This window comes from Salinigranum marinum, assembly GCF_024228675.1.
Lineage (GTDB): Archaea > Halobacteriota > Halobacteria > Halobacteriales > Haloferacaceae > Salinigranum > Salinigranum marinum.
The window spans coordinates 114,645-172,315 of record NZ_CP100462.1; the positions used below are offsets into that span (position 1 = coordinate 114,645).

The window sequence follows — 57,671 nt, forward strand, 5'->3', positions numbered from 1 at the left end:
TGAACGTCCGTTCAGTTCGGTGGCACTTAGTCGTATCCCAATGAGTATCAGAATAGATAACAAGGCTGCTCGCGGGCAGGTGACGGCCGCGGGAGTTCGGGGGGTGTAAGAAGCTCGTTCGTGGGACCCGACCGGCATTCCCCTCCAGGGCACGGGGTCGGATCGGACCGACCGTAGGGGCGACGAGCGCGGGGACGACGGCCCGTCGCTCGTCGCCCCGGTCGTGTGGCAGGTCGAGGGGCGGTGTCTGTGGACCGTGACTCACTCGACGGCCGCGATGGCCTCGATCTCGAGGGCCGCTCCTTTCGGGACGTTCCCGACCTCGATGGCGCTTCGTGCCGGGGGTTCGTCGTCGAAGAAGCTCCCGTACGTCTCGTTCATCTCGTCGAAGTCGTCGATATCGTCGAGGAAGATCGTCACCTTGAGCACGTCGCCGAGGTCGAGCCCCTCGCTATCGAGGATGGCGGCGACGTTCTCCAGACACTGTTCGGTCTGTGTGGCGACCGACTCGTCGTCGAGCAGTTCGCCCTCCGGCGTGAGCGGGAGCTGGCCCGCGGTGAACAGGAGGTCGTCGGTCGCGGTCGCCTGGCTGTACGCGCCGACTGCGGCGGGTGCGGCGTCGGTGCTGATGACGCGTTTCATGCGAGAGAGACGTCTCGGCGCGACCACATAAATCGGGCGAAACGGGCACGCTCGGCGGCGCGTACGACCGGATCACGGCGTTCGGAGTCGTGTCAAATACGCCTCAGCTGAGACACACCGACACGGATGCCGCCGCGGTCGTTGGGCCATGGTACGGATGACGAGCGAGTTGACGGATCCACTGCAGGAGACGGACCCGCAGGTGCGGGCGGCGCTCGACGACGAGCGCGCCCGTCAGGAGTCGACGCTGGGGATGATCGCGAGCGAGAACCACGTCTCGGAGGCCGTCCTCGAAGCGCAAGGCTCCGTGCTCACGAACAAGTACGCCGAGGGCTACCCCGGGTCGCGGTACTACGGCGGCTGCGAGTACGCCGACGAAGTCGAACGGCTCGCCATCGAGCGCGCGACGGAGCTGTGGGGGGCCGAACACGTCAACGTCCAGCCTCACTCGGGGACGCAGGCCAACATGGCGGTGTACTTCGCCGCCCTCGACCCCGGCGACCGGATCCTCTCGTTGAACCTCACACACGGCGGCCACCTCTCGCACGGCCACCACGTCAACTTCTCCGGCCAACTGTACGAGGTCGAACAGTACGACGTCGACCCCGACTCCGGCTACATCGACTACGAGGGGCTCCGCCGAATGACAGAGGAGTTCGAGCCCGACGTGATCGTCTCGGGCTTCTCGGCGTACCCCCGCGAGGTCGACTTCGAGCGCGTCCAGGCGGCGGCCGACGACGTGGGCGCGTTCCACCTCGCGGACATCGCCCACATCACGGGGCTCGTCGCCGCCGGGGTGCACGCCTCGCCCGTGGGCGTCGCCGACTTCGTCACCGGCTCGACGCACAAGACCGTCCGCGCGGGCCGCGGCGGCATCATCATGACCGAGGAGGAACACGCCGACGCCGTCGATACGGCGGTGTTCCCCGGCGGCCAGGGCGGCCCGCTCATGCACAACGTCGCGGGCAAGGCCGTCGGGTTCAAGGAGGCGCTCCAGCCCGCGTTCGTCGACTACGCCGAGCAGGTCGTCTCGAACGCGAAGACGCTGGCCGGAGTGCTCCGCGAACGCGGCTTCTCGCTCGTCTCGGGGGGCACCGATACGCATCTCGTCCTGGTCGACCTCCGCGACAGCCACCCGGCGCTCACGGGCGCGGACGCCGAGGCGGCGCTGGACGAAGTGGGCGTCGTGGTGAACAAGAACACCGTCCCCGGTGAGACCCGCTCGCCGTTCGTCACGAGCGGCGTCCGGATCGGCACGCCGGGGATCACGACCCGCGGCTTCGGCGAGTCCGAGACCGAGCGGCTCGCGGAACTCGTCGCCGACGTCCTCGACGCTCCCGACGACGAGGCGACGATCGACCGCGTGGGCGAGGAAGTCGACGCGCTCTGCGCCGACTATCCGGTGTACGGCGGGGCGTGAGCGGCGACGCGACGGCGCCCGTCGAGTCGACCTGTGGGGCTGCCCGGGCGCGGCAGGCCGGCCGCGATGAAGCCGGAGGCACGGACGCGGCCGTCGATGGGTCGTCGGCCGGGAGGTCAGTCGTCCTCGGGCGGCGCGTCGGCGTCGCCGGTGTCGTCGGTCTCGCGGGACGGCTCGGGAGGGTCGTCGGGGCCGAGCGTCCGCGGGAGCGCCGGCACGGTCGGGAATGCCGACAGCCACGGGAGCCAGGGTCGGTCGAACCCTTCCGTCCGGTAGAACGAAAGCGTCAGCCCGGCGAGCGCGACCAGCGCGAGGAGCGCGAACGGGCCGCCCGTCAGCACCGCGACGGCCTGGAGCGCCTCGCCGCCGCCGACGAGGAGGACGCCGACGGCGACGCTGCCCTGGACGAGGCCCCAAAAGAGGATGCTCCCGCTCGTCGGCGCGAGTTCGCGCCGCGTCGCGAGGATGGAGACGACGAGCGTCGAGGTGTCCGCGGAGGTGACGATGAAGACGACGATGAGCGCGAGGAAACAGAAGACGAGCAGCCGACTCAGGGGCAGCGCCGCCAGGAGCGGGAAGCCTGCGACCGCTTCGCTGCCGCCGTACGCCTCGATCGTCCCGAGGATGTCCGCCCGGCCGGAGTGCTGTAACGAGAGGGAGGTCCCGCCGACGAGGACGAACCAGACGACGGTCGCGGCCGACGTGGCGACACCACCCGTGAGGACGACCGTCCGAACCCGCCGGCCCTTCGAGAGCGCCGCGAGGAACAGGCCGGCGAAGGGGGCCCACGAGAACCACCACGACCAGTTCCACACGGTCCACGCCGCGACCCACGGCCCGTCGAAAAAGAAGCTCATCGGCACGAAGTTGCCGAGGTAGGAGCCGAGGGCAGCGGTGCCGACGTCGACGACCGCCGAGCGTGGGCCGACGCCGACCAGGAGGAGCGCGAACAGGCCGAACAGCGCGAGGTTGACGCCCGAGATCCGTCGGATCCCCCGCTGGACGCCGCTCTCGGCGGAGACGACGTAGATGAGCGTCAGCCCGGCGACGAACACCACGGGGCCGAGATCGCCGTAGGCGACGCCCCACTGGAAGTCGATGCCCGCGAGGAACTGCTGGGCGACGAACGCGATCGAGGTGGCGATCCCGCCGATAGTCGCGAAGATGGCCAGGACGTCCACGAGCGTCGCCCACCGTCCGGAGAGCCCGTCGACCCCGAGGAACGGGGCCAGGATGGTCGACACCCGCAGGGGCGCGCCGCGCTGGTAGGTGAAGTACGCGATCGGCACGCCGATGACGAGGTAAGCGCTCCAGGCCGACAGCCCCCAGTGGAACAGCGCGTACGTCAACGCGGCGACGACGGCGGCGTCCGAGCGGGGGGCGACGTCGAAGAACGGCGGCGGCGACCGGTAGTGAAACAGCGCCTCCGCCGGCCCCCAGAAGACGATGCCGGCGGCGATGCCGGCGGTGAAGAACATCGCGAAGTACGTCGGGTAGGTGTAGGTCGGTTCGGCGTCGGGCCCGCCGAGTCTGACGTCGCCCCACGGGCCGAAGAGCAAGAAGAGACAGTACGCCACGCAGAGGACCATCGCGCCGAGGAACACCCAGCCGAGCTCTTCGAGCAAGAGCGTCTCGGCGGTGGCGACGGCGCGTCCGGTCGCCACCGGCAGCGCGAACTGCGCGCAAAAAAAGAGCGCCAGCACGGCCACCGGCACGCCGAACGTCAACGGGTCTTGTTGGGCGAGAAAGCGCCGGAGCTCCGTCAGGGGCGAGAGATGCCGGACGCGGAGCAGATAGGGCGCGCTCTGACGGTCGTCGCCGGTGTCGATCTCGTCTTCGACCGGCAGGAGCGCGAGATACGCCAGCCCCGAGCCGAAAAAGAGCAGGGCGGCGACGAGCCAGGCTCGTCCCGGGATGACCGACCCGACGAACAACGGGAAGAAAAAGCCCGTGACGACCAACACGCCGGAGAGCGCACACACCGGGAGCAGCGTCTTCCGGACGGCCGTCTCCACGGCGCTGTACCCGTGTGTTGCCATGTCGTGACCCTCGGTCGCATTCGGGTTAGACCTGTCGCCGAGCCGACCGACCGCGGTGGGGACGGGTCGGTCGCGCAGACTTTTATATAACGTCACCCGGTATCACTGAGCACGGTGGTGAACGACCCGTCGGAGCCCCAGGCACGCGAGACGCGGACGGACGCGACCCTCCGCGAACTGTTCTCCCACGGCGAGCGCGTCCCGCTCGTCTACTGGCGGCGCTTTTCGGGCGCGAAGACGACCGTGCTCGCGACCGGGACGGTCGCCGTCCTCGCGTTTATCACCGGACTGTCGCACCTGAGCCAGGGGGCCGCCGGCTTCGACGGCCCCCTCGGGACGCTCGTTCCGAGCGGGGCGGCCGGCGTCGTCCAGTTCGTGGGGGTGCTGGTGGGGTTCGTCCTCGGGGGCGTCGCGGCGGGACTCCAGCGCCGCTACCGCGTCGCCTGGTGGGGGGCGGTCGCAACGCTCCCGCTCGCGACGGTGCTCCCGCTCGTGACCGCCGAGGCGACCGACGCTCTGCTGTTCGCCTGTGCAGCGGGCACGCTCCCGCTGGTCGTCCGCAATCGGGGGCAGTTCGACCGCCGCCTCGACCTCTCGCCGTTCCAGCTCGCCGCGCTGACCACGCTCGTCGCGGTGCAGGTGTACGGGACGGTCGGCGCGTACGTCCTCCGCGACCAGTACACGGGGATCGAGACGTGGACCGACGCCTTCTACTATATCGTCGTCACCGGCACCACGGTCGGCTACGGGGACGCCACGCCGACGACCGGGGACGCGAAACTGTTCACCCTCTCGGTGCTCATCGTCGGCACGGCGGCGTTCGGCGCGGCGTTCGGGTCGTTCATCGTCCCGGCGCTCGAAACGAGGCTCACGGCCGCATTCGGAACCATGACCGCTTCGGAACTCACCCTGCTCGAGGACCACGTCATCGTCCTCGGCTCCGGCGACCTCACTGAACCGCTTCTCGACGAACTCGACGCCGAAGACGTCGTCGTGATCACGCTCGACACCGAGGCCGCCTCGGCGCTCCGCGAACGCGACGTCAGCGTGCTCACCGACGACCCCACCGACACCGAGGCGCTGTTGGACGCCCGGGTCGACGCCGCCCGTGGCGTCGTCGCCGCGACCGACGACGACGCCCGGAACACCCTCGCGATCATCGCCACCCGGCAGGCGAACCCCGACGTCCGGATCGTCGCGGCGGCGACCGACCAGCGGCACGTCGACAAACTCGAGGGCGTCGGCGCGGACGCGGTGATCAGCCCGGCGGTCATCGGCGGGCAGTTGCTCGGGCGGTCGGTCCGGGGCGAGACGGACCCGTTGTTGGCCGACGAGGACGACGACGCCGCGGCGGGGACGTAGACCCCTCCGACGCGACGCGGCACAGCGCGTCGAGTACGGCGTCGGGAACTTTCGGCTCCCAAAGGTATTTAGTTCGGATCAGAAAACACTCACCGGGTGTCGACAGATGTATGAGAAGATTTTGATCCCGTTCGACGGGAGCAAGGAGGCGCGAAAGGGAGCACAAGAGGGTATCGAACTCGCAGCCGCACTCGGCGCGACCGTCCACGCGCTGTACGTCATCGATCTCCCGGGGGCACCCAGGACGGTGTACCTCAGGGACGACGAAGAGGAACTGCGCGAGGAGTACCGGACGTACGGCGAGGACGTCACCGAGGAGGTCTGCGAGATGGCCGAGACGGCCGGCATCGACTGCGTCTCCGCGATCCGGACCGGGAAGCCAGCCGAGGACATCGTCGAGTACGCCGAGGACGAGGAGATGGACGCCATCGTCCTCGGGAGCGCGTACAAGGGCAAGTTCAGGGCGCTCTTGGGGAGCACCGCCGAGAACGTGGTCCGGACGTCGACCGTGCCCGTGATCACGACCCGGATGGGGTTCGACGAGTAGCGGACTCGTCGCGACGGCCGTGAGCGGGGTGGCGTCCGGCGACCGGGACGCCCCGCCCGTCACCGGCCACGATCCGAACCCGAACCAGCCGGCGATTCAGACCCCGGAGCCGCCGCGCTGGAGCCACTTCGCCCGCAGGTAGATCACGAGGCTCGCGCTCAGGAAACTCACGCCGGCGATCGCGGTGTCCCCCGCCGCCATCGACAGGAGCGCGACCCCGATTAGCGCCACCACGACGAGCGCCAGCGCCGTCGGGATCAGCTTCATGATTGCCTCACGTGCCACGGTGTCCGTCACGGGGGCGAGCGTCAATAGTGTGTCCCCGACGGCCGGCCCGCCACGCCGGACGCGGGCAGTCGGCGGGACTCAAAAGGAGTGTTTGAACTCCCAGTGGTACCGACAGCCGTGACACGTGGCCCACTCCGGCACGTCGAGCCTGTCGGGGTGGCGCTGTCCGTGTTCCATGCGGGTCCGACAGACCGGACACTCCAAGTAGAGCAACTCCAGCTTGGGGAACTCCTCGGGCGGAAACTCGGCGAGACAGCGTGGGCAGTCGATGACGTCGTGTGGGTCGGACTGGCGGATCTCGCTGTCGCACTGTCGACAGCGCACCTGGGCCGGCGGGCGGGTGCTCCAGCCCGTATCGCCCTCGATGGTGGTGGTGTGCGTCTCCGGGATCGACAGGCGGAAGTTCTCGAGGTCGTCGTCCGCCCGGAGCGGGTCGACCAGTCGGTCGACCGCCCGCCGGAGCGTCTCGAACAACACCTGTAGGAAGCCAGTCACGTCGTGGATATTCGACTCGAGAGATATAGTTCACCCGGCGGTGTGGCGGGTGCGTGCACGACGGCCGGCCCCTGCGGGGCGTCAGCGCCGCCCGACGACGCGGGAGCGCGGCCCGGCGACAGGTTTTCCCCCCCGGCCGCGGAACGGTGGCACATGATACCGGGCGTCCGGCGGTTAGTCGCCGTGGCGGCGCAGTCCGTCGGCCCGTCGGCCGTCGTCGACGCGTCGCCCGCGGTCCGGGCCGCGGCCTCGTTCGTGCTCGTGTTGCTGTTCGGGGGCGCGTTGCTGTACCGCTACGGCGCGTTCGTCGACCGCTCGGTCGACTCCTCGAAGGAACGGCCACTCGTGTCGGTGGTGTACGGAGCGATCGGCTACGGGCTCGTCGGCTTCGTCTGTCTGTACGCCTACACCCAGCTGTTCCGCCTCGGCCTCGGGGGGGAGGTCCTCTCGACGGTCGGCGTGGTGGTGGTCGCCTGCATCGCGCTCGTCCTGGCGGGGCTGGGCTTCCTCGTGGTCGGGACGCTGTTGACCGAGCTCAACGGGCAACGACAGCCGTGGTCCGGGCTCTTCGTCGGCGCGGTGGTGAGCGCAGTCGCGTGGCTCGCGCTCCCGCTTCTCGCGAGCGTGGTGGCCTGGTTCGTCGTCACCGCGGTCGGCATCGGCGGCCCGACCCGAAAGTGGGTCCACGCCTCGCGGGCCGAACGCGTGCGAGCGGAACAGTAAAGCCCCACCCCGCCACGACGCGCGACACGGACAACGCTCTTTTCCGTGAGTCCCGTACACCGTCCATGACGCCTGTCGCACTCCAGCTCGGTGGCTCGGGGGCGTTCGAATCCGTCGCCGGTGCCGCCGTCACCGCCGGCGCGCTCGTGTTACTGCTCGCGCTCGTCGCGCTCGGGGCGTTCGCGTACAAGAACCTCCGGGGCGACGGGATCCGGTGGCCGGACGACGTCGACGACGAGGCCACGGACAGCGAGGCCCGGCGCGGCAGTTCCGACGACGAGTGGAAGTACTACTGACCCGACCGCGTCGCCGTGGCCGGCGACGCGACCAGCGAGCGGGCCGGCGTCTCGACGGCAAAACGGGACGGAGCGCCGTCTCACCGGTCGCTCCGCGAGACGTGGCAGCACCGAGAAAGAAAGGAAGGGAGGCAGGAACGAGAGGGTCGTAAATCGAGACGGGCGTCCGACGGCCCGGTGGCGTCAGTCGCCGCTGGCCGTATCTTCTCCCTCCCTGATGCTCGTCACGGTCGCATCGCCGGAGGTGACTACCTCCACCTCGCCCTCGGCCGTGAGGTCCTCGATACGCTGGGCGAACGCCTCGCTCTCGAGGATCGAGTGCTCGTTATCGAGCCCCAGATAGACGGTGTAACACATCAGGCACAGGATCACCGCGAACGGTAAGCCGGTGGTGATCGCGGCCGTCTGGAGCGCGCTGAGGCCGCCGCCGTACAGCAGGATGGCCGCGACCGCGCCCTCGGTGACGGCCCAGAAGATACGCTGGGTCTTCGGGACGTCGTGCTTGCCGCCGGAGGTCAGGTGGTCGATGACCAGCGACCCCGAGTCCGAGGAGGTGACGAAGAACGTGACCACGAGCAGCGTTGCGAGGATGCCCGTCAGCGCGCCGAGCGGGAACTGCTCCAGCATGGCGAACATCGCGATCGTCTGCCCCTGTGCGTTGTACAGTTCGAGGATGCCGCCGGCACCCTGCAGCTGGACGAACAGCGCGCTGCCGCCGAACGTCGACAGCCAGACGAACGAGAACAGCGCCGGCAGGAACAGCACGCCGAGGACGAACTCGCGGACGGTCCGTCCCTTCGAGATGCGTGCGATGAACATCCCGACGAACGGCGACCAGGCGATCCACCAGCCCCAGTAGAAGACGGTCCAGGCGGTGACGGTCGAGCCGCCCGCGCCCATGGTGCCGGTGAAGAAGCTCAGCGCGAGGAAGTTACCGAAGTACGCGCCGAGGCCCTCGACCCACGCGCCGAAGATGTACACCGTCGGGCCGACGACGAGCAGGAAGCCGAGCAGCGCGAGCATGAGGTAGAGGTTGAGCGTGCTCAGGCGCTTGACACCGCCGTCGAGGCCCGCCGCCACGGAGGCGGTCGCGATCGCCGTGATGCCGGCGATGAGAAGCACCTGCGGGAGCGTCCCGGTGGGGATGCTGACGAGACCGAGGAGGTCACCGCCGACGTACGAGAGGCCGGTGTTGACCTGTGCGACCCCGAGGCCGAGCGACGTCGCCAGGCCGAACAGGGTCGCGAAGACGGTCACGAGGTCGATGATGTGGCCCGGCCAGCCGTAGATCCGCTCGCCCAGGAGCGGCCAGAAGATCGACCGGAACGTCAGCGGCAGTCCCCGGTTGAACGAGAAGAACGCGAGACCCAGGCCCACGAGCCCGTAGATCGCCCACGGGTGGAAGCCCCAGTGGAAGAACGTCTGCGCCATCGCGGCCGACGCCGCGGCGCCACTCTGTGCTTCGGCACCGAAGAAGCCAGGAACGTTCTGGAAGTAGTACAGTGGTTCGGAGACGCTGAAGAACATGAGGCCGATCCCCATGCCGGCGCTGAACAGCATCGCCATCCACGAGAAGTCGTCGAACTCCTTTTCGGCTTCGACACCGCCGATCCTGATCCCGCCGTACTTTCCGAAGGCGAAGTACAGGATCGTGACAATGAAGATGTTCACTGCGAGGATGTAGAACCAGCCGAACGTGCCGTTGACGAAGTTGAAGATGGCGGTGTACGCCGAGGCTGCCTGGTCGCCCAGCAGGATCGTGACCGCGATGAACACCGCGATGATCACCAGGGCGACCGGGAAGACGACCGGGTGGATGTCGAATCCCCACTTCACGATGTTGGTGTCGCCGGGTTCCCGGTCGGAGTCCGGGTGGAACAGCTCCACCTGGAGCCCGTCGGACATCTCCCCCGTGGTGTTCTCGCCGTCAGCCATGGGTTACCTCCCTATTCTGTACGATCGGATAGTCGTTCGTGTCGGTCATGAGTGATCGGTTACTGTGTTGTGAGGTGTCCGTGATCGACCGCGTATCCGCCGTGTTTTCGTCGCACTACACTCGTCGTCCGCACACCAGTCGTCGTCGACGCCCGTCGCCGCTTCGACGGGTCGTCGCCCGCGAGTCTCTCGTTCATCCCGGCCGAACGGCGATACAACTGCTGGTGTCGTTCACCGAACGCAGGTCGGTTGTATGAACGATGCCCGTGAGCACGACACCGGACTGTCGCGTCCTGTCGACCGCGCAGGACTCCCCCGATGGCGGCGGGAGAGCCCTTCGTAGCGTGGCAGCCGCTTGTCTCCTCGAACGGGATCGACTCCCGTCGTGAGCACTGCAAGCTCGTGTCATGACACTGGGCCACACAGGTCTGTTTGTAGTACATCATAAAAAAGCTCGTGTCTGTATATAGTGGTATTTATTACCCGAACTTGATCGACAGCTAGAATGTCCAGTGAGAGAGGAGACGTCCCGAGTGCGAGCCAGAGGAGTGAGAACCCCCGGCATCGATCGTTTCAGGCGTTGAGGTGCCTGACTTCATAGCCGTGGCCGCGGATCGAGCGGATGATCGCCCGCGCCTGGCTCGCGCCGCTGGTCTCGACGGTGAACACCAGATACGCCTCGCCGACGTCGAGTTCGGCCGAAGAGCGGTCGTGGCGGACGTTCTGGATGTTGGCCCCGTGGTCGGCGATGACGCCCGAGAGCTCCTGGAGCTTCCCGGGGCGATCGTTGATCCGCACGCGCAGGCGGAGGAGTTGCTCGCGCTCGGTGAGCGCGTGAACCAGAACAGTCTGTAACATCGTCATGTCGAGGTTGCCGCCGCAGAGCAACGGCATCACCGTCTCGCCCGTGACGTCGAGTTCGTCGCTCAGCAGGGCGGCGACGCTCGCGGCACCGGCCCCCTCGACCACCTGTTTGGCGCGCTCCAAAAGGAGGAGCACTGCCCGCGCGATCTCGCCGTCGGTGACGGTGACGACTTCGTCGACGTGGCGCTGGATGAGCGACAGGGTCAGCTCCGAGATGCCGCCGGTTGCGATGCCGTCGGCGATCGTGTCGACGGAGTCGAGCGTCTGCGGGATCCCCTTGTCGAGGCTCCGAGGGACCGTCGCCGCGCCCGACGCCTGCACGCCCACGATGCGCGTCTCGGACGACAGTTCGGCGAAGGCGGTGGAGATTCCCGAGATGAGCCCGCCGCCTCCGATCGGGACGATCACCGTGTCCACGTCGGGCAGGTCCTCGTACATCTCGATACCGAGCGTGCCCTGGCCGGCGACGATGGCTGGGTCGTCGTACGCGTGGACGAACGCGACGGTGTCGTCGCCTCTGACGAGCCCCTGCGCGTAGTTCATCGCCTCGCGGAAGTCCTGGCCGACGAGTTCGACGTCGGCACCGTACCCCCGCGTGGCGTCGACCTTCGTCTGCGGGGCGGTCTTCGGCATCACGATCGTCGAGCTGACCCCGAGTTTCGTCGCCGCCAGTGCCACGCCCTGTGCGTGGTTGCCGGCGCTGGCGGCGACGACCCGTTCGACGCCGGTGCCGTCGACGTCCGCTTTGATCTTGTTGTACGCCCCGCGGGTCTTGAACGAGCCCGTCCACTGGAGGTGCTCCATCTTGAGGTGCACCTCGCCGCCGGTCATCGCGTCGAGAGACGTGCTCCGCTCGACGGGGGTCCGTTTCACCACCGTCTCGTCGTCGAAACGGTCGCGTGCCTGTTCGATGTCCGCGAACTCGACGGCGTCTGAGAGGTCCTGGGTCATGGTATGTCGTATGTGTTCAGTTCGCATGCCCCCGACGTAAACGTCGGCGTCGGATGCACGAAGACGGCTGGTGCGTGCCGAGGGAGCCGGCCGACTCCGACCTCAGCGGATGATCTTCTCGCGGCCGGGGTCGAACAATGGTTCCTCGCGAACCGTCGCGTCGTACGTCTCACCCTCACAGCGGATCTGTACGGCGGTGCCGTGTTCGGCGTGCTCGGCGGGGAGGTACGTGTAGGCGATCGACTCGCCGATGCTGTAGCCGTAGTCGCCCGCCTGGACGTAGCCGATCGCCTCGCCGTCTTTCAGCACGGGGCGGCCGCTCAGCATGATGTCCGTCGAGTCGTCGAGCGTGAGCGGGACGATGCGGTCGTCGATGCCCGCCTCGCGCGCTTCGACGAGCGCCTCGCGGCCCACGAACTCGGTATCCATGTCGACCGCGAACGGGAGGCCCGCGGCGAAGGGGTTGGCGTCGGTGTCGATGTCGGTGCCCCACAGGCGGTAGCCCTTCTCGAGGCGCATCGACTCCAGCGCGCCGCCGCCCATCGGCCGCACGTCGAGGTCCTGACCTGCCTCCCAGAGCGTCTCCCAGAGTTTCGCGCCGTACTCGGTGGGGGCCCACAGCTCCCAGCCGAGTTCGCCGACGTACGACACCCGCAGGGCGACGACGGGCACGTCGCCGACGTACATCCGCTTCGCGCGGAAGTACGGGAACCCCGCGTTGGAGACGTCCGCGTCGGTGACTCGCTGGAGGAGCAGCCGGGACTTCGGCCCCCACAGGCCGATCGTCGACTGTCCACCCTCGTCGATGGTGACCGACACTGTCTCCGGGGCGTGTTCCTTCAGCCAGGTGCCGTGGATGCCCGGCGAGTTGCCCCCGCCGGTCGTCACCATGTACTCCTCCGCTCCCAGGCGGACGACCGTGACGTCCGCGAGGATGGTGCCGCCCTCGTTCAACAGCAGGGAGTACCGCACCTGGCCGACGTCGATGTCGACGTCGTTGGAACACATCCGCTGGAGGAACTCGCCCGCCTCGGCCCCCTCGACGGAGATCGACGAGAACGAGGTCATGTCGAACAGCGAGACGTGCTCGCGGGTGTGGAGGTGTTCCGCGCCCTCGATGGGCGAGCGGTTGATCGCCTGCCAGCCGTCCTGTTCGGGGATCTCCTCGGCGTAGCGCTCGACGAGATCCTCGTTCGAGTCGTACCACTGCGCGGACTCCCAGCCACCCGACTGGACGAACTCAGCGCCGAGGTCCTCCTGTTGCGAGTAGAACGGGCTCCGCCGGAGGCCGCGGTGGTCGTCGGGCTGCCAGCGCGGCTCGACGATGCTGTACACCTGGCGGTACTGCGTCGCGCCGCGGTCGACGAAGTACTCCTTGGTGCCGGCGTGGGGCTCGAACCGGTTGACGTGGATGCCGCCCGTGTCGACCGGGCCCGAGGGGAGCTTCGGAACGCCCGTCTCCATCCACTCCGCGAGGATCTTGCCGTACCCCCCCGAGTGGGTCCACCAGATCGCCAGCCCCGTCCAGAGGCCGTCGACCTGCGCCGTCTCGCCCAGCACCGGCATGCCGTCGGGCGTGAAGACGAAGATGCCGTTCTCCGTCGCGGCGAACTCCCTGCCCTCGACTGTCGGCAACAGTTCCTCGAACGCCTGTTTCGCCGACTTGTCGCGGTCGGGGTGCGTGGGTCGCTCCCAATGTTCGGCGGTGAAGTCCCGCACCGACGCCTGCCGGTCCTCGCGGTTCTTCCCCATCGCGTCGGGATCCACCGAGAGCGTCTCGTGGTTGTACGAGCCCAGGCCGATGCGGTCGCCGTGCGTGCGGAAGTACAGCGAGTGGTCCTGGTCGCGGCCGACCGGTCGGTGCGGGGCCTTCCCCATGTTCTCGGCGATACGGCTGTCACCCGGAATCTCCATCCCGTCGGTGTCGACGCGGGCGTTCGCGGACGCGCCCGCCAACTCCTCGAGGGGTTCCGTGACGGCGTACTGGTGTTCGACGGGGGCGATCGGGAGGTCGAGCCCCGCCATCTTCCCGGTCTGGTAACCCCAGTTATTGGTGGCGATCACACACCGATCGCAGTCGATTCTTCCCCGATCGGTCTCGACAGCCTGGACGGAGCCGCCGGCGACATCCAGATCCGTCACCTCGGTGTGGCCGTAAAAGGCCGCGTCCGACTGCTCGATGTACCACTGGAGGGCGGCGACGCCGTCGACCCGGCCGTCCGTCGGCGAGTAGTAGCCGCCGAGGATCTCCTCGGCGTTCACCAGCGGCAGGTGCTCCGTCACCTCCTCGGGCGTCAACAGCTGCGGGTCGGGCAGGCCGTAGGAGGTCGCGTGTTCGACCCGGCGCTGGAGGAAGTCCATTCGATCCTCGGAGCGGGCGACCTCGATGCCGCCGACCTCGTCGTAGACGCCGGCGTCTTTCAGCAGGCGGCTGGTGTAGTACGCCGTCTTCGTCATGATCTTCGACGGCGAGGTCTGGAACATGATGCCCGGGGCGTGCGTCGACGACCCGCCGGTCACGGGAAGGGGCCCCTGGTCGACGACGACGACGTCCTCAGCCCCGAGTTCCGAGAGGTGGTACGCGACGCTGCAGCCGACGGCGCCCGCGCCGATGATCACCGTCTCGGCCTGCTGTGGGAGTTGTGTCTGACTCATCTAAACCAGCGGCTCCTCCTGGACCGTGGCAGCGTAGTGGTCACCCTCGAACAGCACCTCGACCGACGTGCCGGGCTCGGCGTACTCCGGCGGGAGATACGTGTAGGCGACGCACGCGCCCACCGAGTAGCCGTACTCGGCGGCGTGGACGTAGCCCAGCGACTCGCCCGTCTCTGGGTCAAGCACCGGTCGGTCGTCGAGAATCGTCGCCTCGGGGTCGTCGAGCGTCAGGCAGGCGACCTGGTGGCGAAGCGCCGGCTCACCGCCGTCCGCCGCGGCCGGTTCCGTCTCGGACCCGGCGAGGGCCTCCTTCCCGATGAAGTCGGTGTCCATGTCGACCGCCCAGCCGAGGCCGGCCTCGAACGGGGTGTGCTCGGTGTGGAGGTCCTTCCCCCACAGCCGGAACCCCTTCTCGATGCGCAGGGCGTTCAGCGCGCCGTTGCCGTACGGCCGGATGTCGTACTCCTGGCCGGCCTCCATGATGTGCTCCCAGAGCTGCTCGCCGTACTCGGAGGGGGTGTAGAACTCCCAGCCGAGCTCGCCGGCGTACGAGACCCGCAGGGCGAGCACCGGGACGTTCTTCACGTAGAACTCCTGGGCGGTGAAGAACGGGAACGCCTCGTCGGAGAGGTCGACGTCGGTGACCTTCGAGAGCACCTTCCGGGCGTCCGGGCCAGTACAGACCATCGCGGCCATGCTGGAGGTGACGTCGTTGACTACGACGCCCTCGGGGGACTGCTCGCGGACCCACGCGACGTGGTTGTTCCCGACCTCGCGTCCCGTGGTGAGGAGGAGGTAGCGGTCCTGATCCGTGCGGGTGACCGTGATGTCCGCGCGGACGCCGCCGCCCTCGTTGCACATCAGGGTGTACTTCACGTCTCCGACGTCGAGGTCCATGTCGTTCGTACAGAGCCGCTGGACGAACGCCCCTGCCTGAGGACCGACCACCTCCATCTTGTTGAAGGGGGTCATGTCGTGCAGTCCGACCTTCTCACGGACGTGCAGCGCCTCGGCCCCCTCGAGGGGCGACCAGTAGATGCCCTCCCAGCCGTCTCGGTCGGGGATCCGGTCGCCGTACCGCTCCAAGAGGTCCTCGTTCGACTCGAACCACTGGGGGGCCTCCCAGCCGGCTTCGGCCCACATCTCCCCGCCCAGTTCCAGGTGGGAGTGGTACATCGGCGTCCGCCGGATGTCCCGCTGTTTGTCCTCCCACACCCACTTCGGATGCATGATGTTGTAGACGATGCGGTACTCCTCGCCGCCGATGTCGCGGGCGAAGTCCCAGCTACCCTCGTGGTCGTCGAAGCGGTTGACGTCGCAGTGCGCGAGGTCGATGGGCCCGTCGTCGAGCCGCGGCACGCCGTTCTCCATCCACTCCGCGAGCGCCTTCGCCGCGCCGCCGGCGTGGGTGACCCAGATGGCCGCCGCCGTCCACAGCCCCTCCAGTTCCTGCACCGGACCCATCACGGGGAGGCCGTTCGGCGACTCCGCGAACATCCCGTTGTACTTGAACTCCAGTTCCTTGCCCGCCGTCGCCGGGAGGAGTTCGTCGGAGGCCTGCCGGGGCGCTTTGTGCGGGCGGTCGGGGTGGGTCGCGTTCTCCATGTGGTAGTCGGTGAACTCGTGGACCGACCCCTGCGACTCGTCCGTATTGCCGCCGAGTTCCTGCGGGTCCGGCACGATCGGCTCGTGGTTGTACGAGCCGATGCCGTAGGAGTCGCCGTGGTTCCGGTAGTACATGGCGTTGTCCTGGTCGCGCAGGATCGGCCGGTCGGGCCCGACGAGCAGCCGTTTGGCCTTCTCACCCGAGACGTTCTCGTACCCCTCGAAGAGCGGGTGATCGGTGACGTCGACCGCGCTGTCGGCCAACTCGCCCAGCGACTCGGTCATCGTGTACTGGTGTTCGACCGGCGTCACCGGGAGGTGGACGCCCAGTTTCTCGCCCAGCTGGCGGGCCCAGATGTTCGTCGCGATGACGACCTCGTCACACTCGATCGTCCCGTTCTCGGTGACGACCGACTCGACGGAGCCGTCCGCGACTTCGACGTCCTCGGTTCGGGTGTGCGGGACGAACGTCGCCCCCCGGTCCATCGCTTCCCGGGCCAGCGCGTCGCAGGCGACGACGCCCGACACCTGCCCGTCGGTCGGCGAGTAGTACCCACCCAAAATCTGGCTGTCGTCGACGAGCGGGAGGTGCTCCGTGACCTCCTCGGGGCTGAGCAGCTGTGGCTCCGGAATCCCCCACGCTTTCGCGTGTTCGACCCGGCGCTGGAGGAACGCCATCCGCTCTTCGGAGCGAGCGACCTCGATGCCGCCGGTCTCGTTGTACGCCTGCTGGCCGTCCGCGCCCTCCAGTTCGGAGTAGAGCTGCCGGGAGTAGTTCGCGAACTTCGAGAGTTCCTTCGGTTCGGCCGTCTGGAACATGATCCCCGGCGCGTGCGTCGACGACCCGCCCGTCGTCGGCATCGGGCCCTGGTCGACGACGACGACGTCCTCCCGACCCAGCTCTGTCAGCTGATACGCGACGTTGCACCCGACGATTCCGGCACCGACGATCACGGTCCCAGCGTCGCTCGGGAGACTACGCTGTGTGCTCATATGACAAAAACCACGGCGGCGGCTTCTTATATCCACTCCTGCGCAGTGACGGGTATTTTTAACCGGCTCCGGAGGGCGGCCGATCACCCCCCACCCGCACCGAGACGGAGCGGGTTACTCCGGCCCCGTCCGCGTCGTCTGTTCGGCGGTGGCGACGGCGGCGACGTTCTCCGGAACGTCGTGGACGCGGACGACGTCGACGCCGCGTTCGGCCGCCAGCGCCGTCGCGGCCACCGTCGGCGCGAGTCGGGCATCAGGGCCGCAGCCGACGTGTTCGAACATCGACTTGTGCGAGTGTCCGAGCATGACGGGTGTCCCGAGCGCCCGGAACTCGTCGAGTCGGTCCAGGAGTTCGAAGCTCTCGGGGGCGCGCTTTCCGAAACCCAGGCCGGGGTCGACGAGGAGGTCGGAGCGGTCGATGCCCGCCCGCTCGGCCAAAAGCACGCGCTCGGTGAGCGTCTCCAACACGTCGTCGACGACGTCGTCGTAGTCGTAGCCGCGGTCGGGGTCGACCGGGGCCGAGAGGCTGTGCATCACCACCGCCGGCACCCCGTGGTCGGCGACGACGCGACGCATCGCCGCGTCCGCGAGCCCGGTGACGTCATTCACCATGTCCGCGCCGGCGGCGAGCGCCGCGTCGGCGACCGCCGGCTTCCGCGTGTCGACCGAGACCATCGCGTCGAGATCGTCCAGGCGTTCGATCACCGGGCGGACGCGCTCGGTCTCCTCCGCCACCGAGACCGGGTCGGCACCCGGCCGTGTCGACTCGCCGCCGACGTCGACGATCGCCGCACCCGCGGCGGCCATCTCCTCGGCCCGCGCGACGGCCGCGTCGACCGCGTCGTACTCGCCGCCGTCGTGGAAGGAGTCCGGCGTGACGTTGAGGATGCCCATCACGGCCGTGCCGTCGTTCCAGGGATACGCGGAGGGCTCCCCGCTGCCGACGCCGAGCGCTCGGTTCAGCTGCCCCGCGAGGTGTCGGCTCGCCCCCGACCGTCGGCGGAGGCGGCGGACCAGGTCGCGGAACTGCTCGCGCGTGCCGCTCACGACGACCGCGACGTGTTCGTCCGCGGTCGTGATGCCCGAGACCGCACACCACCCGCCCGCCGAGCGCATCGTCTCGTTCAGTTCGGCCGCCTCCGCGCGCCGGACGCGGAGCCTGATCGTCCGGTGGACCAGCCGGTCGGCGCACTCGCGGCGCGGACGCGCGGGGACGTCGGCGCGCGAGAGGACCGACCGGGCGCGTTCGGTCGAAGGGGTCCGAACGGGCGTCGGCGTCCGCGTCCAGCGGTCACGGGCCTCCGAGACCGTGTACAGCGAGCCCGTCACGAGCACGCAGTCCGTCGGGTTCGCGGTCCGGAGCGCCTCGTCTACGGCGGCCAGCACCGACTCGCACTGGTCGGTTCGCGCCGCGGTCTCGCGGTCGAACACGGCCGCCAGCGTCTCCGCGGACTGTGCGCGGCCGACGGCCGGTTCGGCGAGCACCGCCCGGTCGGCGGCCGGAAGCGACCGGCACATGGCGACGTGGTCCTTGTCGCGCATCGCGCCGAAGACGAGGTGGAGCTCGTCGTAGTCGTAGCGGTCGAGCACCGTCGCGAGCTTCTCGCAGGCGTCGGGGTTGTGAGCCCCGTCGAGCACCACCAGCGGCTCCCGCGACAGCACCTCGAACCGGCCGGGCCAGTGGACGTTCCGGACGCCGGCCGCGATCGCTCGCTCCGTCACCCCGACGTCGAGCGTCGCCCCGACCTGCCGCGCGAGGGTGGCGGCGACGCCTGCGTTGAGCGCCTGGTGTGTGCCGAGCAGCGGCGTCGTGGTCTGGACCGCCCAGTCCGGGCCGGCCAGCGAGACGGACGACTCCGCGATCGAGACCATCTCCGTCTCTCGGACCCGGACGTCGGGTCGCTCCCCGCCCCGGCGGTCGGCCGGCGCGTCCGTCTCTGGGGCCGCCTCGTCGTCGATGCCGACGGTCACGACGTCGGTCCGCTCGCGGATCGTCTCCAGCGCCGCGCCGGTCGCGCCGGTGACCAGCGGCGCGTCGGCGGGCGCGACGTGGGCCTTGTCGCTCGCGATCTCCTCGACGGTCGACCCCAGGATGTCGGTGTGTTCGAGGCTGACGCTCGTGACGGCCGCGGCGATCGGGTCGACGACGCTCGTCGCGTCGTAGCGCCCGCCGATCCCCACCTCGAGGACGGCGACGTCGACCTCCTCGCGCGCGAAGTGCCACAGCGCCAGCGCCGTGAACGCCTCGAAGAACGTGGGCGCGTCGCCGTCGACCGAGCGGTCGACGATCGACGGCCAGGTCTCCTCGACGAACCGGACGACCTCCCGCTTGGGGATCTTCTGTCCCCGCACCTGCACGCGCTCGCGGAGGTCGTTCAGGTCGGGCGAGGTGTAGAGTCCGACGTCGAGCCCCGCCTCCCGCAACACGCGTTCGAGCAACCGTGCCGTGCTTCCCTTGCCGTTCGAGCCGGCCACCTGGACGGCGGTCAACTGCTCGTGTGGGTTCCCCACCTCCGACAGCAGGGAGGCGGTCGTCTCCGTGCCCAGTTTGGGCCGGAGTCGGCGGAGCCGTTCCAGCCTGTTCACCGCCTCGTGATACTCCATGCCAAGCGGTGTTCGGGTGACCACAAATAAAACTCCGCCCGGCGTCGGCCCGCCTCGGCACACCCCGGGGCGGCGAGCACGCGACCGCCGTGCCGTCCACGTGCGGGGTCGACGCCGGGGCGAACGGGCCGCGCCGGGACGGGAGGCGCTCGGGACAACTCCACAACACAATACGTATCTGATACGATGTGGTTCAGCGCGCGGAGCGAACGGACGGTCGGGCGAGGGGTCTCCGAGCCGCAGCCCGCGGAGACGCCGATTTGGCCCACGAGACGGCGGTTCCGGCCCGACCCACGGAAACCACGTCGTATCCGGAATCAGAGGAGTGTGCTAACATTGATACCGGCGTCACCGAAACTCCGGTCCGAGATGACAGTCGAAGACGAGGGTGAGCCGTCAGTACCGACCGATTACGAGATCGCACAGTCCGTCGAGAAGCGACACATCGGCGACGTCGTCGAGCCGTTCGGCCTCGAACGTGAGGACCTCGAACTGTTCGGCGAGCACAAAGCCAAGGTGAAGCTCGAGGCGATCGAGCGGATCAAACAGGAGAAGGAGGCCAACGGGAAGCTCGTGCTCGTCACCGGGATGACGCCCACACCGATGGGCGAGGGCAAGACGGTGACGACCGTCGGGCTGGGGCAGGCGTTCAACCAGCTGGGGAAGGACGCGCTCATCGCCGTCCGCGAGCCGTCGCTCGGGCCGGTGTTCGGCGTCAAGGGCGGGGCCGCCGGTGGGGGGTACTCGCAGGTGCTGCCGATGGAGGACATCAACCTCCACTTCACCGGTGACCTCCACGCGCTCACCTCGGCGCACAACCTGATCTCGACGATGCTGGACAACCACATCAAACAGGGCAACGAACTCGACGTGGCGGTCAACTGGGTCGAGTGGCCCCGCGCCATCGACATGAACGACCGCGTCCTCCGCGAGACCGTGATCGGTCTCGGCGGCGACGTCACCGGCGTCCCGCGCGAGGACGGCTTCATCCTCACGGCCGCGTCGGAGCTGATGGCCGTCCTGTGTCTCGCCGACAGCCTCGCGGACCTGAAAGAGCGCGTCGCCCGGATCATCGTCGCCTACGACGAGGCGGGCGACCCGATCACGGTCGACGACATTGACGCGACGGGCGCGGTGACCATCCTCCTCAGGGAGGCGCTGAAGCCGAACGTCGTCCAGACCATCGAGGGGACCCCCGCGTTCGTCCACGGCGGTCCGTTCGCCAACATCGCCCACGGCACCAACTCGCTCATCGCCGACGACGTCGCCAGCCACCTCTCGGAGTATCTCGTCACCGAGGCCGGCTTCGGCTCCGACCTCGGCGCGGAGAAGTTCATGAACATCGTCTGCCGGTTCGGCGAGATGTCGCCCGACGCGGTCACGCTCGTGTCGAGCGTCAGGGCGCTGAAATACCACGGCCAGGACATGTGGCCGCCGGATCTCGACGAACTCGAAGCCGAGGACGTCGACGCCGTCGAGCGAGGGTTCGAGAACCTCGACAAACACGTCCGGAACCTCCAGAAGTTCGGCGTCCCGGTCGTCGTCGCGGTCAACCGCTTCCCCGGGGACACCGACGCCGAGATCGAGGCCGTCGTCGACCACTGCGAGAACGAGCTGGGGGTTCGCGTCGCCGAGTCGAACCTCTTCCGCCACGGCGGCGAGGGCGGGCTCGACCTCGCCGAACAGCTCGTCGACGCCGCCGAGTCCGACTCGGAGTTCGAGCACCTGTACGACCTCGAGGGCTCGATCAAGGAGAAGATCGAGACGGTCGCGACCGAGATCTACGGCGCGGACGGCGTGACGTACCACGGCGACGCCGAGGACGACATCGAGCGCCTCACCGGGCTGGGATTCGACGACGTGCCCGTCTGCATGTCGAAGACGTTCCACTCGCTCAGCGACGACCCGAGCCTCAAGGGCGCGCCCGAGGACTGGACGCTCGAGGTCAAGGAGGTGTACCCGTCGGCCGGCGCGGGCTTCCTCGTCGCGCTCACCGGTGACGTGCTGACGCTCCCCGGCCTCCCGAAGGAGCCGGCGGCGGCCAACATGGACATCGACGACGACGGCACCATCTCCGGGCTGTTCTGAACGGCGGCTCCGGCGGCTCCGGCGGCTCCGGAGATCTGGAGCCATCCGCCGCCCCCCGTCGGCCGTTCCAGTGGGGCGGACGATGGCTGGCCCTTTTATGTCGGGCCGGGACGCACGGACGAAGTGATGTCCGAGAACCACGTCGAGACCGTCGGTAGGATGCTCGAGAGCGTCTTAGAGGAGACGACCGACCCAGAACTGCGGTTCAAGCTCCGGACGGCGCTCCAACTGCTCGTGTTGATCGAAGACCGACACGACGGGGCGCGCGCCGCGCTGGAAGAGGCCGAACTCGACCGCGAACTCCGCGAGAACCTCCGCGAACTGGGCTATCTCGACTGACGCGTCGGACCGGAGCCGCGACCGGTCGCGGAGGTCGAGCGAGCGCCCGGCGTCAGGGCAACTCGACCGGGACCGACTCCTGGATGCTCGCGGCCTTGACCGTGTTGTACAGCAGCATGGTGATCGTCATGGGGCCGACGCCGCCGGGGACGGGCGTGATGACGCCCGCCTTCTCCTTCGCGGAGTCGAAGTCGACGTCACCGACCAGTTCGTACCCCTTCTCGTTGTCGGCGTCCACGCGGTTGACGCCGACATCGATGACGGTCGCCCCCTCCTTGATCATCGAGCCGTCCACGAGGCCGGGATAGCCCGTCGCGGCGATGACGATGTCGGCCGCCCGGGTCTTCTCGGCGAGGTCCTGCGTCCGGGAGTGACAGACGGTCGTCGTCGCGTTGCCGCCCGGCGCTTTCTGGATGAGCAGGTTCGCCATCGGTTTGCCGACGATGTCGGAGCGGCCGACGACGACCGCGTCCTTCCCCTCGGGATCGACCTCGGCCGCCTCCAGGAGCTTCTGGACGCCGTGAGGCGTGCAGGGTTTGAACCGGGCGTCGCCAGCGACGAGTCGCCCGACGTTCTCGGGGTGGAAGCCGTCGACGTCCTTGACGGGGTCGATGCTCCGCAGGATCGCGCGGGAGTCGACGTGGTCGGGGACGGGCATCTGCACGAGGATGCCGTGGACGTCGTCGCGGCCGTTCAACGTCTCGACCGCGTCGAACAGCTCGTCGGCTGGCGCGTCGGGGTCGATTTCCTGATGGACGCTCTCGATGCCGAGGTCCTCGCAGGCGCGGCCCTTCATCGAGACGTACGTCTCGCTCGCGGGGTCGTCGCTCATCAACACCGTGGCGAGCCCCGGCGTCACGCCCGCGTCGGCGAGCGTCTCGATGCTCCCGCGGAGTTCCGCCCTGATCCGGTCGCCGACCGCGTTGCCGTCGAGGACGTGCGTCACCGCTCGCCACCGCCTACGACCGAGTCTGTCAGCGTGTGTGTCGTCATATCGGGTTCACTCTCCAGTCATCGGACGGAGCGTTATGAATTGCGATGCTCGCCTGCCTGTGACGTTTATGCGAGTGGCGGTTGTGTGGGGACGGCGTCGCCCTCGCGCGGGGCGGGGCGCTCGGGTGCCGCGCGAGGGCAGGCGATATTCACGCTAGAGCGACCCCCATTTATAACTGCGGACTACCTGAGGTCCACCATTATTTATAGTGGGATGTTTGTTCCAAATCGATGTCACAGAACGAAGGGCAAGTGTCCGAGCAGGAGCATCCGAACTACCCGAGCGTCGACCAGTCGGACCGGGTCGTACCCCGGAACCTCCGACAGTCGGGGGACCCGGGGATCGAGATGCTCGTCTCGACGCGCGTCCGCAAGTCGCCGTTCTTCCACAAGTCGTTCAACGAGAACGGCGCCTGGCGCTGTACAGTCTACAACCGACTCTACCACCCGCGGGGACTCGTCGAACCAGAGGACGGCGGAGCGATGGCCGAGTACGAGGCGCTGACGAACAGCGTCACCATCTGGGACGTAGCCGTCGAGCGCCAGATCCGTGTGAAGGGCCCCGACGCCGAGGCGCTCACGAACTACGTCATCACCCGCGACGCGACGCAGATCGAGCCGATGCACGGCAAGTATGTCATCCTCTGTAACGAGGACGGCGGCGTCCTGAACGACCCGGTGCTCCTGCGTCCCGAGGAAGACGAGTTCTGGTTCTCTATCTCCGACTCCACGCTGATGCAGTGGCTCCAGGGCGTCAACGTCGGCATGGACTTCGACGTCGAGATCGACGAGATCGACGTCGCGCCGATGCAGATCCAGGGCCCGCTCGCGGAGGACGTCATGGTCGACGTCGTCGGCGACGAGGTCTCGGACATCCCCTACTACGGCCTGATGGACGCCGAGATCGACGGCGTCGACGTGCTGATCAGCCAGACCGGCTTCTCCGGCGAGAAGGGCTACGAGGTCTACGTCAAGGACGCCTCGAAGTACGCCGAGCGCGTCTGGGACCCGGTCCACGACTCCGTCGTCGAGCACGGCGGGATGCAGATCGCGCCCGGTCACCACCGCCGGATCGCCGCCGGCATCATGTCCTGGGGCCAGGACCTCGACCACGAGACCTCGCCGTTCCAGGTCAACCTCGGCTACCAGGTGCCCGACGACAAGGAGGCGGACTACATCGGCAAGGAGGAACTCGAGCGCCAGAAGGAACTGATCGAAGGTGGCGAGTACCCGTTCAACCTGAAGCTGGTCGGCCTGAAGATGGCCGGCGAGCCGATCCGGGACTACGCCAACGACTTCTACCTCATCTCCGACCCCGAGACCGGCGAGGAGTGCGGCTACCTCACGTCGCCGTGGTGGAACCCTGAACTCGAAACGAACATCGGGATGGGCTTCGTCCCGGCCGAGATGCTGGAGGCCGAGACGGACGTCCCCCTGAACGACGAGATCTACGACGTCGAACTCGATCTGGAGTTCGGGGTTCACCTTCCCGATGAGTACGCCGAGGAGCCCGGCGAGCCGGTGTTCGCCACCACGGCGAAGGTGCCGTTCAAGGAGTCGGTGAACCCGAGCGCCCGCGAGCAGGCGAAGCTCAACGCCCGCGAGGAAGCCGACGAGTAGTCGGCGAACGGTCCCGGCGGGCCGTCCGACCGAGGTTATAAAAACCGCAGGTAGCTGGACGCCATCGTCTTTAGGCCGGACCTGTTAACATCACATACTGGCCGACGGCACGGCGGCACCCGGGCGGTCTTTACCCAATCATGTCACTCACATCACCTTCGAAGCGGACGACAGCGGGAGTACAGCGACTGCTGGCGGAGCCGAAGTTCGAGCTGATGCCGTTCGACAGCTTCGGCGACCAGATGAGCCACCTGCCGGACGGCGCGGAGATCGCGATCACCGCCTCGCCGAGCCTGGGCATCGACGCGACCGTCGAGTGGACCGAGAAGGCCGCAGCGGAGGGGTACGAGATCGTCCCTCACGTCGCCGCCCGCTACATCGAGGGCGAGGAACACCTCGACGAGATCGCCCGACGGATCACCGACGCGGGCGTGACGAGCATCTTCGTCCCCGGCGGCGAACGCGAGGAGCCGGCGGGGCCGTACGAGTCGGCGTACGACCTCCTGGTGGCGCTCGACGAACTCGGCTACGAGTTCGACAGAGTCGGCATCACCGGCTACCCCGAGGGCCACCACTTCGTCGACGACGAGACGATGGCGGAGGCGATGGAGAAGAAAGCGCCGTACGCCGACTACATCGTCACCCAGATCTGCTACAACCCCGACGCCGTCATCGAGTGGATCGAGGAGATCCGCGCCCGCGGGATCGAGCTCCCGGTCGAGGTCGGCATCCCCGGCGTCATGAAGTACCAGCGCCTGTTGAGCATCTCCCAGAAGGTTGGCGTCGGTGACTCCCTCGGCTTCCTCCGGAAGACGACCGGTGTGGTCGACTTCGTCCGCCAGCTCGTCGGCTCGCGCGGCAAGTACACGCCCGACAAGCTCATCGACGGCCTCGCGCCGTACACCGACGACCCCGACTACGGGATCCAGGGCGTCCACATCTACACCTTCAACCAGGTGCCCGACACGGAGTCGTGGCGCCGCGAGCGGCTGGCCGAGTAACGCGGCACGGTCGCAGCGCCTTCCCCGCCCGTCTCGCGCCCCCGATCGGGGGCCCCCGACCGAGCCTCACGGGGAGAGCCGTCGCTGCGTACACGACCGATACACGACGACCAGTTCGTCGCCGTCCGCGGCGACCCCGATCGCCGTCCAGAACGTCCCGGTCCGCCGGAGGAGGCCGGTGTCGTCCGCGGCGACGAGCGCCGAGAACAGCTCGCCGGCGACCGCGTCGGCCACTGCCGGGGTGGGCGTGCCGTCGCGCGTGGCGTCGGCCCACCGTGGGTCGGCGACCGTGTGCCGGACCAGAAGCTGCGAACACCGGCCGGAACCGATCCCAGCCGGGGTACCGTCGATCGACGACGGCCCGGTGATGGAGGCGTTGGCGATCGTCTGCGCCGCGAGGGTGCTCCGCTGGGCGCGCTGGGCCGGTTGCAGTCCCTCGGCCGCCCGCCACTCCGCGAGGCGCGTCCAGAGCGCGTCCCTGACCCGCTGTTCGCCCGCGTCGATCCGGTCGTCGGGGAGGAGTTGCCCCCGCGAGTGCTGGACGCCGCCCCAGATGGCGGCGAAGACGACGAGGAAGATCGTCGCGATGGTGAGCAAGTGCAGATCGCCGGTGTGCCGTCTCACTACGTCGGCAGATGGACCACAGGGAAATAGCTCTGTTCGCGACGCCGACTACGACGTCTTCTTCTTCTTCTCGCGGTACACCGGTCGCAGGTCGGAGCTGTCTTTGTTGTAGCCCAGCCAGACGCTGAGGACCGACGCCGCGAACACGAGGTAGACGGGGAAGACGATCAACAGCACGAAGCCGGTCAGGACGAGGGTGAGGTGGCCGGCCCAGTAGAGGAGCCCCACACAGGCGAGCGCGAGAACCGCGGCGGCCACGATCCCCAACCGGAACGCGCTCCGAGCGCCCGGACCAGGGGTTATTTTCAGGCGAGTCACGTTGATCTGACTACGCAGTCCAGGCCGATAAGTCTGTCACTGTCCGGGCAGGGTCACGCGCGGTATCGTGCGTCACACCGTCTAAAACGGTCGATAATGGCAGATTAAACGAGTCGGGTCGTAGAGTCGGGCCACGGGGCGACGGACGGACCGCCGGGCGCGGGCCGTGGTGTCACGGAGCAAGACACTTGTTCGTCGCGTAACAACCCCGACCGATGGCGTCCGCCCGGGGTCAACTCAGCCTCCTCGCGATCGTGACGATCTTCCTCGTCGTGTTCGGGACGATGTACGCCGGCGTCCAGTACGCGCGCGGCGATCTCATCGACCACGAAGAGCCGACGGCGGCCGAGGCGCAGCTCCGTGCCGACGTCTGGACCGCGGTCAACGCTGAGCGTGCCGACCGTGGCCTCGACCCCGCCCAGCGGGACACGAACACGCGGATCGAGGCGCAGTCGATGGCCCGACGGCTCGCCACGATCGACTACTTCACCGAGCCGACGGCGGTCGGCGTTCGGCCGGGAGCGAACGAGTCGCTCCCGAATCGAAAGGGCCTCTGTCAACGGGTGCCGGTGAAGCTCACCGTCGACCAGCCGGACGGGGTGCCCGAAGCGGGCCGCCCGCTCCCGGACGAGGTCAGCCGGCAGATCGCCGACCGCGTGGTCGGGCTGCTCGCGAGCGACCCACGGAGCGACGTCCTCAGCCGGGCGAACGACCAGAAACACGGGATCGGCGTGGCCGTCGACGGCGACGTCGTCTACGTCGTCTACCGGACCTGCAACCTCGGCTACTGAGTCGGTGCTCCCTGGACGAGCAGCCGTCGGGACGTGGATCCGGACGACCGTGACGACGTGCAGGGACATGATTCGGGCCCCGATCGAACGGTCGACTCCCCGACCCGTCGAGCCGGGCTGAAGCTACAAGTCGGTGGCGGACGAACCCCGGACGTGACAGCGAAACCGCTTCACGGCGAACCGGTCGCCACGGCGATCCGCGCGGACGTGCGCGACCGACTCGCCCGCCTGCGTGACGAGCACGGGCGGGTCCCGACGCTCGGAACGGTGCTCGTGAGCGACGACCCGGCCGACGAGCGGTTCATGGACCTGAAACACGCCGCCTGCGACGAGGTGGGCATCGAAACGCGCGACCGGCGGCTCGCTCCCGACGCGGCCGCCGAGGAGTTGTATCGGGCGGTCGAGCGGCTCTCGGAGGCGGCGAGCGTGGACGCCGTGTTCGTCCAGACGCCGCTCCCCCCGACGGTGCCGGCGGTCGGCGTCGGGACGCGGATCGATCCCCGAAAGGACGTCGACTGTTTCCACCCCGAGAACCGCGGACGACTTGTCGCCGGCGAGCCGCGGTTCGTCCCCGCGACGACCGCCGCCGTCCGGCGGTTGTTGGCGGCGTACGACCTCGAGACCGCGGGGCGTGACGTCGTCGTCGTCGGACGGTCCCCCACGATCGGAACGCCGCTGGCGAACCGGCTGTTCCAGCGGGCGGGCGGGAACGCCACGGTGACCGTCTGTCACTCGCACACGAATGATCTCGGCACGAAGACCCGCCGGGCGGACGTCGTCGTGGCCGCCTGCGGCGTGCCGGAACTCGTCGACGGCTCGATGCTCTCGCCGGGGGTCGTGGTCGTCGACGTGAGCGCCAACAGGCGACGTGGAGCGACGGGGACGGAGACCGTCGGCGACGTCGACTACGATTCCGCGCAGGAGACAGCAGCGGCCGTCACGCCGGTTCCGGGGGGCGTCGGACCGGTGACGGTCGCCGCGCTCCTCGACAACGTCGTTCTGGCGGCCGAACGGCGGTCGGACGGCGACGACCGGGGAACTGGTAGACGCTGACGGCCACCGGGTCGTGAGTCGCTACGAGCCGTCGGCGCAGTCGCGGACGAACGTCTCGACCATCCCCATCCCCACGTCCGTGAGGATGCTCTCGGGGTGGAACTGGACGCCCTCGTGGGGGCGGTCGCGGTGGCGGACGCCCATGACGACCTCGCGCTCGTCGTCCGTGCGGGCCGTCTCGACGAGACAGTCGGGGAGGTCGCCGCGTTCGACCGCCAGCGAGTGGTAGCGTCCCGCCTCGAACGAGTCGGGGAGTGCCTCGAACACCCCGGAACCGTCGTGTCTGATGGTGGAGGGCTTGCCGTGGACCACGTCGGGGGCGTGGCCGACGGGCGCGCCGTTGGCCGCACAGAGCGCCTGGTGGCCGAGACACACCCCGAGGGTCGGGTACGACAGGTCGCGGAAGACGGGGATCGAGACGCCCGCCTCGGCGGGCGTGCCGGGACCGGGCGAGACGACGATGCCGTCGGGGTCCAGCGCCCGGATGTCGGCGACGTCGACCGCGTCGTTGCGGCGGACGATCACGTCGCCGTCGTCGGGGGCACCGACGGCCGCGCCGACGTACTGGACGAGGTTGTACGCGAACGAGTCGTAGTTGTCGACGACCAGGATACGAGGAGACATCAGTCGGCCACCCCCGCGTCCTCGACGGCGAGGTCGGTCCGTTCACCGAGCGCCTCGTCCAGCGCCGTCACCAGCGCGCGGCCCTTGTCGAGGGTCTCGGCGTACTCGCGGTCCGGCACCGAGTCGTGGACGATCCCCGCGCCCACCCGTAAGAAGTACTCCTCGCGGTGGCGGACGAGCGTCCGGATGACGATGTTGAGCGTGGCGCGTCCGTCGAAGCCGAACGCGGCGATCGAGCCGGTGTAGGGGCCTCTCCGCGTGGCTTCCACCTCGTCGATGATCTCCATCGTCCGTGGTTTGGGGGCTCCGGTGATGGTGCCGCCCGGGAAGACGGCGGCGACGGCGTCGGCCACGTCGTGCTCGGGCCGGAGCCGACCCTCGACGAGCGAGACGAGATGCATCACCTCCGAGTAACGGTCGACGCGGCGGTACTCCGGCACGTCGACGCTGCCGTACTGGCTCACTTTCCCGAGGTCGTTCCGTTCGAGATCGACCAGCATGGCGTGTTCGGCGCGCTCCTTCTCGTCGCTCAGGAGTTCGTCCGCCAACTCGGCGTCCTCTTCGGGCGTTGCCCCGCGGGGGCGGGTACCGGCGATGGGTTCGGTCAGGAGCCGGCCGCCCTCGCCCTCGACGTCCAAGAGGAGTTCGGGCGAGGCGCTCACCAGATCCACCCCGGGGAACTCGACGAGCGCCGAGTACGGGGCGGGGTTCACCCGTCGGAGGGCGGCGAACGCCTCAACCGGGTGGACCGCGGCCGGGGCGCGCAGCCGCTGGGAGACGTTCGCCTGGAACGTGTCGCCGTCGCGGATGTACTCCTTGACGCGGCGGACCCGGTCGGCGAATGCGGCCGGCGAGCAGTCGCTTTCGAACGTGGCGGTGCCGGCGCGGACCGGCGGCGCACCGACCGCCGGATCGCCGGTCGTGGCCGCACGGGCGAGCGCGAGCGCCCGGTCGCGACCCCGGTCGTACGCCGCTGCGGGGTCGTCACCGACGCGGGGGCAGGCCGTCACCCGGAGCGTCGTCTCGCCGTCGCGCGGCTCCTCCCAGGCTGCGACGCGATCGAAGACGCCCAACTGGAGGCGGGGAAGCCCGCGGTCGTCGACGGTCGTCTCGGGGAGCCGCTCCAGTTCGCGCGCCACGTCGTACGAGAGCCAGCCGAACGCGCCGCACGGATACGGCACGTCACAGTCCCCCCGGACGAGCGTCTCCCCGGCGAGGAGTCCCGCCAGCTCCGCGAGCGAGGGCGACGGCTCGGCGTCCCCGACCGCTTCGAGGGTCGCCCCGACCTGGAGCCGGCTGATCGGGTCGACTGCGAAGTAGCCCCAGCCAGACTGCCCGCCGGTGGTTTCGAGGTAGACGCCGTCCGAGCCCGGGGCGCGGCGTGTGGGCGACGGCTTCCCGTCGGCGTCGGCGCCGGGGCCGGTGCGGGCACGGCGGTAGGCGAGGAACGGGTCGGTGACGGTGACGCGGACTTCGACGGGGACGCGCGCGGCCGGGTCGGCGTCGCGGGCGGCCTCGACGAAGCTCGATTCGGTCGTGACGATGCGTGGTTGGTCCATCGATGTGGTTCCCTCGGGGTCCAGCAGATCGGCTGGATGACACCGGAGATTGTGTGGAGAGTGATTAAAACGTTTCGTGGGTGTATCGCGCCACATCGCGCGACTGCAACGGTGTACGGCCGGATCGACGGCTCCGGAGGGGTATATAAAAACAGCCGTCATTAAGCATACAGTTTGATGACGGTCAGAGACGTTTACCCGCAGTAACACGGGCCATGACAGTCGGGAGCGCACTCCAGGAGTTGGGCCGAGTCCTCGACGAGTTCGACCGGGCGGCGGTCCGGAACGTGGGGGTCGTCGAGCCGGCCGAGGCGGACGGGGCGAGGGGAGTGACAGCGGACGTCGAACTGACCGTGTCGACGCAGCCGGACGCCGAGGGAGGGGCCGAGCCGGTTTCGCTCGCCACGGCGACCGTCGAGGCCGACGGGCAGCTCCGGCTCGCGTTCGAGTCGGCGGACGCGCTCGTCCCGACGACTGACCGCGACGTGACGATCGAGCCCACCGCCGTCGCCGTCGACGACGGGGCGATCACCGTCGCCCTCTCCGTCTCAGTCCCCGTCCGGAGCGACGCCGGCCCGGCGGACGGCGAGCGACCGGTCCCGGCGGGCGAACCCGACGACTGGGACGGTGCTGATGGGGGACGCGGCGACGGGAACGGGCGTCACGGCGACGACGGCCTCGGGGGGCGCGACGGCAGAGTAGAGCGTGACAGCGGAGCAGAGCGTGACGGCGGAGCAGACACGGACAGCCACGGGAAGCGCGGCGGGGGCGACCGGTCGGTGCCCCCGTTCAGGGATCCCGAACTCCTCGCGGAGGTGTACGACTCCTGCGGCACGTTCGCCGAGATGGCCGACACGCTGGGGATGGACGTGACGGCCGAGACGGTCAGACGCTACATGATCGACGCCGGCGTCCACCAGCCGAACTCGTACGACACGAAGGGAAACGCGGGCGGACCGACGGCCGACGGAGACGAGGACGGGGGGACGGAGGAGCGGGAGAACACCGAACGCGACGGGGGAGTCGACTCCGACGCGGGGACGGAGGCGGAGGTGACGCCGGAGCCGGAGGGTGGGCCGGCGACGGCGGACGGGAGTGAACCCGAGGACGAACCCGGTACCGACGCCGGGGCCTCGGAACCGGTCGTCCTCGCGGACGGCATCGGCCTCCCCAACGACGTCACCGTCGAGACGCTCGTCGAGACGGTGAAACGGTCGAACACCGTCTACGAGATCAAGCGCGACATCGGCGTCGACCGGGAGGACGCGGTCGAGATGCTCCGGGAGCTCAATCTGCTCGACCTCGTCGTGGGGCGACTCGCCACCGAGGCCGAACGCGACATCAGCCGCGCCGAGGTCGTCGAGCGGCTCCGTGAGGCCTCCGCCACGCAGTGACACGGCGGGACGGGCGCGGGTCGAAACGGGCGAACGGGCGACCTACTTGTGTGCCGGACGCGACGTGTCACGGTCGGCGACCACACCGAGGAGATCAGCGAGCGCCGTCGCCGCGAGGTCGAGCAGTTCGGCCCCCCACTCCTCGCTGGCCGCGGTCGGGTCGCCGACGGTGCCGTTGTCGGTGAACTCGGCGGAGTCGAACGCGAGGTTCGTGTGGTGGAGCCACTCGCCCCAGCCGTCGCTCCCGCCGTCGCGGGCGGCTTCGAGGCGATCGGTGGCGACCAGGTCGGGGTGAGTGGCCAGGAGGAGCGACGTCTCCAGCGGGCCGCCGTGGCCCATCTCGGAGGCGTGCTCGCCGACCGCGTCGAACCAGGTGAACGGCACCGCGTACGCGTCGTCGTGGCGAGTGATCGTGCCGGCGACCTCGCGGAGGGCGTCGATGTTCCCGCCGTGGCCGTTGACGAGGACGACCCGGTCGAAACCGTGGTGTGCCAGGCTGTGCACCACGTCGCGGACGTACGCGCGGAAGTTCGCTTCCGTGACCCAGAGCGTGCCGGTGAACTGGCGGTGTTCCTCGGCGACGCCGACGGGGACCGCCGGTGCGACGACCACCTCGTGCCCACACCGGTTCGCGCCGGCGTCGGCCACGGCCCGGGCGGTGAGCGTGTCGGTTCCGAGCGGTCCGTGCGGCCCGTGCTGTTCGGTGCTCCCCACGGGCACGACCGCCAGCTCGGTGTCTGCGGCGTCGGCGTCGGTCCACGAACTGTGAGCCAGTCGCATACCGGACCGTACGGACAGCACGGGTATAGCTGGTGGGGAACCGGAGCACGGCGTCCGGGTCCGGCGGTCAGAGCGCGAGCACACGAACCCGCCGAGACGGTCGACACGGGTCGCGAACAGGGTCGGCTGCTAGCAGCTACCGAACCCCTTAACACCGTCCCATCCCGCCTGTTATCCATGTACACGTTCACGAACGAGAGAGTCGAGGTGTGGGCGGACGGACGCTCGCGCCATCGCCGGTACGAGAAGCGATGACCCTCATCGCCGTCGTGGAGATCGAACACTCGGCCCTCGCGCTCGGGCCGACAATCCGGGACCTCCCCGAGGCGTCGATCCAGGTCATCCCGAACAGCGGGACCGACCCCGACACGGGGATGTTCTTCTTCATGGTCGAACACGCCGACGACGACTTCGAGGCGGTCGAAGCACGGTTCGACAGCGACCCGACCGTCGAGGAGTGGACACGGATCGCGGACGACGAAACGACGAACATCTACCGGCTCCAGCACACCCCGGAGACGAAGCTGCTGACGCCGGAGGCGACGAAGGTCGGCGGGTTCACCCTGGAGGCGAAGAGCACCGGCCACGGCTGGCGGATCCGCCTCCAGTTGCCCGATCGCGAGGCGATCTCGAAGCTGTGGGACTACTGCCGCGAGGAGGGCATCTCCTTCGAGTTGGCCCAGATGTACCAGCAGGAGGGGATCTCACTGGACGGGAAGCCGCTGACCGAGCCGCAACGAACGACGCTGTTGACGGCGTACGAACGGGGGTACTTCGACGAGCCGCGCGGGACCTCACACAAGGAGATCGCCGAACTGCTCGACATCTCCCCGACCGCCGTCGGGGGGCGGATCAGACGGGGGACCGCCCGGCTCATCGAGATCGTGCTCGCCGACGACATCGAGGGGAAGTAAACCGCCGCGGCGTCACGCACGCCGCCGTCACGGCCCGCGTCACCGCCGGCGCGGAACCCACACGCGCCGACACGAGCGAACGGCTGGTTCTCCCGACGGTTAGGACGTCAGTACCGGTGGGGATCCGGCCGATCGGCCGACGGAGCGGACGGCCGCGACGACCGGTATACGGTTCGTAACTAACCGACCTGAGCGCCCTCTGAGGGTATGAACGGAGACGACCTCGGGCGGTTCGCTGGGTGGTGGCGAGCGACCGACATCCGATCGCTCGCTGGCCGGGGAGGGCGGGAGTGAACGCGGGCGCGAGGTCACCGCTCGTAAGCGTGGTCGTGCCGGCGTACGACCGACCCGAGGGGCTCCGGCGCGCGGTAGAGAGCGTCGCCGGACAGACGTACCGAAACGTCGAACTGATCGTCGTCGACGACTGCTCGCCGACGCCGCTGAAACCGGTCGTCGACTCGCTCGATCCGGGACGGTTCGCCGCCGTCTGCTACCTCCGGAACGAGGAGAACCGCGGGGGGAGCGCGACGCGCAACCGCGGGATCCGCGCCGCGACCGGCGACTACCTCGCCTTCCTCGACGACGACGACGAGTGGAAGCCGACGAAGCTCGCCCGACAGGTCGAGACGTTCGCCGCGAGTGACGACTACGTCGGCCTCGTCTACGTCGGCACCGACCTCGTCCGCGAGGGCCGGGTCGTCAACACGGTCGTCCACTCGCTCCGCGGCTGGGTGACCGAGGAGCTGCTCTCGGGGGCGTCCATCTCGGAGTACTCCGGCGTGATGGTCCGCGCCGAGGCCGTCGACACCGTCGGCTACCCCGACGAACGCTACCCGAGCTGGCAGGACCGGGAGTGGTTCGTCCGGCTGTCGGTCGAGTACGCGTTCGAGGCGTGCGAGGAACCGCTCGTCGTCCGCCACCTTGACGGCGACGACCGCGTGACGCGGAATTACGTCCGCAAGCGCGACGTGACCTACCCGCTGTTCGTCGAGACGTTCCGGCCGCTCGCCGCGCGGTACGGCCCCGCGACCGAGCGGCGGTTCGAGGCGGCGATGGCCGGGAAGATGGGTCGCACGGCCGTCCAGCACGGCCACTACGCCGACGCGCGACGCTTTCTCGTCCGGTCGCTCCGGCTCGATCCGACCGATCTCGATGGCTACCTGTTCCTCGCCACGGCGCTCGGCGGCCGGTACACGTACGAACCGGCCAGGCGAGGACGGCAGTTCCTCCACCGGGTGGTGCGGTCGTGAGCGTCGACGAGGCCGGTCCCGGCGTGTTCGGTACGGCGGGCGCTCCACCGAACTACCGCACCCGTGCATTGGCGACGGCCGAGCGGTCGGGGGCACTGCCGCGGCTCGCCTTCTTCATCCCGACGATGAACCTCGGCGGGGCCCAGCAGGTGACAGTCACCATCGCGAACGGGCTGGCGGCGCGCGGCTACGCGGTCGATCTCGTCCTCGCCCGGGCCGTCGGGCCGTTGCTGGACCGCGTCGACGACGCGGTCGGGGTCGTCGACCTGGAGACCCCCCCGATTTCGGGGGTCGGCGTGCTCGCCGCGGTGCCGGCGCTCCGGCGGTACCTCCGGCGGCAGCGCCCGGACGTGCTGTTCGCGGCCATGATGAACGCCAACGTCGTCGGCGTGCTCACCCACGCCCTCGCCGGCGTGGAGACGCGGCTCGTCCTCACGGAGCACAACACGTTCGGCGTCCGCCCCGGGCTCCGCGACCGAGTCACGGCGGGGCTGGCGACCGTCCTCTACCCCCGGGCCGACCGCGTCGTCGGCGTGTCGCGCGGCGTCGCCGACAGCGTCGTCGCTGGGACGAACGTCGACGCCGAGCGGGTGTCGGTGTTGTACAACCCGATCGACGTCAAGGCGATCCGCGCGGCGGCGGCCGAGCCGCTCGCCGGCGCGGCCGCCGAAGCGATGGCCGGCGACATCGTGTTCACCGTCGGTCGGCTGGCGGCCGCGAAGGACCACGCGACCCTCCTGCGGGCGTTCCAACGCGTCCACGAACGACGGCCGGAGATCCGGCTCGTCGTCGCCGGGGTGGGGCCGAAGCGGGCGGAGCTGGAGTCGCTCGCCGACGATCTCGGCCTCGCCAACGCCGTCACCTTCGTCGGCTTCGTCGACAACGCGTACGCGTACATGGCCGCCGCGTCCGTGTTCGTCCTCTCCTCGAAACACGAGGGGCTCCCGACCGTGCTCTTGGAGGCGCTGGCGTGTGAGACGCCGATCGTCTCGACCGACTGCCCGTCGGGCCCGCGCGAGATCCTCGCCGACGGCCGGTACGGCCGACTCGTCCCCGTCGGCGACGACGTCGCGCTGGCCGAGGCCATCGTGGAACGCCTGGACGTGCCGACCCCGGCGGCGGCGCTCGGGACCCGCGCGGCGGACTTCTCGCTCGACGCGGTGCTCTCGGAGTACGAGTCGTTCATCGCCCGGGTGACGGAGGCCGGAGCGGTCACTCGAGACGGCCGGTCGTAGCGGGCGGCTCAGTCGCCGTCGCCCTCACCGTCGCCGTGGCGCACGAGGTCGCGGAGGCCGTCGGCCAGCGACACGGTCGGCTCGTATCCGAGGTTCGCTCGTACCTTCGTCAGATCGGCCGTGCTGTGGTCGATGTCCCCCGGTCGGGGGTCGGTGTGGACGATCTCGGAGTCGGAGCCGACCGCCGTCCGGATCTCTTCGGCCAGCGAGCGGATGGTGATCGCCTCGCCGCGGCCGACGTTGTACGCCTCGCCGACTGCGTCGGTCGTCGCCGCGCGGAGGTTCGCCTGCACGATGTCGTCGACGTGGACGAAGTCGCGTGTCTGGGTGCCGTCGCCGTTCACCGTGATCGCCTCGCCCCGGGCGGCCTGGTCGAGGAAGACGCTGATGACGCCCGCGTACGGGCCGCCGGCGCTCCGGGGGCCGTAGGCGTTGAAGTATCTGAGCGCGACCGTCTCCAGTCCGTAGAGGTCGTGGTACTGAGCGGCGTACCGGTCCAGTGCGAGCTTCTGGAGGCCGTACGGGGAGGTGGGCTGGAGCGGGTCGAATTCGCTGATCGGGACGCGCTCGGGGTGGCCGTAGACGGCGGCGCTGGAGGCCAACACCACGCGGGCGTCCGCTCGACGGGCCGCTTCGAGCACCGCTAGCCCCGCAGTCGCGTTGATCTCGTGTGTCCGGACCGGCTCCTTGACCGACTCGGTGACGCTGACGATCGCGGCCTCGTGGAAGACGACGTCCACGTCCGCCATCGCCGTCTCGAGGGCGTCGGCGTCCCGGACGTCGCCGTCGACCACGTCGACGTCGTCCGGGAGGTTGTCGCGCGTGCCCGACGAGAAGTCGTCGAGGACGCGAACGTCGTTCGCCCCGACGAGCGCGTCGACGAGGTGGCTTCCGATGAACCCGCCACCCCCGGTGACGAGACAGCGTGACCCTGTCGGTTGCATACGTGGCCACTCACGGCGACGGGTCAAATAAGTGGAGATGACGGAGAAACGAACGCGACGGGGGCCGAGCGCTCGGCCGGCGACCCTCAGTCGGCCCCGGGAAGCCCCGAGACGTCGCCGGAGCGGAGGATGTACTCGACCGCGATGCCCGTCAGCGTCGAGTCGGCGGCGTCGGCGTACGCCCGCGCGCGGTCGAAGTACGTCTCGGCGACGTCGACGACCGTCTCGAACGCCGCGCGGTCGGTGTCGGCGAGTGCGTACTCGGCCGTGACGGGTGTGAGCTGTCGCTCCGCGACGTCCTCGGCGTAGTCGTCGACGTCGTCGAGCCACACCTGTGCGCCGATGATGGCGAAGACGATGCTCCGCTCGAACGCCGGTTCGATCTCGAAGCCGGCCGCGCGGTACATCTCTAACATGCCGTGGTAGATGACCCCCACCCGGTCGTACTGGGTGGTGAGATACGGCAGGTCGAGCTCTCCATCCGTGAACGGGTGGCCGTCGTCGGTCATCGGGCGGTGTCTGTACTCGGCGTCGATGGCCGCACGGGCCGACGCCGGGTCGAGAGCGGCCGCGTCGCCGTCGCCCCCGTCCCCGTCGACGGCCGCCGTCAGCAGGTCGCGGAACCGCTCGTCTTGCTCCTGGTGGGCTTCGCTCACCGCGACCGCGTGGTCGTACGCCGCGCGGACGTCGTCGGGGTAGTCGGCGAAGCCGGCGTCGACCCGCTCCTGCAGGCACGACTGTGCCACCGTGGCGACGCGACGGGGGTCGGCGTCGGGCACGGCCGGTTCGAAGTCGACGACGAAGTCACCGAACTCGTCGTCGTTGATCGCGTCGCGCATGTCGCCGTCGAGGAGCGCATAGAGCACGAACGCGGTCATCTCGCGCGCCTCACGCGCCGCGGCGGCCGCCCCGCGGTCGGCGCGCGGACGGTGTGTGACGCTGGCACGGCGGCCGCCCGGACCGGGGACACGACCCAGAACGGCCCCCACGAGCCCGTTCTGGGTCGTGTCCGCGACCGGGTCGTTGCCGCCCGCGGCACGGGACTGTGCCCGACGGAAGAGGTAGCCGAGCGTGAGTTCGGCCGGCAGCGTCAGCTTCGTCTCGTACTCGAAGGTCACGCTGTCGGCGTCGAACGCCCGGGCGAGTGCGGTCTCGACGTCCCCGTACAGCTCCGCGAGCACCTCCTCGATCTCGTCGTCGACGCGGGATTTGAGCGCGAGCGCCCGGTAGTCGAACGTCCCCGTCTCGGCGTAGTAGCCGAGGACCGCCCGCTGGGCGGTCGGGACACGGTCGCGGTCGGCCGCCCAGCGAGCGATCCGGGGGCCGACATCGAGGTCGCTCATCGCCCACGCCTCCGTCGGGTGTGGCGGGCTCGGGGGGGTCTCATACCCGCGGTTCCCGCCGGGACCGGCTTGAAAGTTGTTATACACGGTAACGCGCGACGGACGAGGGACGACGAAGATAGTTACCCCACAGACTAAAATAGTCGCCTGTGGGGTAACGGTTCTCAGATCGAGCCGCTCACCGAACACCGTGCGCGTTTTGAGGGCTCCGGCCGACCGGAGCGTATGAACGCGCACGAGGGAAAGCGGGATGCACACGGGTGAGCGCCTGGGGCGGCTCGTGGCGGCCGGCCGGGTCGTCGCGAGCGCCCTCCCGGTCGACACCAACCCCGTCCCGTCGTGGACACACCTCACGAAGGTCGACCCGGAGGACGACAAGCGGCTCCCCCTGTTGTACCCCCGATATCTCCGGTGGACGGACGCGGTCGCGGTCGGCGGGTCGACGGCGGTCACACCGACGAACACCGAGGCGACGTTCGCGCTGCTGTCGGCCGTCGACCGGCCGGTGTTTCACGAACCGAGCGACCCGACACACGTGACGGACCGCACGATGGACGCGGCGGCGTTCATCGCCATCCCCCAGGTGCTCAACGGGAGCACGGACGCGATCGTCGGCGACCTCGGGGCGGGCATCGAGCGCGTCCGCGAGCGGCTGGCACCCGCGATGGTCGAAGAGCGCGTCCCGTGGTGGACGCCGGGCGTCGTCCGCGACGCCCTCGCCGACGCCGCCACGACGTGGTTGCTGGCGACCGCCGCGTTCGAGGCGTACGTCGTCCAGAACCCCGACAGCGCCGCCGCACGCGAGGCGGGCGTCACTGCCGAGGACGTGCTCGGGCCCGCGGAGGCGGCGCGGCGGGCGATGGTCGCCGACCGCTATCTGCGCGCACCCGTCGTCTACATCGAGTACTCCGGCACGTTCGGCGGGATGGATGCCGAACGGGTGGTCGAGGCCGTCGACGGGGCCGTGTCGCGGTCGCGGGTGTGGTACGGCGGCGGACTGGCCTCGCGGGACGACGCGCGGGCGATGCTCGAGGCGGGCGCGGATGCGGTCGTCGTCGGCGACGCGTTCCACGAGATCGCCAGCGAGGAGCGGGCGATCTTCGACCGCGCCCGCGACGCGCTTCCCGACGATGCCTCGCGGGCAACGGTCGCCGACTGGCTTTCGGACGCCGCGGCGGGCGACACCGCCGCCGCGGCGTACCTCTCGACCGTGCCGGGTGTGGCTGACCCGACGGCGACGGCTGGGCGGCTACTCGTCGACACGGTGACCGTCTGGCTCCGTCTCCGAGCGGTCGCCGCCGGGACGGCGTCCGACGCGGCGCTCGACCGTGCCGTCTCGGCTGCCGGCGTCCGCGGAGCAGGTCCCGCCGAAGCCGACGAGGCCGCCCGCAGGTGGTCGCGAGCGGCTCTCGGCGCGGTCGGTGGGTCCGCGACCGAGCCGCTCGCGACACAGCTTAGCCCCGCCGGCGACCGGTGAACGTGGTGTCAAGCACCGCCAGACGAACCGGTATCGTGAGCATAACCAAGAGCCTCCCCACCCTGGTACGGACGGAACGAACACCATGACGAACACCCCAACCTGCAGCCACTGTGGCTGCCCGCTGACCCGCGAACACACCGGGATGCTGTCGATGTCGATCTCGTCGCTCTGTGCCGACTGCGACCGGAGCGCCTGAGGAGGCCGACCGGTCGGGACGCGGAGCCGACGGCCGCGACGCAGAGCCGACGGCCGCGACGCAGCCGTGAAGGCCGATCGTCCGCACAGAGTCGTTGCACGCCCGTACGTGGCCGATAAATGTCCGATTAAACCCGGTCTCGCCGGACCAGAACCCGCCGTGAGCGTCGCTTCGGCCTGCGGATCGGGGTACCTACTATATACACGTCTGGGCCGTAGTCGGCTCACCAGTCGATGACCACCGAGTCGGATCCCGCGTTTTGTGCCCTCCACGTCGACGACGACGAGGACATCCGCGGACTCGTCGCGACGTTTCTCCCCCGCGAACAGCCGGAACTGGAGGTGCTCTCCGTCTCGACGGCGGCGGCGGCGCTCGACCGTCTCGACGCCGCTGACTGCGTGGTCTCGGGCTATCACCTGCCCGATATGGACGGGCTCGCGCTTCTCAGACGCATCCGCGCGGTCTACCCGGGACTGCCGTTCGTGCTGTACACGGCCGCCGGGAGCGAGGAGATCGCCGCGGAGGCCATCTCCGCGGGCGTGACGGACTACCTGCAGAAGTCGACGGGGCGCGAACAGTACGCGCTGTTGGCCAACCGCGTCCAGAACCTCGCAACCCAGTACCGGACCGCCCGGGCGATGGACGACCAACAGGAGCGGTTTCGCCGCCTCGTCGAACACTCCTCGGACGTCGTCTCCATCGTCGACAGCGCGGGCGTCTTTCAGTACCTCTCGCCCGCCGCCCGCCACGTCTTCGGCTACGACCCGGACGACCTCGTCGGCGACGTGGGCTTCGACTACGTCCATCCCGACGACCTCGACCACACGGTCGAGACGTTCCTCGAAGCCGTCGCCGATCCGGCGTACCGACCGGTGATTACCTTTCGGTTCGCCCACCCGGAGAAGGGCTGGGTCGTCCTCGAGAACACCGGGCGCAACCTCATCGACGACCCCGTCGTCGAGGGGTTCGTCATCAACTCCCACGACGTCACCGACCGCGTCGAGCGCGCGACGGAACTCGAGCGACAGCGCGACCGCTTCGCGGAGTTCGCGAACGTCGTCTCCCACGACCTCCGTAACCCGCTGTCGGTCGCGGGTGCGAACCTCTCGCTCCTCGAACGGACCGAGGACCTCTCGCGCGTCGCCGAGGTCCGACTCGCCCTCGAACGGATGGAGGCCATCATCGACGACCTGCTGACGCTCGCACGCGAGGGCGACGGCCTCACCGAACTGTCGCCGGTCTCGCTCGCGGAGGTCGTCGACGCGGCCTGGCGGTCGGTCGACACCGAGGCCGCCCGGCTCACCGTCGACACCGCGGCGGTCGTCATCGCGGATCCTGGACGCCTCCAGCAACTCCTCGAGAACCTCTTCTCGAACGCCGTCTCCCACGCCGGGCCGGCGGTCCACGTCACCGTCGTCGACAGCCGAGCTGACGCCGACGCGAGCGAGGATCCCGTGCCGGCCACCGGAGCGACGGCCGCGACCCGTGGCTTCGCCGTCACCGACGACGGGCCCGGCATCCCTCCGGAGGACCACGAGCGGATCTTCGAGTACGGCGTCTCCTCGAGCACCGAGTGCACCGGGTTCGGGCTCGCGATCGTCCGCCGGGTCGCCGAGGCGCACGGCTGGTCCGTCGCGGTGTGTGAGAGCGCGGCCGGCGGGGCCCGGTTCGAGTTCCAGGGCGTCCGCGTCCTCGACGACCATCCCCCGAACCCCGACGACGGTGGTGACGACACGGCGGGTGACTGAGCGTTCCCGCCGCCCTCCGATGCCGAACCGCGAATCAGAACTGTCTGCTCAATGGCCGGATGATCGACCGAGGGGGCGGCAAAGTATCCCAGAACCGGGTCGTCCCGCGCCGGGCGGCCACAAGCGCCGGTTCGAGTCGATCCCACCGACGAACGGTCCGATTCCGTACAGTACAGCTCCCGAAGCGGCCGCCGGTTGAGCAGAGCGTACCCGTCAGGACGGCTGGAAGTGGCGGAAAGTTCACCCGCAGCCGTCGGGGTCCGGGAAACGAAAGATCCGAGCAAGTAGTTCCGAGATCCGGGTACCGATCGTACCGCTGACGTGACTGTCCGTGGGGTGTGAGCGGTGAGTGTCCGCTGGATGTGAGCGTTACACGAATAACGGTGTAACGGAGACCGGAGATCGAACCGGACTCAGATGTCGGTGACGCGCCGGTAGTCGTCGTCGAGCGCCTGTGCGTCCTCGGGGAGGAGCGCGACGACGAGGTTGTCCGCGAACGACGCGAAGTAGTCGACGAGGGTCGCGATGCGGCTCGAGTCGATCGCCTCCAGGGAGTCGACGAGCAGGAAGGGACACGTCTCGTACACCTCGTGAACGAGGTAGCCCGCCAGCGCGAACACCAGCCCCGTGACCTCCCGCTCGCTCTCGGAGAGGTGGTCGACCGTGTCCTCGTACGCCGTCCCCTCGGCGGTCGAGCGGACGATGTGCAGGTCGAACGCCGTCCGGGTTACCCGCCGCCGTCCCTCGCGGACCTTTGTTTCGGTGCGTTCGATCCAGATACGGTCGATGTTCTCGTACTCCAGGAGCGAGAGCACCTCGTCCATGTGCTCGTTGAACTCCTCGACCGCCTCGCGCTCGGTCCGGTCGATGCGCGTCCGGAGATCGGCGAGCTCCTCGGTGATCGCTTCGCGCTCGTCTTCGAGGTCGGCGCGCTCGTCGAGGCGGCGCTCGATCTCCTCGATCTCGGTCTCGACGTCGCGTTTCTCGTCGCGGAGGCGGTCGAGCTCGAACTCGCGGCGGTTGACGTCCTTGTGGTGGTCGAGCACCTCGCTGTACGTCTCGTCCTCCAGCGACTCGACCTCCGTTTCGAGGTCCGTGACCCGCTCTTGGAGTTCGGTGCGGCGTTCCTGGAGGCGTTCGATCTTGGCCTCCCGGCGTTCGATCTCGTCTTCGACACCGGTGAGCCGGCGTTCGAGCTGTTCGTGTTCCCGGGCGGCGCTTTCGATCTCGTCGCGGTGGGACTGCTGCTCGGAGATCTCCCCCTTGAGCGAGCGCCGCTCGGACATCTTCTCCTGGCGGAGGTCCCGCAGGCGGTCGAGCGTGGCCTCGATCTGGTCGCTGTCGACGTCCGTCCCGCAAGTCCAACAGACGACCGTACTGTCGGCGAGTAAGCCGTCGGTAACCGTTCCCTCGTCGTCGCGGAGGGCCCGGGCGATCTCCTCGTTCGTCCCCTCGAGCATCTCCTCGTTGAACTGGATGACGCTCTGGAGCTGTTTGATCGTCGAATCCAGCCCCTGACGGCGCTCGCGGAGGCGGTCGAGTTCGGCCTCGATCTCGGTGACGTCGGCCCGGTCGGCCTCGTCGGTCGCGTCGAGTTCCGACGCGAGGTCGTCGCGGTCCGCCCGCAGGGAGTCGAGGCTCTCGCGCTCGGTCTCGATGTCGTACCGGACGGATTCGAGTTCGTCGCGCGCGTCGCCGAGCGCGTCGAGCTTCTGGTCGAGCGTGTTCTTCTCCTCGCGTGAGCGCTGAACGCTCGCGTCGGCCGTCTCCAGTTCCTCGCGGGCGGCGTCGAGTTCCGCCTCGGTCTCCTCGATCCGTCCCTCGAGCTTCCCCCGGCGCTCTTCGAGACCGGGGAGCCGGTCGGAGAGCTGTTCGAGCCGGTCGAGTTCCTCGTCGAGGTCGCGTTTTTCGGCCTCGAGACGCTCGATCTGGCTGTTGATCGCCGCGGTGTCGACCGGGCGCATGATCAGCTCGCGGAGGTCATCGCCGCGGGCGACCGCCCGCCGGGCCTCGTTCGATTCGAGGAGGAACGCGAACAGGTCTGCGAGTTCGGGGTCGGCGAGATAGGGGTCACCGCCGGTGCGGGTCGTCGTGCCGGTGCGTTCGAGCGTCCGGGTGTAGTGCTCGGGGCCGATCGACAGGTCGACCTGCCCGGAGTCGGCGTCGCCCTTCAGCGAGACGTGTTCGCTTCCGAGCGCGGCCATCAGCGCCTGCAGAAACGATGTTCGGTTCGTCGCGTTTCTTCCCGCCAGGACCGTAACGCCCGGGTGGAGCGTCACGTCGGATTCCGAAATTCCACCGACGTTCTCGACGTGAACGTCGATGGCGAGGTTCGTGTCCGGCGTCTGTGCGGAAGTCATTGCGTGAACATAAACCGCGCTGTACATAAGCATTCATGACTCCGTCAGACACGTGTCGGCGTGTCGACCCCTCGTGACGCGTCCGGACGGGCGACGTCCGACGGTTACTCCTCGCCGGTCTCGCAGTCACAGCCACCGCGTTCGATGAGTTCGACCGCCTCGTACTGCGAGCCGCAGTCGCCGCAGTACACCTGGACGTCGGTCAACACGTCGAAGTCGCCGATCGTGATGTCGCCGGCGTTCGCCAGCCGGGTGATGCCGCTCTCCGTGACGACCGAAACCCGTCCCTGGAGCCGGCGGATCGTGCGTGCTTCCTTTTCGATCCGCGACTCCTCTTCGGCTTCGAGTTCCGCGCCACGGTGCTCCCGGAGGTACGTGTGGATCGCCTGGTGGGAGACGAAGTCCGACTCGACAGCGTCGAGGTCGACGCCGTCGCGCTCCAGCTGGCGGCGGACCTCGGTCCGCATCCCGGGGCTGACGTCGTCGCCGCGGAGCAGCCGGTACGTGTTCTCCACCTCGCCGTCGAGCGGGCTCGCGCCCACCTCGTCGAGCGCCCTGCGGAGAACCGCGCGGTTGAACCGGTCGGCGAGGCTCCGGAGACTCTCGCGTTCCCCCTCCGCACCCGTCCACCGTCGCTCCAGTTCGTCGCCGAGCCCCTCAAGGCCGTACGCCTCGATGACACGTTCGACCTTTCCGCGCGGACCCGGCGTGGACCCGGTATCGCTCATACCTTCGCTTCAACCGCCCGACCCCCTTGGGTGTATCGACTCGTGCGGTCGACTGTCGAAGGGTTGTAGACATATCTCCTTAGATTTAAGGGGATCGTTCTCCCCATACCCGTATGGGCAAGTTCGACGGCATCGACCCCGCGACCCTTCGCGACGCGCTCGCCGAGGCGACGGACGCGAAGGCGACGAAACGACTCATGGTGGCGCTCGACTACATCGACGGCACCTCGGTCGACGATCTGAGCGAACGGTACGGCATCCCACGGTCGACCGTCTACTACTGGCTCTCGCGCTTCGAGGAGCGTCCGGTCGAGGAGGCGATCACCGACGAGGACCGACCGGGTCGACCGACGAAACTCGACCGGTCGGTGATCAGGGAGGTCATCGACGAGGGGCCGGCGTCGTACGGTGTCGACAGCGACGACGAGTGGTCGCCGGCCGCCCTCAGGGACGTCCTCGACCGCGAGTTCGACGTCTCGTACTCCGAGGGACACGTCCGCCGACTCCTCGCCGAACTCTCGGAGTGACCCGCGAGAGGTACAAACAGAACTGTTCGTCTCCCGCGCGGGCCGCCCGTCGGTGCCAGTCAGTCGGTTCATTACCCCCGGTCGCCTGCAGCCCGTATGCGAGTTATCGGTCGGACGATCAACCTCGGGATGGTGGTGCTCGTCGTGGTGCTCGCCACGGGCACGGCGGGCACGACGATGGTGTTCCTGCAGTCGGTCGAACAGCTCGACCAGCAGAACAGCCAGCTCCGCGAACGGAACCAGGCGCTCCGGACCGACCTCCGGGAGACGGAGACGGAGTTGGTGTCGACGCGCACCGAACTCGACGAGCTGAACCGCAACCTCGAGACGACGCGGGGCGACGTGAGCCAGGTGTCGGAGAACCTCGAACGGTCCGAGAGCCGCCTCGACACGGCGCGGGCCGAACTCGCGTCGGCGGAGTCGGAGCTGTCGGGCGCGCGAGAGAACCTCCAGCGCACGCGGTCGCAGCTGAGTGGGGCGGAGGGCGACCTCCGTGAGCTCCGCCAGCGCGAACGGTCGCTCCGGTCGGAGCTCGCGGGCGTCGAGACCGACAACCGCGACCTCCGGTCGGAGAAGGCCGCGCTCCAGCGAGAACTCGCCACCGTCAGGGACGACGCCGGCCGGCTCCAGACCCGCGTCGACGCGCTCGAATCACGGGTCGGCCGGCTGGAGGGCGACCTCCGGACCGCCTGTGCCGCCGTCGAGGGGCCGAAACCCGCCGTCTGCTGACCCCCTGCGGCGAAAGCGGTTTTTGTTCCGGACCCCCACTTCAATAGGATGACACCTCCCGCGTTCGGCTCCCTGACGCCCGAGACGCTCGCGCTGTTCACCGACCGGTACGAACTCACCATGATGCAGGGGTACGTCCGCCAGGAGCACAATCCGGAGGCGACGTTCAGCCTCTTCTTCCGGTCGCTCCCGACCGACCGTGGCTACGTCGTCGCCGCGGGGCTCGAACAGGCGCTCGCGGCCGTGACGGAGCTGTCGTTCGGTGACCGCGCGCTCGCGCATCTGGACGACGCGGGCTTCGACGCGGCGTTCCTCGCGTACCTCGACTCGTTCGCGTTCTCGGGCGAGGTGCGTGCGGTGCCCGAGGGAACGGTCGTCTTCCCGAACGAGCCGCTCGTCGAGGTGACCGCTCCGCTCGCCGAGGCACAGCTGTTCGAGACGATCCTGCTCAACCAGCTCGGCTTTCAGAGCCTCGTCGCGACGAAGGCCGCGCGGATGCGCGACGTCGTCGAGCGACACGGCGACGCGGCGACGCTGGTGGACTTCGGCTCGCGTCGCGCGCACGGGGTCGACGCCGGGCTCAAGGCCGCCCGAGCGGCGTCCGTCGGCGGGTTCGACGGGACCTCGAACGTCGCGGCGGGCGAGGCGTTCGGGGTGCCCACGTACGGGACCATGGCGCACTCGTGGGTACAGAGCTTCGCGACCGAGCGCGACGCGTTCACCGCCTTCGTCGACGAGTACGGCGACGACAGCGTCCTCCTCATCGACACGTACGACACCGTCGCCGGGGCGGAGCTCGCGCGAGAGGTGGCGGCCGAGGCGGGCGTCGACCTCCAGGGAGTCCGGCTGGACTCGGGGGACCTCGTGGCGCTGTCGAAGCGGGTCGCCGAGGTGCTCCCGGACGTCGACCTGTTCATCTCCTCCGGCATGGACGAGTACGCGATCCAGGAGTTCCTCGAACACGGCGGCGTCGGCGACGGCTTCGGCCCGGGAACCGCGCTCACCACGAGCAAGGACGCCCCCGCGCTCGACGTCGTGTACAAGCTCGTCGCCGTCGAACGAGACGGGGAGTTGCGACCGAGCATGAAGCTCTCGTCGGGGAAGGCAACGTACCCCGGCCCCAAGCGCGTCGGGCGCGTCGAGCGCGACGGCGAGTTCGTCCGCGACGTGCTCGGCCGCCGCGACGACGACGGCGCGGGCCGTGACCTGCTCGTCACTGTGGTCGACGACGGCGAGCTCGTCTACGACTGTCCGCCGCTCGACGAGATCCGTGAGACGACGCGCCGAAACGTCGCGGCGCTTCCGGCGGCGGTTCGTACCCTCCGCGATCCGGCGACGTACGAGGTGGCCGTCAGCGACGGGCTCGCAGCCGAAACCGAGGCGCTCCGGCGACGGCTGGAGTCGGGTTCGTGAGCCACCGCTGGCTCCGAGCCGACACGGGCGACCGCGAGCGCGAGCGCGCCGCGGCCGGTCGTCGCCGCCCCCGTGAGCGGGGGCCACTGGATAACTGTACTGAGTGAACGCTCGGAGCGGGCGGACGGTGGTGTGGGGGGATCCGGGGAGAGAAGGCCGAACAGAGGTGTGGGGATCCGAGTGGTGCAGAAAGCGTGCGTGGAATCCAGCGTGGGTAAGAGATATGAGCATTCATCTCAAACAGAACAGGGAGGACGAATGGAAGGGGGCGACGAGGGGATGTGGCGGACGCTCGCGCGCATCTACGTGTCCGTCCTCGCCTGTGGCGTCTGTGTTCCCGGGGTCGCGGCGCTCCCGGTACTCTTCGGCTTCGGCTCGTTCTTTGTGACCCTCCTGTTCGGTGTGGTCGGCCTCGGTGCCGCCGGCGGGGTCGTTCTGTTCGCCGACGCGCAGTTCGATGCCGCCGCGGTGTCGGATTCGGGACTGGAACACCCCTCGTCACCCGAGTCCGCGCCGGGCAGGTGAGCGCCACGCGCCGCGGGCCCCACACGCCGCCGGGTCGGGCAGGAGGTAAGTAACCGCGGGATGTAAGGACAGCCATGCCGGGTGCCGTCGCGGACCTCACGCGTGTCGTGTTTACCAGGCGGAACGCCCTGACCGTCGCGCTGATGATCGCACTCGCGCTCGTCGGCCTCGCGCTCCCGGACGGGACGCTCAGTTACGCGTCGTACCTCGCGCTGTTCTCGGTGTGGATGATCGGCTTCGTGTTGACCGTCGTCGACCTCCTCCGACTCCGCGGGGGCTGAATCGCGGCAGCGGTCGTCGACGGGCGTGTGGGACGTGAACCGCCGACCGATCCGGCTGGACAACCCGCCGTGAATTGAAACACGTTCGAGAGGTTTTACAATACGGCCCCCCTTCGACGGAACTAATGAAGGTGCGTATTCTCGCGGCCCTCGTCGTCCTCTCTGTCGTCGTCGGCGCACAGCCCGTCGCGGCCGAGCAGGTCATCGGCCAGCCGGAGATCGATCTCTCCGTCCAGGACAACCGTATCGGCCCCGGCGAACGGACCACGCTCGACATCGCGGTGTCGAACGACGGCACCCTCCAGCGGGGTGGCCCGGCGGCGCTCGAACAGCGGATCAAAACCGCCCGCGGGCTCACCGTCGACATCCGCGAAGACCGGATCGACGCCCCGATCGAGGTCAAATCAGGGAGCGTGACGCTCGGGAGCCTCCCCGACGGCGCGGTCGGCACGGCGTCGTTCCAGCTGGAGACCGGCGAGTCGCTCCAGCCCGGCACGTACGAGATCCCGGTCGAGATCAGCTACTCGCTCACCCGGAGCGCGGACTACACCGAGAGTCGGTCGCCGCCGGGGTACACTGACGTCTCCTACGCGGGCTCGTTCCGCCGGCAGACCACGACGATCACGCTCGTTGTCGACGAGGAGGCGCGGTTCGAGATCGTCCCCACAGAGGGCAACGCCGTCGTCGCGGGCGACACCAGTAGCTTCGAGTTCGGCCTGCGGAACGTCGGCTCCGAGACCGCTCGGTCGGCGACGGTGTCGCTGTCGACCCGGACGGGTGACCTCTACTTCGGCCAGCCGTCCCAGCCGCGCGAGCGCCGCTCGGTCTACGTCGATGCGCTCGCGCCCGGCGAGTCACACTCGATCAGCGTCCAGGTGGGCGCGACGACCGGGATCTCGCCCGGGAGCTACCCGATCGCCGTCGACGTGTCGTACGAGACCCCCGACGGCGTGGCCGAGACCTCTGAGACGCTGTCGACGGGCGTCCGGGTCGAGCCCGAACGCTCGTTCGACGTCCGCGACCTCTCGACGCAGTCGTTCCGCGTCGACGAGTCGGAGGCGACCGTCCGCGCCACGGTCGTCAACACGGGTGACGTGGCCGCACGGAACGTAGTGGTGCGCGCGCAGGGGCCGGAGCCGCTCCAGGCGACCGGACCCGAGGCGGCCGTCGGCGACCTCGGCCCCGGTGAGTCCACGTCGGCGCAGTTCACTTTCGCCGTCCCGGCCGACGCCGAGCCGGGCTCGCTGTCGCTGTCGTTCGCGGTCGAGTACGAGAACACCGACGGTGATCTCCGCCGGCTCGACGAGCCGATCCGCCGGGCAGTCACGCTCGACGCCGAACGCGACGCCTTCGAGGTCGTGGGCGTCAACACGTCGGTCACCTCGGGCGGCGAGGGGACCCTCGCGGTGACGGTCCGCTACAACGGCGACCAGCCGGTCTCGAACGCCAACGCGAAGGTGTTCGTGAACGATCCGCTCTCGTCGGCCGACGACGACGCCTTCCTCGGCTCGTTCGAGCCGGGCGAGACGCGGACTGCGGAGTTCTCGGTCGCCGCGGGCGGATCGGCGATGGCCAAGGCGTACCCCGCCTCGGTCGAGATCCGCTACGACGACCCGGGCGGGAACTCGAAGCTGGCCGACGGGCTCCAGTTCGGCGTCCCCATCGATGAGCCATCGGGCGGGCTGCCGATCGGCTACGTCGGTGCCGGGATGGGCGTGCTCGTGCTCGCGGGCGGCGTCTTCGTCTGGCAGCGACAGCGGAGGTGACCGATGGGCGTCCTCCGGGTCGTCTTCGCCGGCGTCGGCGACCGGATCCAGAAGCGACCGCTCCTGACGCTCGCCGTCGTCGTCGGGCTCATCGTCGTCGCCGGTGCCGGCGCGTCGCAGATCACGAGCGTCACGGGCAACGAGGCGTTCGTCCAGTCGAACCCCACCTTAGAGCGGTTCGAGGACACCTTCGACCGCGGCACGATGGCCGTGCTCGTCCGGGGACCGGTGACCGACCCCGAGACGATGACCGCGATCGACACGTTCGACCGGCGGATGGAGACGGCCGACAAGGTGGTGACGGTCATCACCCCGGCGGATCGGGTGCGCGCCGAGTACGGTCGTATCCCCGACTCGCGGGCGGCCATCGAACGGGTCGTCGCCGACGAGAAATCGACGGTCGTGACCGTCGTCCTCGAGTCGGGGCTCACCCAGGAGGAGCAACGCCCGGTGTACCAAGAGGCGCTCGACGCCCGGTCGTGGGCAGCGTTCCCCGCGGGCACCGAGGTCATCATCACCGGCCAGCCCGCCTTCTCCGCGCAGCTGTCGGTCCTGATCCAACAGAGCACCCAGCAGCTCCTGGGGCTCGCGGTCGGGTTGATGATCGTCGCGCTCTTCTTCCTCTTCCGGGGGGTCAGGCTGCGGCTCCTCCCGATCGTGGCCGTCTTCGTCGGCGTGATCTACACGTTCGGCGCGATGGGCTACCTCGGGATCCCGAACTCCACGCTCACGTCGGCGGTGTTCCCGATCCTCATCGGCCTCGGCATCGACTACTCCGTGCAGTTCCACCAGCGGTACGAAGAGGAACTCGAACGCGCCCCGCCCTCGGAAGCGCTCCCGGCGGCGCTGGCGGGCATCGGCCCGGCCGTGTTGGTCGCGATGCTCGCGGCGGCGCTGGGGTTCGGTGCCACCTGGATCGCCACGCTTGGCGTCCCCGCGTTCGAGTGGTTCGCCCAGACGTCGATCCTCGGCGTCGTCCTGTCGTTCATCACCGGGATCTTCCTGCTCACGCCGGTGTTGACCCTGTGGGTCCGGTGGCGGTACGATCCCGAATCCGTCGTCGACGCCGCCGCCGTCGATCGTGACGACGAGGAACTGAGCGACGTCGCCCGCTTTTTGGGGAAAGGTGCGCGCTTTTTCGCCGCACACCCGGCGCTCGTCCTCGCGATCGCCGGCCTGCTCACCGTCGGCGGCTTCTACGCCGGCGAGGACCTCGGAACGCTCGCCGACTTCGAGGAGTTCTTCCCGCAGGACCTCCCGGCGTACGTGAACCTTCAGCAGTTCCGCGCCGTCTCGGGTGGGGGCAGCGCCGCACAGTACGACATCGTCGTCTCGGGAACCGGCATCCGCGACCCCGAGACGTTGCGCTGGATGGAGCGGTTCAGCGACATCGCGACGGGGAGCGGGCAGGTGACGGCGGTCCAGTCGCCCGCCACGCTGATCAAATCCTACAACGGCGGCGAGCTCCCCGCGACCCGCGCGGGCGTCAATCGCGTGCTGGACAGGGTGCCGCCGGAGCGACGGGCGCAGTTTTACACCGACGGCTACGCCCACCTCGTCGTCGTCACGGGGCCGGACGTCACACCCGAGGAGACCGTCTCGCTCATCGGATCGATCAGGTCGGCGCTCGAACTCAGTCGTCCGCCCGCCGGCGTCGAGGCCGAGTTGACGGGGACCGCCGTCATCTCCACCCCCTCGGTCATCGACCAGATCGAGTCGCGCGACCGGATCACGGGCTACGGGGTCCTCGCCGTCTTCGTGCTCCTCCTCGTCTACTACCGCGACCCGGTGAAGGCGCTCGCACCGCTGATCCCGATGCTGTTCGTCGTCGGCTGGCAGAACATCTATATGGCCGCCTTCGACATCCGCGTCTCGCCGCTGGGGGCTTCCCTCGGGGCGCTCTCGGTCGGGATCGGCGCGGAGTACACCGTCATCGTGATGGAGCGTTACTTCGAGGAGAAGCGCCGCGGTGCCGCCCCGCTAGACGCGATCGAGACCGCGGGTGCCCGCGTCGGCAAGGCGATCACCATCTCCGGGATGACCACCGTCTTCGGCTTCTCGGCGCTGACGCTCTCGCCGTTCCCCATCATCTCCGACTTCGGCTATCTCACCGTCGGGGTGATCTTCCTGACGCTCGTGGCGGCGATCACGACGCTCCCACCGGTCCTGGTCGTCCTCGACCAGGCGCGCATGGATCTCCGGGCGTTGCTGGACTCCAGGGGAACGCCCCCCGACGCGAAAGCGGACGTCGACGGGGACTGACGATCCGGCGGTCGGAACCGCGTCCCCCGGTCGATCGGGGATCGTGGCGGGAACTCCGACGGGCGAGTTCGGGGGACCCCACACACCCCTCGTCCAGAGTGAAACGCGACGAGAGGGAGGGGGGTGGTGTCGAGTCGAAACGAGGGTTCATTTTCGGAGGGGATACCGATATCGACGGATGGAAGGCTTATCTCGGTTGTTTTCGGGAGATTGGCTTGAGGCGGAACACGGTTGACTTCACGAGCGCCCGGACGAATACCGCTATCGTCCTCCTTCATCGCCAAAATACTCTTGGCGGACTTTTCGCTGGTATAGTATATATAAGTTATGAATAACCCATCGGTAGATCGACAGTTCCCCAAAACGGCGTCTCGAAGCGGCGGACGAGGCAGGTCGACCACCGACCGGCGACTATTCTGAGGTCATTCGGAGACCGTTCGGAGATCGTTCGGGGGCTGTTCAGAGACTGTTCAGAGACTGACCCGGCCGAGAGAACGGGCGTTTCGACGGATGTGCGCCGTTTTCGTCACCTCTCATCCGTTCTTTCATCTGTTCTCTCTCCGTTCTTTCGTCCGTGCTGTCGGCCCCGTCGGCCATCTCTCCCATCCGGTTCGTGCTCCCACCCAGGGGGGATCTTCGGCGAGATACACTCTTGACGAGGGGTGTGTGTGATCCCTCCTCCCCTCCAGCATCGCGTGTGCGATCACCCTCACGCCACCTCGTTGTATCAGGATTCACGGCAGAAGGGGAGTCCACTGACAAGCCCACGGCTTCAGTCGTGGGTTACTGACGGACTCGATCCCGAGGCTCGCAGGGTCGAGCGCGTGAGCAACGTGGCGACCGAGACGTGTCCGGTCCGACTCGGAGTTCGATCCGACCTGAACCTGCGGTTCGGTCCGAGTACGCGGCGGCTCGAACACGTGGCGGCCCGAGCACACGGACGGGATCTTACGGTGGCGTCAGAGACGCGCGGGGTAGACTCTGGACGAGAGGCGCCGGATACACTCTTGACGAGGGGTGTCCGCCGTTCGTCTGACGGTCGTTCCGTCGGCTCGCGACCGGATCCGTTCCACGATCGGGCGCCGGGCCTCGGTTTTCGGTCTGGCTCTGGATCCGGCTTTCACTTTGGATGAGGGGTGCCCCCACACGGGCGGATTCCGCAGTTTACACTCTTGACGAGGGGTGTCCCTCGCTCCGGTACGGTCGTCGTTCCGGCGGCGTATCACTCGGGACCACGCTCACGTCCTGACTAACTGATATGCGGCTTGAAGTGCGTCAGAACGCGATTCACGGTCGAGTTACACTCTGTTCGAGGGGTGCGAACAGTTAAGTGATACGCCCACACGGTATGAGATATCGATGGTCGAAGAACCGTCACGGCTTTCGGACTTCAACGACCGGTTCGAGGAGCCGTCCGAAGACCCTCTGTTCAACTTCGACGAGGACGACCCGGACCGCGTCGACGTCTTCGCCCGGAAAGAGCTCCTGAAAGTCGGGCACGTCCCCGAGAGCGCGCGCATCGTCGGTCGCGACGGCGAGATCGAGGCCGTCGCTGCGGAGCTCCGTCCGATGGTTCGCGGCGACCCGCCGAACAACGTGATGATCTACGGGAAGACGGGGACGGGGAAGTCGCTCGTCGCGCGTCACGTCACCGACCGTGCGCGACGCGCGGCGGAGTCCAACGCCGTCTCGGTGGGGACCGTCTACGTCGACTGCGCCCAACACAACACGCAAACGCGCGTCGCCAGAACCGTCACGCGCTCGCTCAACGACCCCGACCGCACCCACCTCGACATCCCGCGGGCGGGCATCGGTAGTGGCGAGTACTACGACTACCTCTGGGAGATCCTCGACACCGCCTACGACGCGGTCATCATCATCCTCGACGAGGTCGACCGCCTCGACGACGACGACATCCTGATGCAATTGTCACGCGCGCGCGAATCCGGCAAAGCCGACTGTCACCTGGGCGTCATCGCGGTGAGCAACAAGATCGAGTTCCGCGACCGGCTGAACGAGCGCGTCAAGTCCAGCCTCCGCGAGGAGGAGTTCGTCTTCCAGCCGTACGACGCGAACCAGCTCCGAGAGATCATGGAGCATCGGCGTGACGCGTTCTACGACGGCGTGCTCTCCGACGACGTCATCCCACTGACCGCGGCGGTCGCCGCCCAGGAACACGGCGACGCCCGGAAGGCGATCGAGATCCTCCGTCACGCGGGCGAACTCGCCGAACGCGAGAACGTCCACACGATCACGGAGGACCACGTTCGCGACGCACAGGAGTGGGCCGAGATCGACCGGTTCGAGGAACTCCTCCGGGGGTCGACGACGCAGGTGAAGTTCATCCTCTACTCGCTCGCGCTCCTGACCGAGGAGAGCGACGACACCGACGCCTTCTCGACGAGTCGGATCTACGAGCGCTACGGGGAGACGGCGGAGCAGATCGACGCCACGGTGCTGAGCGAACACCGGGTGTACGAACTCCTGAAGGAGCAGGCGTTCCTCGGCGTCGTCGAGTCGACGCGCACTGGGGGCGGGCGGGGTCAGGGGAGCTACCTCGAACATCGACTCGTCCAGGACACTGGTATCGTGCTGAAGTCGGTGCTCCGCGACAGCCAACTCGAAAGCCTCGCCTGAGTCGCCTGCCGACCGCGTCACCGATCCGAGCGCCGCTGGTTCGGTCTTTTGTCTACACACGCATTCGCCAGGATCGTCATCCGTTAGACCGCCATCCGTTAAGCCGCCGACCGGTCCGTCGTCTCGTTCGTCACCTCACCTGCCGCCCGGTTCGTCACTTGGCCCGACAGGCCTTCGCCCGTCTCGCCCCGTCGGCTCAGTAGTTACCCCACACGGTTGGTCTTTTCAGTCAGCAGTTCCAGTACATGTCGAACGAACACGTTCTGTTGGTACTACTGTGGGTGACTGGGATTCGAATCGGAGCAGCAAAATCGCTCGATAAGCAGATAGTATCCGCCGTCGATCTGCAGTGTCGCCTCGATTAACATCGGTTTCGAACGTCATCGACGAGCCCATAACGTGAGCATGCGCCCTACAGTTCGGGAGTGTATCGGCCCTCCGGGTCAACAAGGAGGTACCCCTCTTGCATCCGTTCTACTGTCCGAGAGCGGGCGCGTAACTTCGCATCGAACGTCTCGTATCGAAAGACAGCGTACTCGAGCCCGCTCATGCCGACAGACAGTGATAGCGGCGTCAGGATGGTGCCAGGTGTCTCAATGATAGGGAGCGACAGCGTTTGTCCGACCGAAAGAAGTACCGGGAACAGCACCGAGAGGACCACTAACCCGCTTTGTCTACGAGACATCGTCTCATCAGTCCTGGCCCGGTATGAGATATAGCCCAGTGCAGGGAACACCAACAGGTAGATCCAGGCGAGATAGGCGTCGTAGAGCGGCTGGTTTCCGTGTTCGATAACTGAAAACGACCCGAGGGGTTAGAGCGTCGGCTCAACAAACAGGTACTGTGTCGGCGCGGTGAACAATAATATGAACAGCGGCACAACTGTCAGAGTTAGTATAATGGCTATTGATAACGTTACTCGTTCTGTCGTTGGGCCCATACTAATTGCGTAAATCAACAATTGAATTGGGGTCACCCAAGCGCCGAAGTGAAGCAGTTGGTACGCTAGAAACGTCAGCTCGTATGTCGTTGCCGTCAACTGTACCATCGCGAAGGTGGCCCAAGTGGTGACTGCGGTAGCGAAGATGGTGAAGGCAGTGACTTATTGGGTGGCCCCGTACCGCCGAACGTGTCCGATACAGTAGAGAACGACCAGTACGCTAACTACTATTGCAAAAAAGATTGTCAATAATGGAATGTAAACGGTGAATATCGCTCTCAGAACTATTGCTGAATAATGTACGCTAGATAGATTTGACCGTTATGATTCGATCTCACAGAAAACCAAGGCGGAAGCCAACGAGTTCAGTCGTGGGTCATTGACTACTCCAGACACGACAGGTGAACCTGTCTGGCAGCGATAAAGTTGGATCGACCTAGCCAAAAAGATGAGATACGCCGCGAGCCCGTAGAACAGCAGGGCAACACCGGCAAACAGCCACTGGCTCGACCCGAGGCTCTCACTCAGTGCGTCTTTACTCATATCAGAGATGATGAACTCGGCGTCGTTGTCGGTGCCGATGGTGTACGTTCCGTCGCCGTCCGACCGAGCTGGGCCGAGGACGTACCCCGTGTCGCCGGGCTGTAGCACCCTGCTCTCGTAGTGTATCCCGCCGGTGCCGTGGACCGTCGCCTCGTTGATGGGCGTGTTGTGAATCCGCTTGGTCCCCGCCTCGTGACACCGGCGCTCGTTCTCCTGTACCTGCTCGGTGAACCTCAGGGCCTGCTCCCCGGGGGCCCTCCCGGCGTTCACGAACGTGTCGTAGTGGGCCGACGAGAGGTGGAGATCGGCCTCCGTGGGGTCGACGTTGACCGAACCGTCGTCGTCGACGAGTCGAAACGGAACCGTCTGTCGCCCACTGTCGTCCACACCGACCGTTTCCTCGTCCGCGTCGTCCGGTTCTTCGACGTCCCATCGGACTGCGAGCGCGTCGGCACCCGTAACGGGGTGGGTGAGCGTGCCCGCGGGCCCCGCCTCGACCGTTCCGGATACCGCGACGACGTCGTCGGTCAGCGACGCAGTCGAACGCGTCTCCGTCGACGAGACTGCTCGACTCGCCGCCTCGCCCGGACGAACAGATACGTGGGAATCAGTGCGACGACGACGAAAATCAACCCCGTACCAACCGAAGCCATGCGATGGCGGACAGGTATCGGTCGCTGATAGTAAACCCCCGTTCAGCCGTACTGACAGAACACCGAGCGGGTGGATGACTCCGAAAGGACCCCTGGGAAGAAAATTGTTGAATTACTACTTGAATTTCTAGATTTCCATAACCAAAATTCGGTACTATCGGGATAATAATATATACCACAAAAACGCGCAACGGCTTCTGACAACACCAGAGTTCGACACAGCGACGCGCGTCGCTGTGTCTTTCCCTAAGATGCCATCCTACGCGCCTGAGCTACTGCCATTCGAACAGGTCTGGAAGTACCGAAAAGTCGACCTGCTCGGGAACTTCGTTCGGTTCGATTTCACGGATCTCGAATGGGAAGTTGATAGGTCGATCGCTAACCGAGGCGATCGACCGGAGTTACTTCGAGCGTTCGTTAGGCGGGTAGGATTCGAATTAAACGAGTATCATTAGCAGTGAGAAGACCAAGGACCCAAATCGAATTTGTGGGGTAACAAACAGACGGAAGCCGCCCGAACCTAACACCAGCGCGCACGTGATCGACACCCCTGATCAAGAGTGTATTCGGGCGAGCACACGACCCGCGTGAGCG

General features: G+C 68.2%; 45 protein-coding genes and 1 pseudogene. 25 read left to right on the top strand and 21 right to left on the bottom strand.

The features are described from left to right. Positions 1-261: 261 nt before the first annotated feature. Positions 262-642: a Rid family detoxifying hydrolase gene (locus tag NKJ07_RS20670; protein WP_318570806.1), complete on the bottom strand. Its 381-nt coding sequence runs from the start codon at positions 640-642 to the stop codon at positions 262-264. 157 nt (positions 643-799) lie between these two features. Here NKJ07_RS20670 and glyA point away from each other — a divergent pair, with 157 nt between their 5' ends. Continuing rightward, positions 800-2,062, top strand: coding sequence for a serine hydroxymethyltransferase (gene glyA / locus NKJ07_RS20675; protein WP_318570893.1), 1,263 nt, complete (start codon positions 800-802; stop codon positions 2,060-2,062). Between the two features lie 116 nt (positions 2,063-2,178). Here the strand turns inward: glyA and NKJ07_RS20680 are convergent, their stop codons facing one another. Further along, positions 2,179-4,101, bottom strand: a complete 1,923-nt coding sequence (locus NKJ07_RS20680) for a BCCT family transporter (RefSeq protein ID WP_318570807.1) — start codon at positions 4,099-4,101, stop codon at positions 2,179-2,181. 114 nt (positions 4,102-4,215) lie between these two features. On the opposite strand from NKJ07_RS20680, the gene NKJ07_RS20685 reads away from it, so the two are divergent. Continuing rightward, on the top strand, positions 4,216-5,463 hold the full coding sequence (locus NKJ07_RS20685; protein ID WP_425504788.1) for an NAD-binding protein: 1,248 nt from the start codon (positions 4,216-4,218) through the stop codon (positions 5,461-5,463). Between the two features lie 106 nt (positions 5,464-5,569). Continuing rightward, the gene (locus NKJ07_RS20690) at positions 5,570-6,010 is read left to right on the top strand and encodes a universal stress protein (protein WP_318570809.1); all 441 of its coding nucleotides are present in this window, start codon (positions 5,570-5,572) and stop codon (positions 6,008-6,010) included. A gap of 96 nt (positions 6,011-6,106) precedes the next feature. Here NKJ07_RS20690 and NKJ07_RS20695 read toward each other — a convergent pair whose 3' ends face one another. Beyond that, positions 6,107-6,295, bottom strand: a complete 189-nt coding sequence (locus NKJ07_RS20695) for a hypothetical protein (protein ID WP_318570810.1) — start codon at positions 6,293-6,295, stop codon at positions 6,107-6,109. Between the two features lie 81 nt (positions 6,296-6,376). Beyond that, on the bottom strand, positions 6,377-6,793 hold the full coding sequence (locus tag NKJ07_RS20700) for a hypothetical protein (protein WP_318570811.1): 417 nt from the start codon (positions 6,791-6,793) through the stop codon (positions 6,377-6,379). 153 nt (positions 6,794-6,946) lie between these two features. Here NKJ07_RS20700 and NKJ07_RS20705 point away from each other — a divergent pair, with 153 nt between their 5' ends. Further along, the gene (locus tag NKJ07_RS20705; protein ID WP_318570812.1) at positions 6,947-7,516 is read left to right on the top strand and encodes a DUF8173 domain-containing protein; all 570 of its coding nucleotides are present in this window, start codon (positions 6,947-6,949) and stop codon (positions 7,514-7,516) included. A 65-nt stretch (positions 7,517-7,581) separates the two neighbouring features. Beyond that, complete coding sequence (locus tag NKJ07_RS20710) at positions 7,582-7,812, top strand: hypothetical protein (RefSeq protein WP_318570813.1); 231 nt, start codon at positions 7,582-7,584, stop codon at positions 7,810-7,812. Between the two features lie 183 nt (positions 7,813-7,995). Here the strand turns inward: NKJ07_RS20710 and NKJ07_RS20715 are convergent, their stop codons facing one another. The 5 genes from NKJ07_RS20715 to folP form a co-directional block, all read right to left on the bottom strand. Then, positions 7,996-9,747 (bottom strand): BCCT family transporter, encoded by a 1,752-nt coding sequence (locus NKJ07_RS20715; protein WP_318570814.1) that lies wholly within the window; start codon positions 9,745-9,747, stop codon positions 7,996-7,998. A gap of 573 nt (positions 9,748-10,320) precedes the next feature. Then, the gene (gene ilvA / locus NKJ07_RS20720; protein ID WP_318570815.1) at positions 10,321-11,562 is read right to left on the bottom strand and encodes a threonine ammonia-lyase; all 1,242 of its coding nucleotides are present in this window, start codon (positions 11,560-11,562) and stop codon (positions 10,321-10,323) included. Positions 11,563-11,664: 102 nt separating this feature from the next. Beyond that, positions 11,665-14,217 carry a GcvT family protein gene (locus NKJ07_RS20725; protein ID WP_318570816.1) on the bottom strand — a complete coding sequence of 851 codons (2,553 nt, stop codon included), beginning with the start codon at positions 14,215-14,217 and terminating at the stop codon, positions 11,665-11,667. Next, positions 14,218-16,815, bottom strand: coding sequence for a GcvT family protein (locus NKJ07_RS20730; RefSeq protein WP_318570817.1), 2,598 nt, complete (start codon positions 16,813-16,815; stop codon positions 14,218-14,220). A gap of 114 nt (positions 16,816-16,929) precedes the next feature. Further along, positions 16,930-19,419 (bottom strand): dihydropteroate synthase, encoded by a 2,490-nt coding sequence (folP, locus tag NKJ07_RS20735; RefSeq protein WP_318570818.1) that lies wholly within the window; start codon positions 19,417-19,419, stop codon positions 16,930-16,932. Between the two features lie 369 nt (positions 19,420-19,788). Here folP and NKJ07_RS20740 point away from each other — a divergent pair, with 369 nt between their 5' ends. Both NKJ07_RS20740 and NKJ07_RS20745 read left to right on the top strand, forming a co-directional pair. After that, positions 19,789-21,507 (top strand): formate--tetrahydrofolate ligase, encoded by a 1,719-nt coding sequence (locus NKJ07_RS20740; RefSeq protein ID WP_318570819.1) that lies wholly within the window; start codon positions 19,789-19,791, stop codon positions 21,505-21,507. Between the two features lie 126 nt (positions 21,508-21,633). Next, positions 21,634-21,846, top strand: coding sequence for a hypothetical protein (locus NKJ07_RS20745; protein WP_318570820.1), 213 nt, complete (start codon positions 21,634-21,636; stop codon positions 21,844-21,846). A 52-nt stretch (positions 21,847-21,898) separates the two neighbouring features. Here the strand turns inward: NKJ07_RS20745 and NKJ07_RS20750 are convergent, their stop codons facing one another. After that, positions 21,899-22,792, bottom strand: a complete 894-nt coding sequence (locus tag NKJ07_RS20750; RefSeq protein WP_318570821.1) for a bifunctional methylenetetrahydrofolate dehydrogenase/methenyltetrahydrofolate cyclohydrolase — start codon at positions 22,790-22,792, stop codon at positions 21,899-21,901. Between the two features lie 278 nt (positions 22,793-23,070). On the opposite strand from NKJ07_RS20750, the gene NKJ07_RS20755 reads away from it, so the two are divergent. Together NKJ07_RS20755 and NKJ07_RS20760 are read left to right on the top strand one after the other, a co-directional pair. After that, entirely contained in the window at positions 23,071-24,459 is a 1,389-nt protein-coding gene (locus NKJ07_RS20755) for a glycine cleavage T C-terminal barrel domain-containing protein (protein WP_318570822.1), read from the top strand. A gap of 140 nt (positions 24,460-24,599) precedes the next feature. Further along, a complete protein-coding gene (locus tag NKJ07_RS20760) occupies positions 24,600-25,460 on the top strand; it encodes a methylenetetrahydrofolate reductase (protein ID WP_318570823.1) in 861 nt (286 codons plus the stop codon). A gap of 66 nt (positions 25,461-25,526) precedes the next feature. Here NKJ07_RS20760 and NKJ07_RS20765 read toward each other — a convergent pair whose 3' ends face one another. Both NKJ07_RS20765 and NKJ07_RS20770 read right to left on the bottom strand, forming a co-directional pair. Beyond that, positions 25,527-26,084, bottom strand: coding sequence for a hypothetical protein (locus tag NKJ07_RS20765; protein ID WP_318570824.1), 558 nt, complete (start codon positions 26,082-26,084; stop codon positions 25,527-25,529). Between the two features lie 48 nt (positions 26,085-26,132). Next, a complete protein-coding gene (locus NKJ07_RS20770) occupies positions 26,133-26,402 on the bottom strand; it encodes a hypothetical protein (RefSeq protein WP_318570825.1) in 270 nt (89 codons plus the stop codon). Between the two features lie 215 nt (positions 26,403-26,617). On the opposite strand from NKJ07_RS20770, the gene NKJ07_RS20775 reads away from it, so the two are divergent. Both NKJ07_RS20775 and NKJ07_RS20780 read left to right on the top strand, forming a co-directional pair. Continuing rightward, the gene (locus NKJ07_RS20775; RefSeq protein ID WP_318570826.1) at positions 26,618-27,193 is read left to right on the top strand and encodes a spore germination YkwD domain-containing protein; all 576 of its coding nucleotides are present in this window, start codon (positions 26,618-26,620) and stop codon (positions 27,191-27,193) included. A gap of 153 nt (positions 27,194-27,346) precedes the next feature. Next, on the top strand, positions 27,347-28,246 hold the full coding sequence (locus NKJ07_RS20780; protein WP_318570827.1) for a bifunctional 5,10-methylenetetrahydrofolate dehydrogenase/5,10-methenyltetrahydrofolate cyclohydrolase: 900 nt from the start codon (positions 27,347-27,349) through the stop codon (positions 28,244-28,246). Between the two features lie 21 nt (positions 28,247-28,267). Here NKJ07_RS20780 and NKJ07_RS20785 read toward each other — a convergent pair whose 3' ends face one another. Continuing rightward, positions 28,268-28,870, bottom strand: coding sequence for an anthranilate synthase component II (locus tag NKJ07_RS20785; protein ID WP_318570828.1), 603 nt, complete (start codon positions 28,868-28,870; stop codon positions 28,268-28,270). Next, a complete protein-coding gene (pabB, locus tag NKJ07_RS20790) occupies positions 28,870-30,429 on the bottom strand; it encodes an aminodeoxychorismate synthase, component I (RefSeq protein ID WP_318570829.1) in 1,560 nt (519 codons plus the stop codon). Before pabB ends, NKJ07_RS20785 begins: the two co-directional genes overlap by 1 nt. Before the next feature lie 215 nt (positions 30,430-30,644). Between pabB and NKJ07_RS20795 the strand changes: the two genes are divergently transcribed. After that, entirely contained in the window at positions 30,645-31,823 is a 1,179-nt protein-coding gene (locus tag NKJ07_RS20795) for a DUF8073 domain-containing protein (protein ID WP_318570830.1), read from the top strand. A 42-nt stretch (positions 31,824-31,865) separates the two neighbouring features. On the opposite strand, the gene NKJ07_RS20800 is transcribed toward NKJ07_RS20795, so the two are convergent. Continuing rightward, complete coding sequence (locus NKJ07_RS20800) at positions 31,866-32,603, bottom strand: creatininase family protein (RefSeq protein ID WP_318570831.1); 738 nt, start codon at positions 32,601-32,603, stop codon at positions 31,866-31,868. 251 nt (positions 32,604-32,854) lie between these two features. Between NKJ07_RS20800 and NKJ07_RS20805 the strand changes: the two genes are divergently transcribed. The 3 genes from NKJ07_RS20805 (at position 32,855) to NKJ07_RS20815 (ending at position 36,002) form a co-directional block, all read left to right on the top strand. Then, positions 32,855-33,517: a helix-turn-helix domain-containing protein gene (locus tag NKJ07_RS20805; RefSeq protein WP_318570832.1), complete on the top strand. Its 663-nt coding sequence runs from the start codon at positions 32,855-32,857 to the stop codon at positions 33,515-33,517. Positions 33,518-33,807: 290 nt separating this feature from the next. Further along, on the top strand, positions 33,808-34,767 hold the full coding sequence (locus NKJ07_RS20810) for a glycosyltransferase family 2 protein (protein WP_318570833.1): 960 nt from the start codon (positions 33,808-33,810) through the stop codon (positions 34,765-34,767). Then, the gene (locus NKJ07_RS20815) at positions 34,764-36,002 is read left to right on the top strand and encodes a glycosyltransferase (protein WP_318570834.1); all 1,239 of its coding nucleotides are present in this window, start codon (positions 34,764-34,766) and stop codon (positions 36,000-36,002) included. Before NKJ07_RS20810 ends, NKJ07_RS20815 begins: the two co-directional genes overlap by 4 nt. An 8-nt stretch (positions 36,003-36,010) precedes the next feature. Here the strand turns inward: NKJ07_RS20815 and NKJ07_RS20820 are convergent, their stop codons facing one another. Beyond that, a complete protein-coding gene (locus NKJ07_RS20820; protein ID WP_318570835.1) occupies positions 36,011-36,946 on the bottom strand; it encodes an NAD-dependent epimerase/dehydratase family protein in 936 nt (311 codons plus the stop codon). Positions 36,947-37,032: 86 nt separating this feature from the next. Beyond that, positions 37,033-38,289, bottom strand: a complete 1,257-nt coding sequence (locus tag NKJ07_RS20825) for a hypothetical protein (RefSeq protein ID WP_318570836.1) — start codon at positions 38,287-38,289, stop codon at positions 37,033-37,035. 250 nt (positions 38,290-38,539) lie between these two features. Here NKJ07_RS20825 and NKJ07_RS20830 point away from each other — a divergent pair, with 250 nt between their 5' ends. Both NKJ07_RS20830 and NKJ07_RS20835 read left to right on the top strand, forming a co-directional pair. Continuing rightward, the gene (locus tag NKJ07_RS20830) at positions 38,540-39,766 is read left to right on the top strand and encodes a geranylgeranylglyceryl/heptaprenylglyceryl phosphate synthase (protein ID WP_318570837.1); all 1,227 of its coding nucleotides are present in this window, start codon (positions 38,540-38,542) and stop codon (positions 39,764-39,766) included. Between the two features lie 432 nt (positions 39,767-40,198). Then, positions 40,199-41,713, top strand: coding sequence for a hybrid sensor histidine kinase/response regulator (locus tag NKJ07_RS20835; RefSeq protein WP_318570838.1), 1,515 nt, complete (start codon positions 40,199-40,201; stop codon positions 41,711-41,713). A 413-nt stretch (positions 41,714-42,126) separates the two neighbouring features. Here NKJ07_RS20835 and NKJ07_RS20840 read toward each other — a convergent pair whose 3' ends face one another. Beyond that, entirely contained in the window at positions 42,127-44,073 is a 1,947-nt protein-coding gene (locus NKJ07_RS20840) for an archaea-specific SMC-related protein (protein WP_318570839.1), read from the bottom strand. A 104-nt stretch (positions 44,074-44,177) separates the two neighbouring features. Beyond that, positions 44,178-44,801, bottom strand: a complete 624-nt coding sequence (gene rdfA / locus NKJ07_RS20845) for a rod-determining factor RdfA (RefSeq protein ID WP_318570840.1) — start codon at positions 44,799-44,801, stop codon at positions 44,178-44,180. Positions 44,802-44,914: 113 nt separating this feature from the next. On the opposite strand from rdfA, the gene NKJ07_RS20850 reads away from it, so the two are divergent. From NKJ07_RS20850 to NKJ07_RS20885, 8 genes are all read left to right on the top strand, one after another. Then, positions 44,915-45,328: a helix-turn-helix domain-containing protein gene (locus NKJ07_RS20850; RefSeq protein WP_318570841.1), complete on the top strand. Its 414-nt coding sequence runs from the start codon at positions 44,915-44,917 to the stop codon at positions 45,326-45,328. 96 nt (positions 45,329-45,424) lie between these two features. Next, positions 45,425-46,057, top strand: a complete 633-nt coding sequence (locus NKJ07_RS20855; protein WP_318570842.1) for a chromosome partitioning protein — start codon at positions 45,425-45,427, stop codon at positions 46,055-46,057. 48 nt (positions 46,058-46,105) lie between these two features. After that, a complete protein-coding gene (locus NKJ07_RS20860; RefSeq protein WP_318570843.1) occupies positions 46,106-47,470 on the top strand; it encodes a nicotinate phosphoribosyltransferase in 1,365 nt (454 codons plus the stop codon). Between the two features lie 258 nt (positions 47,471-47,728). Beyond that, complete coding sequence (locus NKJ07_RS20865; RefSeq protein WP_318570844.1) at positions 47,729-47,995, top strand: hypothetical protein; 267 nt, start codon at positions 47,729-47,731, stop codon at positions 47,993-47,995. A gap of 74 nt (positions 47,996-48,069) precedes the next feature. After that, entirely contained in the window at positions 48,070-48,276 is a 207-nt protein-coding gene (locus tag NKJ07_RS20870; protein WP_318570845.1) for a hypothetical protein, read from the top strand. Positions 48,277-48,401: 125 nt separating this feature from the next. After that, positions 48,402-50,042, top strand: coding sequence for a COG1361 S-layer family protein (locus NKJ07_RS20875; protein ID WP_318570846.1), 1,641 nt, complete (start codon positions 48,402-48,404; stop codon positions 50,040-50,042). 3 nt (positions 50,043-50,045) lie between these two features. Next, entirely contained in the window at positions 50,046-52,304 is a 2,259-nt protein-coding gene (locus tag NKJ07_RS20880) for an efflux RND transporter permease subunit (RefSeq protein WP_318570847.1), read from the top strand. Positions 52,305-53,663: 1,359 nt separating this feature from the next. Continuing rightward, entirely contained in the window at positions 53,664-54,941 is a 1,278-nt protein-coding gene (locus NKJ07_RS20885) for an orc1/cdc6 family replication initiation protein (protein ID WP_318570848.1), read from the top strand. Between the two features lie 412 nt (positions 54,942-55,353). Here the strand turns inward: NKJ07_RS20885 and NKJ07_RS24480 are convergent. Both NKJ07_RS24480 and NKJ07_RS20890 read right to left on the bottom strand, forming a co-directional pair. Continuing rightward, positions 55,354-55,737: pseudogene (locus tag NKJ07_RS24480) on the bottom strand (histidine kinase N-terminal 7TM domain-containing protein); the annotation flags it as partial. 465 nt (positions 55,738-56,202) lie between these two features. Continuing rightward, positions 56,203-56,811 (bottom strand): GIDE domain-containing protein, encoded by a 609-nt coding sequence (locus tag NKJ07_RS20890; RefSeq protein WP_318570849.1) that lies wholly within the window; start codon positions 56,809-56,811, stop codon positions 56,203-56,205. Between the last annotated feature and the right edge of the window lie 860 nt (positions 56,812-57,671).

Excerpts from the sequence above, each read along its gene's own strand:
- NKJ07_RS20740 (WP_318570819.1), top strand. The coding sequence starts at position 19,789 with ATGACAGTCGAAGACGAGGGTGAGCCGTCAGTACCGACCGATTACGAG.
- NKJ07_RS20855 (WP_318570842.1), top strand. The coding sequence starts at position 45,425 with ATGCGAGTTATCGGTCGGACGATCAACCTCGGGATGGTGGTGCTCGTC.
- NKJ07_RS20785 (WP_318570828.1), bottom strand. The coding sequence starts at position 28,870 with ATGTCTCCTCGTATCCTGGTCGTCGACAACTACGACTCGTTCGCGTAC.
- NKJ07_RS20850 (WP_318570841.1), top strand. The coding sequence starts at position 44,915 with ATGGGCAAGTTCGACGGCATCGACCCCGCGACCCTTCGCGACGCGCTC.
- NKJ07_RS20880 (WP_318570847.1), top strand. The coding sequence starts at position 50,046 with ATGGGCGTCCTCCGGGTCGTCTTCGCCGGCGTCGGCGACCGGATCCAG.
- rdfA (WP_318570840.1), bottom strand. The coding sequence starts at position 44,801 with ATGAGCGATACCGGGTCCACGCCGGGTCCGCGCGGAAAGGTCGAACGT.
- NKJ07_RS20865 (WP_318570844.1), top strand. The coding sequence starts at position 47,729 with ATGGAAGGGGGCGACGAGGGGATGTGGCGGACGCTCGCGCGCATCTAC.
- NKJ07_RS20800 (WP_318570831.1), bottom strand. The coding sequence starts at position 32,603 with ATGCGACTGGCTCACAGTTCGTGGACCGACGCCGACGCCGCAGACACC.
- NKJ07_RS20840 (WP_318570839.1), bottom strand. The coding sequence starts at position 44,073 with ATGACTTCCGCACAGACGCCGGACACGAACCTCGCCATCGACGTTCAC.
- NKJ07_RS20690 (WP_318570809.1), top strand. The coding sequence starts at position 5,570 with ATGTATGAGAAGATTTTGATCCCGTTCGACGGGAGCAAGGAGGCGCGA.
- NKJ07_RS20870 (WP_318570845.1), top strand. The coding sequence starts at position 48,070 with ATGCCGGGTGCCGTCGCGGACCTCACGCGTGTCGTGTTTACCAGGCGG.
- NKJ07_RS20710 (WP_318570813.1), top strand. The coding sequence starts at position 7,582 with ATGACGCCTGTCGCACTCCAGCTCGGTGGCTCGGGGGCGTTCGAATCC.
- NKJ07_RS20745 (WP_318570820.1), top strand. The coding sequence starts at position 21,634 with ATGTCCGAGAACCACGTCGAGACCGTCGGTAGGATGCTCGAGAGCGTC.
- glyA (WP_318570893.1), top strand. The coding sequence starts at position 800 with ATGACGAGCGAGTTGACGGATCCACTGCAGGAGACGGACCCGCAGGTG.
- NKJ07_RS20705 (WP_318570812.1), top strand. The coding sequence starts at position 6,947 with ATGATACCGGGCGTCCGGCGGTTAGTCGCCGTGGCGGCGCAGTCCGTC.
- NKJ07_RS20835 (WP_318570838.1), top strand. The coding sequence starts at position 40,199 with ATGACCACCGAGTCGGATCCCGCGTTTTGTGCCCTCCACGTCGACGAC.
- NKJ07_RS20775 (WP_318570826.1), top strand. The coding sequence starts at position 26,618 with ATGGCGTCCGCCCGGGGTCAACTCAGCCTCCTCGCGATCGTGACGATC.
- NKJ07_RS20715 (WP_318570814.1), bottom strand. The coding sequence starts at position 9,747 with ATGGCTGACGGCGAGAACACCACGGGGGAGATGTCCGACGGGCTCCAG.
- NKJ07_RS20670 (WP_318570806.1), bottom strand. The coding sequence starts at position 642 with ATGAAACGCGTCATCAGCACCGACGCCGCACCCGCCGCAGTCGGCGCG.
- NKJ07_RS20820 (WP_318570835.1), bottom strand. The coding sequence starts at position 36,946 with ATGCAACCGACAGGGTCACGCTGTCTCGTCACCGGGGGTGGCGGGTTC.
- pabB (WP_318570829.1), bottom strand. The coding sequence starts at position 30,429 with ATGGACCAACCACGCATCGTCACGACCGAATCGAGCTTCGTCGAGGCC.
- NKJ07_RS20755 (WP_318570822.1), top strand. The coding sequence starts at position 23,071 with ATGTCACAGAACGAAGGGCAAGTGTCCGAGCAGGAGCATCCGAACTAC.
- NKJ07_RS20875 (WP_318570846.1), top strand. The coding sequence starts at position 48,402 with ATGAAGGTGCGTATTCTCGCGGCCCTCGTCGTCCTCTCTGTCGTCGTC.
- NKJ07_RS20825 (WP_318570836.1), bottom strand. The coding sequence starts at position 38,289 with ATGAGCGACCTCGATGTCGGCCCCCGGATCGCTCGCTGGGCGGCCGAC.
- NKJ07_RS20725 (WP_318570816.1), bottom strand. The coding sequence starts at position 14,217 with ATGAGTCAGACACAACTCCCACAGCAGGCCGAGACGGTGATCATCGGC.
- folP (WP_318570818.1), bottom strand. The coding sequence starts at position 19,419 with ATGGAGTATCACGAGGCGGTGAACAGGCTGGAACGGCTCCGCCGACTC.
- NKJ07_RS20860 (WP_318570843.1), top strand. The coding sequence starts at position 46,106 with ATGACACCTCCCGCGTTCGGCTCCCTGACGCCCGAGACGCTCGCGCTG.
- NKJ07_RS20795 (WP_318570830.1), top strand. The coding sequence starts at position 30,645 with ATGACAGTCGGGAGCGCACTCCAGGAGTTGGGCCGAGTCCTCGACGAG.
- NKJ07_RS20885 (WP_318570848.1), top strand. The coding sequence starts at position 53,664 with ATGGTCGAAGAACCGTCACGGCTTTCGGACTTCAACGACCGGTTCGAG.
- NKJ07_RS20680 (WP_318570807.1), bottom strand. The coding sequence starts at position 4,101 with ATGGCAACACACGGGTACAGCGCCGTGGAGACGGCCGTCCGGAAGACG.
- ilvA (WP_318570815.1), bottom strand. The coding sequence starts at position 11,562 with ATGACCCAGGACCTCTCAGACGCCGTCGAGTTCGCGGACATCGAACAG.
- NKJ07_RS20805 (WP_318570832.1), top strand. The coding sequence starts at position 32,855 with ATGACCCTCATCGCCGTCGTGGAGATCGAACACTCGGCCCTCGCGCTC.
- NKJ07_RS20830 (WP_318570837.1), top strand. The coding sequence starts at position 38,540 with ATGCACACGGGTGAGCGCCTGGGGCGGCTCGTGGCGGCCGGCCGGGTC.
- NKJ07_RS20730 (WP_318570817.1), bottom strand. The coding sequence starts at position 16,815 with ATGAGCACACAGCGTAGTCTCCCGAGCGACGCTGGGACCGTGATCGTC.
- NKJ07_RS20760 (WP_318570823.1), top strand. The coding sequence starts at position 24,600 with ATGTCACTCACATCACCTTCGAAGCGGACGACAGCGGGAGTACAGCGA.